Origin of the sequence: Campylobacter troglodytis (genome assembly GCF_006864425.1) — a bacterium.
GTDB classification, from domain to species: Bacteria; Campylobacterota; Campylobacteria; order Campylobacterales; family Campylobacteraceae; genus Campylobacter_D; species Campylobacter_D troglodytis.
Window position 1 is genome coordinate 1 of sequence record NZ_QHLI01000004.1, and the last position, 57,671, is coordinate 57,671.

At 36.3% G+C, this 57,671-nt stretch carries 44 protein-coding genes, 5 tRNA genes and 4 pseudogenes (1 of these 53 running past the window's edge); 34 read left to right on the forward strand and 19 right to left on the reverse strand.

Annotation, left to right across the window (positions count from 1 at the left end):
- From DMC01_RS13065 to DMC01_RS16135, 8 genes and pseudogenes are all read left to right on the forward strand, one after another.
- Window positions 1-199, forward strand: a pseudogene (locus tag DMC01_RS13065) (site-specific DNA-methyltransferase); the annotation flags it as partial.
- Window positions 200-620: 421 nt separating this feature from the next.
- On the forward strand, window positions 621-1,511 hold the full coding sequence (locus DMC01_RS01500) for an NAD(P)H-dependent glycerol-3-phosphate dehydrogenase (protein WP_142692537.1): 891 nt from the start codon (window positions 621-623) through the stop codon (window positions 1,509-1,511).
- Window positions 1,512-1,618: 107 nt separating this feature from the next.
- Window positions 1,619-2,635 carry a Dam family site-specific DNA-(adenine-N6)-methyltransferase gene (locus tag DMC01_RS01505; RefSeq protein WP_142692538.1) on the forward strand — a complete coding sequence of 339 codons (1,017 nt, stop codon included), beginning with the start codon at window positions 1,619-1,621 and terminating at the stop codon, window positions 2,633-2,635.
- Window positions 2,636-2,638: 3 nt separating this feature from the next.
- Window positions 2,639-3,043, forward strand: coding sequence for a restriction endonuclease (locus tag DMC01_RS01510; RefSeq protein WP_142692539.1), 405 nt, complete (start codon window positions 2,639-2,641; stop codon window positions 3,041-3,043).
- A 9-nt stretch (window positions 3,044-3,052) separates the two neighbouring features.
- Window positions 3,053-3,463, forward strand: coding sequence for an AlwI family type II restriction endonuclease (locus DMC01_RS01515; protein WP_185908587.1), 411 nt, complete (start codon window positions 3,053-3,055; stop codon window positions 3,461-3,463).
- Window positions 3,414-4,052 carry an AlwI family type II restriction endonuclease gene (locus DMC01_RS01520; protein WP_142692541.1) on the forward strand — a complete coding sequence of 213 codons (639 nt, stop codon included), beginning with the start codon at window positions 3,414-3,416 and terminating at the stop codon, window positions 4,050-4,052. Before DMC01_RS01515 ends, DMC01_RS01520 begins: the two co-directional genes overlap by 50 nt.
- Window positions 4,053-4,335: 283 nt before the next feature.
- Complete coding sequence (locus DMC01_RS16130) at window positions 4,336-4,857, forward strand: hypothetical protein (protein WP_345788955.1); 522 nt, start codon at window positions 4,336-4,338, stop codon at window positions 4,855-4,857.
- A gap of 9 nt (window positions 4,858-4,866) precedes the next feature.
- A complete protein-coding gene (locus tag DMC01_RS16135) occupies window positions 4,867-5,397 on the forward strand; it encodes a DNA adenine methylase (protein WP_345788956.1) in 531 nt (176 codons plus the stop codon).
- Between the two features lie 850 nt (window positions 5,398-6,247).
- Here DMC01_RS16135 and DMC01_RS01530 read toward each other — a convergent pair.
- From DMC01_RS01530 to DMC01_RS01545, 4 genes are all read right to left on the reverse strand, one after another.
- Entirely contained in the window at window positions 6,248-7,228 is a 981-nt protein-coding gene (locus DMC01_RS01530) for a siderophore ABC transporter substrate-binding protein (RefSeq protein WP_142692542.1), read from the reverse strand.
- A gap of 249 nt (window positions 7,229-7,477) precedes the next feature.
- Window positions 7,478-8,236, reverse strand: a complete 759-nt coding sequence (locus tag DMC01_RS01535) for an iron ABC transporter ATP-binding protein (protein WP_142692543.1) — start codon at window positions 8,234-8,236, stop codon at window positions 7,478-7,480.
- Window positions 8,233-9,171 (reverse strand): iron chelate uptake ABC transporter family permease subunit, encoded by a 939-nt coding sequence (locus DMC01_RS01540; protein ID WP_142692544.1) that lies wholly within the window; start codon window positions 9,169-9,171, stop codon window positions 8,233-8,235. The genes DMC01_RS01535 and DMC01_RS01540 overlap by 4 nt, the downstream gene beginning before the upstream one ends.
- Window positions 9,164-10,123, reverse strand: coding sequence for an ABC transporter permease (locus DMC01_RS01545; protein ID WP_142692545.1), 960 nt, complete (start codon window positions 10,121-10,123; stop codon window positions 9,164-9,166). Before DMC01_RS01545 ends, DMC01_RS01540 begins: the two co-directional genes overlap by 8 nt.
- An 855-nt stretch (window positions 10,124-10,978) precedes the next feature.
- Between DMC01_RS01545 and DMC01_RS01550 the strand changes: the two genes are divergently transcribed.
- The 6 genes and pseudogenes from DMC01_RS01550 (at window position 10,979) to DMC01_RS01570 (ending at window position 15,594) form a co-directional block, all read left to right on the forward strand.
- On the forward strand, window positions 10,979-11,164 hold the full coding sequence (locus tag DMC01_RS01550; RefSeq protein WP_142692546.1) for a hypothetical protein: 186 nt from the start codon (window positions 10,979-10,981) through the stop codon (window positions 11,162-11,164).
- A gap of 287 nt (window positions 11,165-11,451) precedes the next feature.
- Window positions 11,452-12,372 (forward strand): DMT family transporter, encoded by a 921-nt coding sequence (locus tag DMC01_RS01555; protein WP_142692547.1) that lies wholly within the window; start codon window positions 11,452-11,454, stop codon window positions 12,370-12,372.
- Between the two features lie 485 nt (window positions 12,373-12,857).
- Window positions 12,858-13,193 (forward strand): hypothetical protein, encoded by a 336-nt coding sequence (locus DMC01_RS01560; RefSeq protein ID WP_142692548.1) that lies wholly within the window; start codon window positions 12,858-12,860, stop codon window positions 13,191-13,193.
- Window positions 13,142-13,412: pseudogene (locus DMC01_RS14665) on the forward strand (transposase); the annotation flags it as partial. The gene DMC01_RS01560 and the pseudogene DMC01_RS14665, both read left to right, overlap by 52 nt.
- 162 nt (window positions 13,413-13,574) lie before the next feature.
- On the forward strand, window positions 13,575-15,020 hold the full coding sequence (locus DMC01_RS01565; RefSeq protein WP_142692549.1) for an AAA family ATPase: 1,446 nt from the start codon (window positions 13,575-13,577) through the stop codon (window positions 15,018-15,020).
- 7 nt (window positions 15,021-15,027) lie between these two features.
- Window positions 15,028-15,594: a hypothetical protein gene (locus tag DMC01_RS01570; RefSeq protein ID WP_142692550.1), complete on the forward strand. Its 567-nt coding sequence runs from the start codon at window positions 15,028-15,030 to the stop codon at window positions 15,592-15,594.
- A gap of 223 nt (window positions 15,595-15,817) precedes the next feature.
- Here the strand turns inward: DMC01_RS01570 and DMC01_RS01575 are convergent, their stop codons facing one another.
- The 3 genes from DMC01_RS01575 to DMC01_RS14670 are packed head-to-tail and all read right to left on the reverse strand — an operon-like array spanning window position 15,818 to window position 18,441.
- Window positions 15,818-16,339 carry a c-type cytochrome gene (locus DMC01_RS01575; RefSeq protein WP_345788957.1) on the reverse strand — a complete coding sequence of 174 codons (522 nt, stop codon included), beginning with the start codon at window positions 16,337-16,339 and terminating at the stop codon, window positions 15,818-15,820.
- On the reverse strand, window positions 16,336-18,003 hold the full coding sequence (locus tag DMC01_RS01580; protein ID WP_142692551.1) for an FAD-binding oxidoreductase: 1,668 nt from the start codon (window positions 18,001-18,003) through the stop codon (window positions 16,336-16,338). The genes DMC01_RS01575 and DMC01_RS01580 overlap by 4 nt, the downstream gene beginning before the upstream one ends.
- 3 nt (window positions 18,004-18,006) lie before the next feature.
- The gene (locus DMC01_RS14670) at window positions 18,007-18,441 is read right to left on the reverse strand and encodes a transcriptional initiation protein Tat (RefSeq protein ID WP_246058939.1); all 435 of its coding nucleotides are present in this window, start codon (window positions 18,439-18,441) and stop codon (window positions 18,007-18,009) included.
- Window positions 18,442-19,071: 630 nt separating this feature from the next.
- Between DMC01_RS14670 and DMC01_RS01590 the strand changes: the two genes are divergently transcribed.
- Window positions 19,072-21,645 carry an ATP-dependent Clp protease ATP-binding subunit gene (locus DMC01_RS01590; RefSeq protein WP_142692552.1) on the forward strand — a complete coding sequence of 858 codons (2,574 nt, stop codon included), beginning with the start codon at window positions 19,072-19,074 and terminating at the stop codon, window positions 21,643-21,645.
- 345 nt (window positions 21,646-21,990) lie between these two features.
- Here DMC01_RS01590 and DMC01_RS01595 read toward each other — a convergent pair whose 3' ends face one another.
- The 3 genes from DMC01_RS01595 to DMC01_RS01600 form a co-directional block, all read right to left on the reverse strand.
- Window positions 21,991-22,269: a transposase gene (locus DMC01_RS01595; RefSeq protein WP_142692553.1), complete on the reverse strand. Its 279-nt coding sequence runs from the start codon at window positions 22,267-22,269 to the stop codon at window positions 21,991-21,993.
- Window positions 22,270-22,312: 43 nt separating this feature from the next.
- Window positions 22,313-22,486, reverse strand: a complete 174-nt coding sequence (locus tag DMC01_RS13070) for a hypothetical protein (RefSeq protein ID WP_185908589.1) — start codon at window positions 22,484-22,486, stop codon at window positions 22,313-22,315.
- A 1,508-nt stretch (window positions 22,487-23,994) separates the two neighbouring features.
- Window positions 23,995-24,297 (reverse strand): TRL-like family protein, encoded by a 303-nt coding sequence (locus DMC01_RS01600; protein WP_142692554.1) that lies wholly within the window; start codon window positions 24,295-24,297, stop codon window positions 23,995-23,997.
- A gap of 722 nt (window positions 24,298-25,019) precedes the next feature.
- On the opposite strand from DMC01_RS01600, the gene DMC01_RS01605 reads away from it, so the two are divergent.
- Window positions 25,020-26,018 (forward strand): PstS family phosphate ABC transporter substrate-binding protein, encoded by a 999-nt coding sequence (locus tag DMC01_RS01605; protein ID WP_142692555.1) that lies wholly within the window; start codon window positions 25,020-25,022, stop codon window positions 26,016-26,018.
- 161 nt (window positions 26,019-26,179) lie between these two features.
- The gene (locus DMC01_RS01610; protein WP_246058941.1) at window positions 26,180-27,721 is read left to right on the forward strand and encodes an inorganic phosphate transporter; all 1,542 of its coding nucleotides are present in this window, start codon (window positions 26,180-26,182) and stop codon (window positions 27,719-27,721) included.
- Here the strand turns inward: DMC01_RS01610 and DMC01_RS01615 are convergent.
- The 3 genes from DMC01_RS01615 to DMC01_RS01625 all read right to left on the reverse strand — a co-directional run bounded on the left by DMC01_RS01615 (window position 27,692) and on the right by DMC01_RS01625 (window position 31,273).
- Window positions 27,692-29,017: a (Fe-S)-binding protein gene (locus DMC01_RS01615; protein WP_142692556.1), complete on the reverse strand. Its 1,326-nt coding sequence runs from the start codon at window positions 29,015-29,017 to the stop codon at window positions 27,692-27,694. The two genes, DMC01_RS01610 and DMC01_RS01615, sit on opposite strands and share 30 nt — an antisense overlap.
- 1 nt (window position 29,018) lies before the next feature.
- A complete protein-coding gene (hemN, locus tag DMC01_RS01620; RefSeq protein WP_142692557.1) occupies window positions 29,019-30,374 on the reverse strand; it encodes an oxygen-independent coproporphyrinogen III oxidase in 1,356 nt (451 codons plus the stop codon).
- Window positions 30,375-30,790: 416 nt separating this feature from the next.
- Window positions 30,791-31,273: a DUF2603 domain-containing protein gene (locus DMC01_RS01625; protein ID WP_142692558.1), complete on the reverse strand. Its 483-nt coding sequence runs from the start codon at window positions 31,271-31,273 to the stop codon at window positions 30,791-30,793.
- Between the two features lie 139 nt (window positions 31,274-31,412).
- Between DMC01_RS01625 and DMC01_RS01630 the strand changes: the two genes are divergently transcribed.
- Entirely contained in the window at window positions 31,413-32,417 is a 1,005-nt protein-coding gene (locus tag DMC01_RS01630) for a Ppx/GppA phosphatase family protein (RefSeq protein ID WP_142692559.1), read from the forward strand.
- Window positions 32,418-32,422: 5 nt separating this feature from the next.
- Here the strand turns inward: DMC01_RS01630 and DMC01_RS01635 are convergent.
- Window positions 32,423-33,019, reverse strand: a pseudogene (locus tag DMC01_RS01635) (IS1595 family transposase).
- 220 nt (window positions 33,020-33,239) lie between these two features.
- Between DMC01_RS01635 and DMC01_RS01640 the strand changes: the two are divergent.
- A pseudogene (locus tag DMC01_RS01640) lies at window positions 33,240-33,950 on the forward strand (IS1595 family transposase).
- Window positions 33,951-34,677: 727 nt separating this feature from the next.
- On the opposite strand, the gene DMC01_RS01645 reads toward DMC01_RS01640, so the two are convergent.
- Entirely contained in the window at window positions 34,678-35,415 is a 738-nt protein-coding gene (locus tag DMC01_RS01645; protein ID WP_142692560.1) for a YaaA family protein, read from the reverse strand.
- Window positions 35,416-35,840: 425 nt separating this feature from the next.
- Here DMC01_RS01645 and DMC01_RS01650 point away from each other — a divergent pair.
- The 15 genes from DMC01_RS01650 (at window position 35,841) to rpoC (ending at window position 50,197) form a co-directional block, all read left to right on the forward strand.
- Window positions 35,841-35,916, forward strand: a tRNA-Thr gene (locus tag DMC01_RS01650).
- A gap of 40 nt (window positions 35,917-35,956) precedes the next feature.
- A tRNA-Tyr gene (locus DMC01_RS01655) sits at window positions 35,957-36,042 on the forward strand.
- A gap of 2 nt (window positions 36,043-36,044) precedes the next feature.
- Window positions 36,045-36,121, forward strand: a tRNA-Gly gene (locus DMC01_RS01660).
- 102 nt (window positions 36,122-36,223) lie between these two features.
- Window positions 36,224-36,298 (forward strand) — tRNA-Thr (locus DMC01_RS01665).
- A gap of 62 nt (window positions 36,299-36,360) precedes the next feature.
- On the forward strand, window positions 36,361-37,560 hold the full coding sequence (tuf, locus tag DMC01_RS01670; protein ID WP_142692561.1) for an elongation factor Tu: 1,200 nt from the start codon (window positions 36,361-36,363) through the stop codon (window positions 37,558-37,560).
- A gap of 43 nt (window positions 37,561-37,603) precedes the next feature.
- Window positions 37,604-37,762 carry a 50S ribosomal protein L33 gene (gene rpmG / locus DMC01_RS01675; RefSeq protein ID WP_142692562.1) on the forward strand — a complete coding sequence of 53 codons (159 nt, stop codon included), beginning with the start codon at window positions 37,604-37,606 and terminating at the stop codon, window positions 37,760-37,762.
- 230 nt (window positions 37,763-37,992) lie between these two features.
- A tRNA-Trp gene (locus DMC01_RS01680) sits at window positions 37,993-38,068 on the forward strand.
- Window positions 38,069-38,084: 16 nt separating this feature from the next.
- The gene (gene secE, locus DMC01_RS01685; protein WP_142692563.1) at window positions 38,085-38,267 is read left to right on the forward strand and encodes a preprotein translocase subunit SecE; all 183 of its coding nucleotides are present in this window, start codon (window positions 38,085-38,087) and stop codon (window positions 38,265-38,267) included.
- 7 nt (window positions 38,268-38,274) lie between these two features.
- Window positions 38,275-38,808, forward strand: coding sequence for a transcription termination/antitermination protein NusG (nusG, locus tag DMC01_RS01690; protein ID WP_142692564.1), 534 nt, complete (start codon window positions 38,275-38,277; stop codon window positions 38,806-38,808).
- Window positions 38,809-38,820: 12 nt separating this feature from the next.
- Window positions 38,821-39,246 carry a 50S ribosomal protein L11 gene (rplK, locus tag DMC01_RS01695; RefSeq protein ID WP_142692565.1) on the forward strand — a complete coding sequence of 142 codons (426 nt, stop codon included), beginning with the start codon at window positions 38,821-38,823 and terminating at the stop codon, window positions 39,244-39,246.
- A 9-nt stretch (window positions 39,247-39,255) separates the two neighbouring features.
- Window positions 39,256-39,951 (forward strand): 50S ribosomal protein L1, encoded by a 696-nt coding sequence (gene rplA, locus DMC01_RS01700; RefSeq protein ID WP_142692566.1) that lies wholly within the window; start codon window positions 39,256-39,258, stop codon window positions 39,949-39,951.
- 633 nt (window positions 39,952-40,584) lie between these two features.
- Window positions 40,585-41,067, forward strand: coding sequence for a 50S ribosomal protein L10 (gene rplJ, locus DMC01_RS01705; RefSeq protein ID WP_142692567.1), 483 nt, complete (start codon window positions 40,585-40,587; stop codon window positions 41,065-41,067).
- 3 nt (window positions 41,068-41,070) lie between these two features.
- A complete protein-coding gene (gene rplL / locus DMC01_RS01710; protein WP_142692568.1) occupies window positions 41,071-41,445 on the forward strand; it encodes a 50S ribosomal protein L7/L12 in 375 nt (124 codons plus the stop codon).
- Between the two features lie 84 nt (window positions 41,446-41,529).
- Window positions 41,530-45,663, forward strand: a complete 4,134-nt coding sequence (gene rpoB, locus DMC01_RS01715) for a DNA-directed RNA polymerase subunit beta (RefSeq protein ID WP_142692569.1) — start codon at window positions 41,530-41,532, stop codon at window positions 45,661-45,663.
- A complete protein-coding gene (gene rpoC / locus DMC01_RS01720; protein WP_142692570.1) occupies window positions 45,656-50,197 on the forward strand; it encodes a DNA-directed RNA polymerase subunit beta' in 4,542 nt (1,513 codons plus the stop codon). Before rpoB ends, rpoC begins: the two co-directional genes overlap by 8 nt.
- Before the next feature lie 354 nt (window positions 50,198-50,551).
- Here the strand turns inward: rpoC and DMC01_RS13075 are convergent, their stop codons facing one another.
- From DMC01_RS13075 to DMC01_RS01735, 4 genes are all read right to left on the reverse strand, one after another.
- Window positions 50,552-50,719 carry a hypothetical protein gene (locus DMC01_RS13075; RefSeq protein ID WP_185908591.1) on the reverse strand — a complete coding sequence of 56 codons (168 nt, stop codon included), beginning with the start codon at window positions 50,717-50,719 and terminating at the stop codon, window positions 50,552-50,554.
- A gap of 510 nt (window positions 50,720-51,229) precedes the next feature.
- Entirely contained in the window at window positions 51,230-54,427 is a 3,198-nt protein-coding gene (locus DMC01_RS01725) for a S8 family serine peptidase (RefSeq protein WP_185908593.1), read from the reverse strand.
- 858 nt (window positions 54,428-55,285) lie between these two features.
- Window positions 55,286-56,395: an alanine dehydrogenase gene (gene ald / locus DMC01_RS01730; RefSeq protein WP_142692572.1), complete on the reverse strand. Its 1,110-nt coding sequence runs from the start codon at window positions 56,393-56,395 to the stop codon at window positions 55,286-55,288.
- 10 nt (window positions 56,396-56,405) lie between these two features.
- Window positions 56,406-57,671: the 3' portion of a sodium-dependent transporter gene (locus DMC01_RS01735; protein WP_142692573.1), read on the reverse strand. Its footprint extends 90 nt past the window's final position; the window shows 1,266 of its 1,356 coding nt (coding positions 91-1,356); its start codon lies off the right edge, out of view; the stop codon is at window positions 56,406-56,408.

A 57,671-nucleotide genomic window follows, 5' to 3' on the forward strand; every position in this document is an offset into this window, starting at 1 on the left:
AAATAAAAACTTCATTTGCACCCTACTTGAAAACGACAAGGTAACGGACGGACAAGAGACATTAAGCATTCACAAAATGGCAGCAAAGCATTTAAATAAAAGTAATCACAATGGTTGGAGCTATTTTTATGTCGAAATGAGTGAAAAATTTGTCAGCATAGATTCTTTTAGGTATGAATATAAGATGAGAAATTATTAAGCCACAATAAATTAGCAAAAATTTAGTAAAATGATAGTTAAGCTAACATATTTAAATAAAGAAGCTAGAAAATTCACGCAAAGTTTGAATTTTTAAATTTCAAACTCTTGTTTGAATTTAACAAACAATTTACCAATTTGCTAAAATTCAAGTGAAAATTCATGTTTTTGCTAGTAAAAATTTGCGAATTTACTTAAAAGCGTGAATTTTTAGTTTAAAAAATTCAAGGCACATATAGATTATGGAAGATAGAAAATAGAATCTATCTCCTTGATAAAATAAAGCTATGTAAAAGCTTTGTTGTTTGTAGGTTGTTGTCAGTAGTTCGCAAAAAGAGGGGCCAAGCCTTGTAAATTTTTACACAAAAATTCACAAGAAAGGCATAAAAAATTCACGCAAATTCAAAAAACTAGGACAAAAAATGAGCATAGCAGTCATAGGAGCTGGCAAATGGGGACAGGGGCTTCATTTTGCTTTATCAAAAAAACAAAGCTGTCTTATAGCCTCACCTCACTCAAAGCTTGAAATAAAAGACTTTGTAAGCATTGAGGAGGCTTTAAACTGTGAATTTTTAGTCTTTGCCCTATCAGCTCAAAACATAGCTTCTTGGCTAAAAGCAAATTTTAAAAACAAAGGACAAAAAATTCTACTTGCCTCAAAGGGCATAGACACGGCTACTTGTCGCTTTTTGGACGAGATTTTTTTGGATTTTGTGGATAAAGAAAACTTTTGCGTTTTAAGCGGACCTTCCTTTGCGGCTGAGGTTATGCAAGGACTTCCTTGTGCCTTGTGCGTAAGTGGCTATGACAAAGCACTTTGTGAAACCTTTGCTAGCTTTTTTCCACCCTTTATCAAGGCTTATGTAAGCGAGGATGTGCGTGGAGCTGAGATTTGTGGGGCTTATAAAAATGTCCTTGCCATAGCTAGCGGACTTTGCGAGGGGCTGAATTTAGGCAATAACGCAAGGGCTAGCCTTATCTCAAGGGGGCTGATTGAAATGCACCGCTTTGGGGCGAAATTTGGAGCAAAAGAGGAAACCTTTTTGGGTTTAAGTGGGGCTGGGGATTTGTTTTTAACCGCGTCCAGCACTCTTTCTAGAAATTTTAGAGCAGGGCTTTTGCTAGCAAGAGGAAAGAGCAAGGATGAGGTAATTGCTGAGCTAAAAGAAGTCGTAGAGGGCGTCCCAACAGCCTTTGCCATAGCTAAAATCGCTGCAAAGCAAGGAATTTACACGCCCATAGTAAAAGAGGTGCTAGCAATCTTAGAGGGTAAGGACGCAAAAGAAAGCCTCAAGGACCTGCGTGGTAGGTAGCTAATGAAGCCCTTAAAGAAGTTTAAGCAAGTTTCTTTTATGAGCACTAAAAGCAGGGCTTTTTTAAGATTTAATTTTAAACCGGTTACTCATTTTAAGGTGTAAGAATGGTGTCTAATAATTATCTCACAAAAAACGAGCTTTTGCCACGCCCTATTAATCCTAGCTTATTTGACGAGCTTTTTGATGAGCCTAAAATTCAGCCAAACAAAGCAACTCACAAGCCCCTGCGTTCGCCACTTTTTTATGTTGGCGATAAATACAAACTTATGCCACAACTCATAAATCTTTTTCCACAAGAAATTCACAGCTATTTTGAGCCTTTTTGTGGCGGAGGAAGTTCGTTTTTAAATGTCAAGGCAAGGACTTATTATCTCAATGACATTGATAACAAACTCATTTTATTGCACAAATTTTTGCAAGGCAAAGCCCAAGATAAAGAGCATTTTTTTGATGAACTTTTTGCCATCATTAAGCAATATAAACTTTCTTGTTCTTTACTTGGCATTAACGCACCCTTATCCTTGCGAAAGGCTTACAAAAAGACTTATTTTGCCAAATTTAACAAAGATGCCTATCTTAAAATGCGTGAGGATTTTAATGCTGATAAACAAGGCATTGCAAGGCTTTACTTGCTTTTAATTTATGGCTTTAACCGTTTTTTAAGATTTAATGCAAGGGGCGATTTTAACTTGCCTGTGGGTAATGTGGATTTTAATGCTAATGTTTTTAACGCACTAAATGGATATTTTGACTTTGTAAAGTCTCGCAAGATTGAATTTTTTAATTTAGATTATGCTGAATTTTTGGCGAATTTTGAATTTAATAAAGATGATTTTATCTATTTTGACCCGCCATATCTCATCAGCGATAGCGAGTATAACAAACTTTGGAGTGAGGATAAAGAGCGTGAATTTTACGCATTTTTAGACGCTTTAAATTTAAAAGGTGTGTGCTTTGGGCTTAGCAACTTGCTAACCCACAAAGGCAGACACAATGCCCTATTAGAACATTTTGCGCGAAAATATCACTGCACGAACATTGTGAGTAATTATATTAGCTTTAATGACAACAGCATTAAAAAAGACTCAAAAGAACTTTATGTAAGCAATTTTAAAAGGTAAAAAATGAGTAAAGAAAGAAAGCCCGAATACAAAATCTTATCATTTAGCACAACGATGAGAAATCCACAAAGAATAGCGGAGTTTTTAAAGGCGTTACTGCCTTTTGAAAATCAAACATTAAGCCACGAAGTGATAATGCAAGTTGTAACTCATTTAATCGCAAATAAACTCTATGTGCCGTTGTATGCGAGTAGGAATTTTAAAGAAATTTTGGATAGCGATGAAATTTTTAGCACGAGTCAAACGCAAGAAATCATTGAAAATTCGCCACAAAAGCACAAGGAAAAAGGCTTTGATGGGGGTTGGGACTCAAGATTTGATACTTGGTATAAACTGCCTATGGAATTTGGATTTTGTTATTATGCAATGAATGAATCTTTGCTTATCTCAAACACAATTTACTCATAGATGCCATCAATGAAATTCCAAGCAAAAAAAATTTCAAATATCTTTTTAAATTGTATGATGAAATATCAAAGCAATAATCCTTTTAGACGAGTTTTAAATGCAAATGTGCCTTTGCTTTTATTATTAAATACAATGATGATTTTAAGGCAAGAAGTGGGCGATTCTAAAATTCACAAAGATGAGATTTCGTTTTTGCTATGTTGGAGAGATAATGATGCACAAAATCTCGCAAAAAAGATTTTAAAATTTAGGCAAATTTACCCATCTTTTGCATATTCTAGCGAAATTATTTATAAGGAATGTTTGCAAATTTTAGGCTCAAAAAATGAAAAACGCTTTAAAATTTCTCAAATTTGTGGCGCAAGCATAGATGAATATATCCCGAATCACAGGCATTATCTCACTTCGTGGAAATGGTAGATTTTTAGACTTTAACACCTTTGAAATGCCAAAAATTGACTATGTGATAAAAATTTACTCGCAATTTCACACCTTTACTGATAAAAGAGCGTATTTTGAGTATATGGGGCAAATTGACAATGAAATTTTAGAAATCAAAGAAAGCGTGGCTTTGCAAACAAAAGAAGGTCTAAAATACGAAGTATTAGCCAAATTTGCAAACACTTATACCAAAGAACAGATTTATAAAGAATTAAAAATTTTAGAATCTAAAAAAGCAAAATCTGAAAATGAAGTGTTTAAATTTATCCCAGAACCTACGAGATTTGAGTTTTTAAGTGCCATTGCCTTAAAACAAAATTTTGTGAATTTACAAGTTTTGCCAAATTATGCAATCGATGATGAGGGTTTGCCACGCAATCACGCAAGTGGCAATCAGCCTGATATTGTTTGCATTGACAAGGAAAGTGAGAGTATAGTTGAGCTAAGTCTCATTTGTGGTAGAATGCAAGTAAATAATGAAATGTTACCCAAGGCACTTAAAAGAAGTGATAAAGGTTTCAAAACAAAAGCAAAATTTTGCCATTTTTATAGCACCAAAGATTTTTGAGGACACGCAAAGATATGTTGAATTTATAAAATTTAGGGAAAATTTAGACATTAGAAATCTTAGTATTGTGGAATTTATCAAAAATCTTAAACAATGCGAAAAAATAACTCAAATAAAGCAAAGCAATGTTTAAACTCCCATCACGCCGCTACACAGGGGCAAAAACAAGGCTTTTAAGCCACATTCAAAGCGTTTTTTAAAGCATTTAAAGACGCTTAATGACAAAGATAATTTAAGTTTTTTTGATGTCTTTGTAGGAACGGGGGTTGTTACTTGGCATTTTATGAATGAATTTACAAATAAAAATGCGAATTTAAAAGAAAATTCAAGTGAAAATTTATTTATGAACTCAAATAAAAATTCGCAAAACAATTTAAATTCAAAGCAAAATTCACAAATAAACTCAAACAAAAACTCAACATTAAATTCACAAAAAAATTTAAATCCAAGCACCAAAATTCCGCATTTTTCACGCTTTTTAATCAATGATTTTTTGCATTCAAATTATGCCATTTATCAAGGCTTTTTTAAAAAAGGATACTTTGAAATGGCAAAATTACAAGATTTAGCACAAGCTTATAATGCCTTAAAGCACAAGGATTTAAAATCAAATTATTATGAAAAAGCCTTTGGCGGATTATTTTTTAGCAAAAATGATGCCACAAAATTAGGCTTTATAAGAGATGATTTAGACACGCTTTTACACACAAAGCAAATCACGCAAAAAGAGTTTTATATCTTGCTAGCTAGTCTTATTTATAGTGCTGATAGAGTGGCAAATACTGTGGGGCATTATGAAATTTAGCGCAAAAATGTGTCCTTGCAAGATAGGCTTAAATTTGAGCTTATTGAGCCTTTACAACCTTTTTGCGAAGTAGAGATTTTTAAGCAAGATTCTAATGCGTTGGTGCAGGATTTTGTGGGGCAAAAACGCCACATTGACATAGCCTTTATCGACCCGCCTTATAACTCAAGGCAGTATTCACGCTTTTATCACTTGCTTGAAACCCTTGCAAAAAACGACAAACCCACACTTTACGGAGTAGCAAGAAAGCCTGAATCTGAGCTCATAAGTGCTTACTGTAAAAGCGAGGCGGTTTTTGCCTTTGAGAAGCTAGTGGCAACTTTGGCAAAATTTACAAAAATCTTGCTTGTTACTTATAATAACACCTATACTTCAAAATCAAGCTCAAGCCACAATAAAATCACGCTCGAACAAATAGCTAAAATTTTAGAAAGTGTCGGCAAAACGCATAAATATGAGTTTAATTTTCAAGCCTTTAGCAGCGGCAAAACAAATTTTAATAATCACAAAGAAATGATTTTTGTGTGCGAGCTTGGCTAGATTTTTTGCTATTTTAGTCTTGTCAAGGACTTAGGTGAAGTATGAAAGCGTGAATTTTTTTAAGATTTTTGTTTGCTTTTGCTTGAATTTTCGCATTTTTACCTTAAAATTTAGCTTTTTTACCTTGTTTGAATTTTTTAGCTTTTAGCATTGTCAAGAATTAGGGTGAAGCAAAAAAATGAGGTTTAAGATTTTTTGTGCAAATTTGTGTTTTAAAACTTTGTAAGATATTTTTAAAAAGAGTGGGATTTTGTGTTTTAAGAACTTGTGTAATATTTTGCAAAAAGCGTTCATTTTTTAGAACTTGTAAGCTAAGATATTTTTACACTTTGTGTGTGAATTTTTTGCTAAAAGATCTGAGTTTTATTTAGTATTGTCTGCTAATTTTTATCAAAAAATGCTAAAACAGCTTAGCTAAATTCACAAGGCTAAGATTGCTAATAAAGGCTTATTTTAGCATTTATTACCTAAGATCCTCTTTGTATAATCTTGTCTCGTAGCTTTTCTTTAATATGACACCTTTTTTCATAGCGATGATAAAAGCATCATAAAGATAAAAGCTAAGTATAAGATGGCAAAGCAAAAATTTAAGGCTAAATAACAAAGCGGTTTATAAATTTGGTTTTTTAAAAAAGCTATGCTTTAAGAAGCTTGTTAGAAATAATGTGCAAAATTTACATTTAAAAAGCCTTTAAGCCTTAAAAAGCTTTTAAAATTCAAGGCTATAAAAGAGTTTGAACCTTTGAATTTAAGGCAGATCAAAGAAACTAAGATTTTTAAAAAGCTTTTAGCATTAATCTTTTATTAAAATTTGCTAAAAGCTTAAAAGAATCTTATTTTAAGATTCTAGCTATTTTATGGCGTTAAATACCTCTTCGCTCATATCCTTTAAGGATCTTAGCCCACCTCCTGAAAGATACCAATAATCCGGATCTAGATAAATGATCTTATCTGTTTGAGCTGCCTTTGTTTTTGCAACTATGGGATTGTTTAGTGTATCGCTTGCTTTTTCTTGATTACCAACTACTACATTTCTATCTATGATGAAGAGGTAATCGGGATTTTTTTCTAAGATATACTCAGCATTTATGCTATTTCCGTGTGTGCCTACCTTTATGTTTGTATCAACAGGCCTTATGCCAAAGACATCGTGTATGATGCCAAAGCGAGAAGCAGAGCCAAAAACAGACATTCTATTTGCATTTGTGAGGATTATAAGCCCTGTTTTGCTCTCATCTAAATCCTTTTTAAATTCATCGATCTGTGAATTTAAAGCCTCTATTTGCGCCTTGGCTTCTTCTTCTTTGTCATAGAGCCTAGCTATACTTAGGGTTTTGTTTTCAAAAGAGCTTAAAAAATTCGCATTGTCAATGCCTACGAAGATGGTTGGAGCTATTTGACTTAGCTTGTCATAATGTCTTGCTTGCCTTCCTGAGATTATTATTAGATCAGGCTTAAGCTCATTAATGGCTTCAAAGTCAAGTTCTTGCACAGAACCAACGGGCTTTTTGTCCTTAAAGCTTGAAAGATAAGCAGGTAAAACCCTAATCGCTGTTCCAGCTACCTTATCGCTTAATCCTAAGGCTTCAAGGGTATCAAGGGTTCCTAGATCAAAAACCACCAATCTTTCAGGATTTTTCCCAATCTTAGTTGTGCCTAAGGAGTGCTTAAACTCAAAATGCTCTCCCTTGTCGCTTAAAACTATGGGGGTTACAATGACCTCACCTCTTGCTTGGGTGGTATTTGTATCTTGTTGAGTGCCTTTTTTTTCGCAAGCGATGAAGGCAAAAACTAACAAACTTGCACTTAAAATGCAAAGAATCTTCTTCATTTTTTATCCTTTCTAATTAAATTTAGGTTCTTTTATTTTGTAAGCTAAATTCAAGGTCCTTTGAATTTATTTAAACTCTTTTATAAAAAATTTTAATCTTTTTAAAAAAGCTTGTCTTTTTAAGATTTTGCTTAAGCCTTGCAAACTACTAGGCATAAACGCTTAATATGAGATTTCAACACCAATAGCCTTATATTTTAAGCAAAATGCCCCTTCCTAGCCTTTTAAAATTCATAAAAGAGCCTAAATTTAATCATAATACAAACAGATCTTTTTATCATCTATAAGCTTTATATTTATATTCATATCATAGGTTTGTTTTAAAATATCCTCTTGTATGATCTTGTCATTTGTGTCTTCTTTTAATATGGCACCGTCTTTCATAGTGATGATAAAATCACTATAAACAGAGGCGAAATTTATATCGTGCAAGACAACCACAACTGCCTTGTTAAAGTCATTTACTAGGTTTCTTAGCATCTTCATTATTTGAACGCTATGCTTCATATCAAGATTATTTAAGGGCTCATCAAGCAAGACATACTCGGTATCTTGGGCTATAATCATAGCTATAAAGGCTCTTTGCCTTTGTCCTCCGCTAAGCGTGTCTAAGAATCTATCTTGCAGGTCCTCAAGTCCCATATATTCAATGGCTTGTTGAATTTTTGCCCTATCCTCCTCACCAAGCCTTCCAGCACAGTAAGGAAAGCGTCCAAAGGCTACAAGCTCTTTAACCCTAAGCCTAAGATGGACATGATTTTGCTGTTTTAATATGCTAATCTTTCTTGCTAAAAGCTCGCTTTTATAGCTTTTAAGTGGCTTGTTATCAAAAAACACCTCTCCGCTGTCTGCCTTTAAAAGCCTTGCTGCTATGCTTAAAACAGTGCTTTTTCCAGCTCCATTGGCTCCTATTAAAGAAGTAATTGCCCTTGGCTTAAATTCTAAACTTACATCTTTTAATATGCTTTTTTCTCCGTAATTTTTATTTATGCCTTGAAGTCTTATCATAATTTACCACCCTTTAAAACAAGATAAATGAAATAAATGCCTCCTAAAAAATTAATCACCACGCTAACTGTTGTATCAAAGGCAAAGACACGAGAAACAATTAACATCCCACCAACCAAGGTGATAATAGAAATAAAAGAACAACCCAAAAGCAAGATGCTATGCTTATAGGTGCGAAAAAACTCATAGCTGATATTTGCCACCAAAAGTCCTAAAAAGGTAATGGGACCAACAAGTGCCGTGCTTACAGAAACAAGCACAGCTACTATGATCATTAATTTAGACACAAGCTGATGATAAGGAACCCCAAGGCTTATGCAAAGATCCTTATCTAAGCTTAGAGGATCAAGATACTTAAAATACCTAAAGATAAAGACGAAGGATAGGGCTATTAAGATATAAGCAAGGAGTAAAATTTGAGACTGTATATTATTAAAACTTGCAAACATCCTTCCTTGAACCACCAAAAATTCATCAGGATCAATTAAAACCTCAAAAAATAAAGACAAAGATGAAAAAAAGGTCCCAAAGATCAGCCCCAAAAGCAAGATCAAATATATATTCCTACCCTCTTTAAATAAGATCTTATAAAAAATCAAGGTAAAAACCACCATACTTAGAGTAGAGATTAAAAAATTCACATTTTCATTGTAGGTGCTTATGTGAGCTGAGCCCAAAGCAAATACAAGAAAGGCTTGAAGCATGGTATAAAGTGAGTCAAGTCCTATTATGCTTGGGGTTAGAATTTTATTTTGAGTTATGGTTTGAAAGATAACGGTTGATACTCCTATGCTAACTCCAACAGCTATGATAGCACCTATGGCTAGACTTCTGTTATGAATGGCAAAGTCAGGATACTTGCCAAGTCCTGTGAATATATAAGCTAGTATGCAAAGTATAGCCACAAGGGCTAAAATTATAAGCCTTTTAAGCATAGGTTCTTCTTCTAAATAGCATCATAGCAAAGATAAAAGAGCCTATAACTCCAACTGTGAGGCTAATTGGCACCTCAAAGGGTGCTATGATAAGGCGGGAAAATATATCACACACAAGCAAAAATACAGCTCCAAGCAAGGCTATGTGGGCTATATTATCTCTTAGATTATCGCCTTTGTAGATAGAGATGATATTTGGGATGATAAGTCCTAAAAAGGGTATAACCCCAACTGTGAGGATTACAACAGAGCTTATAATGGCAACTATGATAAGCCCTAAATTCATTATAAATTTATAAGAAATGCCTAAATTTAAAGCCATATCCTTGCCCATTCCTACTATGGTAATCTTATTTGCATAAAGATACACAAGCACAAGCAAGGGTACACTGAGGTATAAGAGTTCGTAGCTTCCTTCCATAAGATTTGAAAAATTGCCTTGCAACCAGCCTTGCATATTTTGTATCAAATTTTGCTGATAGGCAAAAAAGGTGGTTATAGCACTTATGATCCCCCCAAACATAATGCCAATTAGTGGCACAAAGATTATATCTTTGACCTGAATTTTATTGAGAATTTGTATAAAGATCAAGCTTCCAATAAGAGCAAACAAAGAAGCTATAAACACCTGAGTAAGAAAACTAGCCCCAGCAAAAAAGATCATACTTATAAGTATGCCAAATTTAGCACAGTCCATAGTTCCAGCTGTGGTTGGGGAGACGAATTTATTTTGAGTAAGCTGTTGCATCACAAGCCCACAAATGCTTAGACTCATTCCTGTGATAATAATACTTATCGTTCGTGGGATTCTAGCAGAAATTAGCACGGCAAGCTCGTTGTTGCCAAGTTGCAAAAGTTGAGCCACTGGAATGTGAATAACACCTATAAAAAGGCTAAGAAAAGCAAGTAAAACAAGCAAGAGCGCTAACACATCTAAGCGAAATAAAAACATATAACTTTCTTTAATCTAAAATTGACTGTCCCAAGACAAGATAATAATTATTGAAATATTAGCAAAATAAAATAAGTTAATGCTTAAAAAAAGAAAATTTGTCTTAATTATTTTATCTTTAAATGCCTTTTTTTAACAGTGTGAAAATTTCACACAAGCTTTTCTTTGGCAAAAATAACACAAGAGCTTTGCAAAGAATAGACAAAAAATTAGGCTATAAAATTCACAGTGATAAATACAGTAATATTTTGTCATTTTCAATGATCATAAAGACAAGCCTTCTTTGTAATTTAAAAGGTGCAAAAGTTCTCTTTTCTTAAAGCTTTTTTTAAAAGTATTGATCTGTCGTTGGCGAATTTATGGGCGAAGAATTCATAAATTCAAGGCATTTTTCTATAAATTCGTACATTCTTAGCACGCACTAGGAATGACAAAGAACACATTTTGTCTAAAATTAATACTTTTTTAAAAAAGAAGCTCTTTAAAAAGCTATGTTTTTTAAAAAGATAAGTTTTTAACACAGTTTGCTTTATTTACTAAGAACAAAATATTTTTTAATCTTCAACATTTTAAAGCCTTAAAAATCAAGCCCAAATTTAAATTCAAGATACTTTAAATAGGATTATTCTTTATCAATTTTAAGAAATTTTGATAAATATTTTATCCTAAATTTTTTAGTCTTAATTCTGTTTCTTTTAAGTTAAATTTGCTACCAGCCCCACTCTCACGCTTACCACGCACTTTGTAAGTTATTTCTACTACACAGTTGAGTGCAAGGACACAAAAAAATAACCCTTGCTCATTTCAATCCACCGCTAATTTTAGAGATTTTTCACACTATTTAACGGTTAAAATTTGAATTTTTTGCAAAATTCTATTCACGCACACACGAGTCATTTTGCAAAGCTTAGCTATTTTTTGCCTATAAATCAAGGCTTCTTGCAAAGTTGCGAGTGTAACTACACAAAAAATACTTCAAAATTTACCTTATATTTGGTTAAATTTAGAAATGTGCCTTTGTTTTTCATAGAACTTAGCTGACCCTTTGATTTAAGTTTAATTGAGCCAAAAATTTTTTCTTAATCTTTAACATTTTAAAGCCTTAAAAACCAAGCTTAAATCTTATCAAGCCTTGGCTCAAAGTGGCAACATAGCGATTTAGGCGTGTTTGAAATTGTCAGCGATGATGTAAGCGATAAAACCAACTTAAAACCAGCTTTTATTTGCTGTAAAGGAGTGTTTATCAAAAAATGCTAAAATTGAAAAGGATTTAGCTTGAATTTAAACACAGTTTAAAGCTTAAATCACCTTAGATTTTGGGGTAAGTGATGTTTAATTCTACTTTAATTTATGGCATATTTTTAATGTTTGTTTCTACCATCTTTTTTGCAGCTATGAATGCCATTATAAAATACCTGAATTTAATGGGCTATTCCTCTATGGAAAATGTCTTTTTTAGAGCCTTTTTTATGCTACTTTCTGTGTATAGCTTAGTTTTGTTTGCCCCTGCTATTAAGCACTTTGTGCCTAAATTTCAAGCCCCACAATTGAGGGCTAAAAAAAAGGGAGGCTTTAAACACATACTTTTAAGAGGCTTGCTTGGAGGGGTGGCTGTGAGTATGTGTTATTATAATTTTGCCACCATTCCCCTTGGCATAGCTACTGCATTTTTGCAATCTACGCCCATTTTCGTTGCCTTCTTTGCCTGTTTTACCAAAAATAAACCCTCATTTTTTGTCATAATGGCTACTATTATAGGCTTTTTGGGCGTTTTATTTGTGGCAAATCCTGAGCAAAGTGGCATACCACTCATAAATGCAATTTTGGGCATTATCGGTGCTATTTGTGCAGCAGCTGCTTTTTTTACCATACCTCAGTTAAAGCCCTTTTACACTAGCGAGGCTGTGGTGGCTTGGTATGGCATCACTATGTCTGTGGTTGGAATTTTTGGAATGTGCCTTAACATAGACAAGATGGGAGGCTTCATAATGCCAAGCCTTTTTGATTGGGGGCTTTTCATACTCACAGGCATAATGGGTGCGATAGGGCAGTGGTTTATGACAAAGTCATATATGTTCGCACCCCCTGGCATAGTCTCGCCCATAGGCTATATGCGTATAGTTTGGAGCATATTTTTTGGGGTTATGTTAGGAGATGCCTTTCCTAATCTCTTGCCAAGCCTTGGCATAGCTTTAATCTTGTTCTCAGGTATGCTTGTATCCTTTGATGCTTATAGAAAGAGGCAGTAAATTACAGCCCTTTAAAGCTATTGTGTGCCACTTTTTTGCGTCTTAGTTTTAGCCAAAGCTTCAATTTAGAGCCTAAAACCGTTTATAAACTGCTCTTTTTTAAGAATTATAAATCAATCTTTTTATATTGAATAGTATTTCAAAAAGCCTTAAATTCAGCCAAATCTTCAAAATGATAAGTTAAATTTATCTAGCCAAACAAAACTATTTAGCCATTTTTTAAACTGTCTTAAATTCAAGCAAAGAAAATTTTTGCCAAAAAATTTGTCATCAAAAAGCAGTTTAGCTGTGAATTATAATAAATTCACGCCCTTGTTGAAAGAATTTGTTGCACTCTCAACTTTACAAGAAGCCTTGATTTATAGGCGAAAAACTCTCTAACTTTGTCAAATTTGTCATCAAAGTTTGCACGAACTTTTCAAAGAAATTCGCATTTTGATAGCCAAAGAATGTGAAAAATTAGCAAAACGAAGTTTCTTTAAAAAATGAGTGGAGAGATTGAAGTTAATGAGAGTGATTTTTTGTTTCCTTGCACTCGTAACTGCGTAATAAAAGTGATTCACAAAATGCGAGATAAGAGTGGATGTGGGACTGACAAGAAAAGATCTGTGTTTTTACTTCGTGTTACACACTCGTTTTTTTGCGAGAAGGGATGCCAAAACTCTAGGCTAGCGTTTATACACTCAAACACTTGCTCTGCCAAAGAACTACTAGCTACCATAAAAGACTTTGCAGAGCTTAACGAATGCGAGATTTATAAGAAAGCCTCAAAGCCTACGGTGCCTTGGTTGATTTGTGTGCAAAAGCTCATTACCGAGTAAAACATAGCAAAAATGAGTTTGCAAACGGACGAAATCACATAAACGGCATAGAGAATTTCTGGGGACCTTGCAAAGGCTAGCTTAGGTCAGTTTCACGGGATTAAAAGGGAATTTTTCTACCTTCATTTGAAGGAGAGTGAATTTTGATATAATGTCAAGGTTAAAAACGAAAATTTGTATAAAATTTTGTTAAAATTGATTAGGAAAAATCCTATGTAATTTTAGCTAAAAGTATCAATCGCCTTTGTGAATGTTGCATTTGTTTCAAATTCAAGTGTTTTGCGTGAATTTTAGAATTTTCGGCTTAAAACTTATCAAAATTAGATACAACTAAAACAAATTGTGTTGTAATCATACTTTATTTAGTTTAGGGGTAAAGCTATGCAAAAAATCCAAAATCTAAAAGTTAGCCTAAAAAATGTCGGTATGCTTGATGAGGCTGAATTTGAAGTGGGGGATTTGACCATTATTTGTGGGGAAAACAATACAGGCAAAACCTACGCTACTTATAGTTTGTATGGGTATTTGGACTTTATACGAGATATAAACAATCAAATTTATTGGAATTTGGCAAAAAACCTAAAAAAAATCGATATGTTAGATGAAACTACAATTAAAATTCAAAAGAAAGATATGGATAGCATTGTTAAAAAGCTACTTGATACACTTCAAAAAGAATATAAAATAAAATTGCCTGTAATTTTAGCCTGCAAAGAAAGCGATTTTGTAAATAGTGATTTTTCTATAAAATTTACAAAATCTATAATCACACACATCAAAAATACAAAAAATTTCTTTTCGCGAGCTGTGCATTTTGATATAATCAATGATGAAACATATTATTTGTTTAATTATGCGAAAAGCCAGCGAATGCCTAATGAAACTACACAAAAAGAAAATTTTGAGCATAAAAGATATACTTTTATTTCATTTTTATTGAGATATATTGCCTTTGTGCTTTATCCAAGAGTATCAATTTTAAGCACCGAAAGAACCGGTGCCTCAATGTTTTATAGGGAGGTTTTTGGAAATAGAAGTAGAATTGTAGAAAAAATTTCAATGGCTAGCCTAGAAAATGTAATGGAGGTAACAAATGAATTGCAAGATAGCTTTTTTATGCATCCACTGCCTATAATAGATAATATGGCTTTTGCGAGTTCTTGTATTAAAATAGCCAAGCAAGATAGTTTTATCGCTAAAAATAGTTCATCACCCTTGTATAATGAAATTATAAAACTATTCTACACACTTGTTGGTGGAACATATAAAGCAACAGATGCAGGAATTTTATTTAAACCCAAAAACTCAAAAAATTATTATCCCATTGAAATAGCTTCAAGCTCAGTGCGTTCGCTTTTAATGCTTAATCTTTACATTCTAAATATCGCTCAAAAAGGCGACATTCTAATGATAGACGAGCCTGAATTAAATTTGCACCCAAACAATCAAATCCTAATAGGCAGACTCATAGCCTTGCTCGTAAATGCTGGTGTGAAGGTTTTTATCACAACACATAGTGATTATATAGTGCGAGAAATTGGAAATTGCATTATTTTAAATCAATTAAAAAGCGAGCAAATTGCAATGCTTAAAAAATACGACTATAACGAGCATTATAAACTTGATTGTAAAAAAGTTAGGGCATATATAGCAAAATACGACAAAAAAACGAAAAAGAACACGCTAAATCCTGTAGAAATTACACAAGAAAACGGCATAGCAATGGAAACTTTTAATGAAACAATCAATATGACAGCAAAAATCGACCAAGAAATAACCAAAATTATGCTAGGTAGTAAAAATGACAACGAAATTAAGAAATTTTAAAGATAGATTGCACAAGAGTCTAGTGGCTGGACTATCCATAAACGAAAACGATGATGGTAGAAATCAAATTTCTAAAATCAGCTTTGGCAAGGGACAAGATGATTTCATTATCATAAGACAAGAAAATAAAGATAAGCCCAAGCATTCATTATTTAAAAATGATGATAATAAAGACGAATTTAAAACAACCTCATCTTGTGATTTTATAATCATACAAGATAAAACCGACCTTAAAATCGCTTTTGCTGAGTGCAAAAGCAATAAAACCGACTACGAAACAGCATTTTGTCAAATTAAATTTTCAAGGCTTTGGCTTAATTATCTTATTGAATGTTATTGTGAATGCTTCAAAATAGATGTTGAAGAGAAAAGAAAATGGCAAAAGGCTATACAAGAAGCAAAGAAATATCTTATTTATCCACAAACAAATGCCACAGCAACAAAATCGCCAACAAATAAAAGCCCAAATTCTCTCAAAACGAAGTGCGAACAGCTAGGAATGACTCCAAAGCCATTCCCAATACAAAACACAACGCTTAATATACCAAATCCTACCGATACATTTTTTGGATAATTCAATCGGCTTTTATGCCACGAAATTTAGCAAGTCTAAATTTCGCAAAGCCCTAGAAATTCACAATTTCGTTTATGTGGTTATGTCCATTTGCAAACTAGTTTTTGTTGTGTTTTACTCTGTAATGTGCCTTTGCTCCTTCTTGTAAAGTTACGAGCAAAGCGAAGTAAAAAATCCACCAAGCCATCGTAGGCTTTCTAGGATGATAAAAACTACACAGCCATTACTTCACATTTCGCCCCAAATAATCCCCCAAGAGCTTCATTTCCTCATCATTTATCTCAATCTTTCTAAAAAATGGCATTGAGTGTTTGCCATTTCTTACAAAAAGCTCGACCAGCTCAGGGCTTAAATCGTTTCTATCCTCTAATACCGCTGACACATCGCCTTTGTAAAGTGCTTGTAAAGCCTTAGTCGCTGGCATATCTATGCCGTGGCAAGAACTACACCACTTAGCATAAATCTTTTGCCCCTTTTGCTGATTTGCATTCAAAGTTGAGCTATTTATGTGAGAAAAATTAGCAGGTGTTCTAGAATCATTTGCTCTGTAATCCTCCACAGTTATACTCTCTCCAAACCCTAGCCATTCTTTATCCTTTGGCATTGTAACCCTCTCAGATGCTAATAGCAAGGCTTCTTCCTTGCTTGAAAGCTCACTTGCCCCCTTTTTAGCTGAATTTTCACAGCCCATTAGCGTAAAAATTGCCGCAAAAATCACCGCACAAGTTATCAAAAGCCTCTTCATTTTGCACCCCCTCTAAGCCTAGCCTCGTCAAGTTTGTTGTTTGCAAATCTTTGATTTCTCGTATCTTTTCCCCAAATTCCACCACGGCCCGGAGCTAAAATGCCATTTGGATCTATGCTGTCTTTAAGCTGCTCGCAAAAGCGGCGCAAGATATGATCATTAAAGCTATAAGTTGCCATAACATCATCTTGAAAGGTTGGTGCAGCCCTATAATCCCCCCAGCCATTATCAGCAGCTACCTTTACCATAGCCCTGTAAGCCTTTCTCATTTGCAAATTATGCTCCTTGTCGGTGCGTGAGTTATCAAAGGCAAGCATAAAGCAAAAAGCCCTATACATCCAGCTTCTAGGATGGGCAAATGGGGTAATGGGGCTTGGCACACCTAGCTCGTGAAATGTTTGTATATAGATATCTTGGCATTTTAAAAGCTCCTTGCCATCACGCGGGATTATGGGGCTAAACCACACGTGGCCGTCTTTTGGCTCGGTTGTCTCTCCACGAGTGCTAAGCCAAAAGATTTCCATATTTGGAATGCCAAGGCTTACCTTGTGCTTTACTTGCTTTTTTTGCTCCAAACTCAAAGGCAGAGCAAATTCTTGCACCTTTGTGATATTAGCTCCTTCAATAATGCTAAATCTTTTTTTAATGTAAGCCAAATTCGCATAACAGCTTTCATAGTTTCCATAAATTGGTATATCCACTTGCCAGTAAGGGATATTATTTTTTAAAGCATAAGAGCCTATGCCCTCAATGTCAGGAAGTCCAGCTTTACTTGTAAGCAGTGCTTTTAGCTCCTCGTTCATAGCCTTGCCGTGAGGGGGATTTAGAGGGCTTCTATAAAGTGGCCAGCCTACGATGAAGCTATCTTCAAGGTAGTTTAAAATCTCAACAGCAGGGATTAAATCCTCCCTTCTTTTCATAGTAAGGCTTAATAACAAGTAGTATTCAGGCTTTGGCATCATCCAAAAGCCCATTTTTGTAACTATGCCAAAATTACTTTGTGCAAAAAGCCCGTCTATGTAGGGTCCATAGCCGTATTTATTCTCCGCAAAGGTCTTTGCACCAGGCAAAGCACCCATACCTGTGCGTAAAATCTCCCCATTTGCAAGCACCACTTCCATTCCGCAGTGAGAGCCAAAATGATCTCTATACATTCCATAGCTATAACCCCAGCCGTGATCTAAGGCATTTCCCACAGGTGAGCCCCAGCCAGGATCAGGTATATCCAAAAAGACATTTAAATTATGCTTTTCTACATACTCGTATAAGTCAAAATAGCTAACCCCAGGCTCAACTATGCAAAAATTTCTCTTATCATCAACCTCGATGATCTTATTCATCCTCTTTAAATCAACCACCACATCGCCTCTTTTTTGTGGCGCACAAGCACCATAGCCTAAATTCTTGCCTGTGGAGATGGGAAAAAGCGCAATTTTATATTTATTTGCCACTTGCACCACCCTTTGCACCTCTTGGGTGTTTTGCGGAAGCACCACTAAGCTAGGCACAGGCTCATCCTCATCGTCCCACTGAGGCGAGTAGGCATCTCTATAAAGGGCTAAGTCCTCCACCTCGCTTAAAACCCATTCCTTTCCAAGTGCTACTTCAAGCTCGTTTAAAGCCTTTTTGAAACTTGCCTCGCTTACATTGTATGGTAAAATCATCTTTTATCCTTTCAAATTCACATTTTTAGGTGCCATTATCCAAGAATGCACCCCATTTTCTTCCTCGCTATAAACTACGCGAAGACTATATCCAGCTGCCATAGTGCGAATGACAAAAAAGGTCGTTTCGCTACTCTTACTTGCTATGATAGCCTTGTTTTCAAGGGCTTGTTTTAGCTCGGCGTAAATTTCAGCTATGTCATTATCTACCTCAAGCACCCTATCAGCTTTAATGTCTTGATAATTAGCATTTAAACAGCCCTTGTCCTTGATGAAATAGCTTAAATGCGGCGAATTTAAGCCCTGAGCTTGAGGCTTTGAATTTAAGCTACCTTTTTCAAAGCTATCCTGGCTTAAAAGGCTTGTAAGGCTTGCAAAGGATAAGCCTAGCAAGCCAAGGGTAGAGCCTTTTAAGAAGATTCTACGAGAGTTTTTCATCGCTTTTTCCTTAAATTTGAGTTAAATTATTTTCAGTTTAACACGAGAAATTTAAAACAAACTTAAAATATATGAATTTTTAAATTCCCCCCCCCATTGATAGCATATATTTTGTTTCAAATTTACGCAAATTAAGCCTAAGTTCTTTGACGAGCTTTTAAGAAACTGTGTAAAATTAAGAATGTTTTTAAACAATGCTAAAAAATTTAGCATTTTTATAAGAGGCTGAATTTTTTTCAAAATTCAGCATAAATTAAAATTTTGCTGAAAATAAGGCTAAATTTTTTAAAAAATTCACAAAATTGAGTTTTTTTATTTAAAAAACTTGACATTAATAGACTAAAAGTATATAATGTCATTTGTGTAAAGGTTTGGGAAAATTTAAGGATTTTCGCTAGAATTCACGCTAAATTTTGCTTAGCTTGTGAATTTTTGCTGTGAATTTTTTTATGAATTGTCAAGATTTTGTTACACAAATCTAGCAATGAGGAAAAATTATGTGAATTTTCACTAAAATTTATACAAAAAAGCTAAAAAATAAAGCTAAAAAATTCACGTTCGGTCAGCAAATTTTGCTTTGTGTTGCAAGGTTTGTGAGAGGGCGTGAAGGTAAAATTCAAAGGAGACAAAATGTCAAACATACAAGATTTCTTAACAAATTCTATGCTTTCAAATGTCGAAAGTGCGGCTAGCTTGGCTATACATTCTAAAAATAGTGAAGTCGTGCCTTTACATCTTTTTTGGGCGTTAAGCGTGGATAGCGCGAGCCTTTTAAATCAAGTTTTTAACAAAATGGGCGTTTCAAAAGAAGCTGTCGAGCTTGAAATTAAAAGTAAAATCTCAAAGCTACCGTCTAGCTCAAATGTGAGCCGCGAAAGCGTGCGTTTTGGAGCTGAATTTATCAACTCGCTTGAAGAGGCAAGGGGTTTGATGAGTTCAATGGGAGATAGCTATCTAGCCGTGGATACTTGGCTAATGAGTGCAAGCGAAAAAGGTGTCATCAAAGAAATTTTGGCTAAATTCATAGATTTGCTTGAATTTAAAAAAGAGCTTGAAGCCTTGAGGGCTGGGCGAAGGGTGGATAATAAAACAAGCGATGAGAGCTTTGATGCCTTGAAAAAATTCGGCATTGATTTAACAGCCAAGGCAAGCGAGGGTAAGCTAGATCCTGTTATTGGGAGAGAAGAAGAAATTGAGCGGGTAATGCAAATTCTCATTCGCAAAACAAAGAATAATCCCATTTTATTAGGTGAGCCGGGCGTTGGTAAAACTGCTATTGTAGAAGCTTTGGCTCAACGCATCATAAAAAAAGATGTGCCAACTTCCTTGCAAAATAAACAAGTCATCGCCCTTGATATGAGTGCCTTAATCGCGGGTGCGAAATACCGTGGCGAGTTTGAGGACAGGCTAAAAGCTGTGGTAAAGGAGGCTATAAAAAGCGAAAATGTGGTTTTATTCATAGATGAAATTCACACCATCGTTGGTGCTGGAGCAAGTGAAGGCTCAATGGATGCAGCAAACATTTTAAAACCTGCCCTTGCGCGCGGCGAACTTCACACCATAGGTGCGACAACGCTTAAAGAATACCGAAAATACTTTGAAAAAGACGCGGCACTTCAACGGCGTTTTCAGCCCGTAAATGTCGCCGAGCCAAGCGTGAGCGAGGCTTTGGCAATGCTTCGTGGCATTAAAGAAAAGCTTGAAATTCATCACAATGTCCGCATAACAGATGGTGCCCTAGTCGCTGCTGCAAAGCTTTCAAAACGCTATATTAGCGATAGATTCTTGCCTGATAAGGCAATAGATTTAATAGACGAGGCAGCTGCTGAGCTAAAAATGCAAATAGAAAGCGAGCCAAGCACACTTCGCAAGGTTAAAAAGGACATTGAAACCTTGCAGGTGGAAAATGAGGCTTTAAAAATGGAGCAAAATGAAAGCAATGACAAGCGTCTAATTGAGATAGAAAAGGAGTTAGCAAATTTAAAAGAGAGGCAAAACGAGTTAAATTCAAGGTTTGAAAACGAAAAGGCTGTGTTTAATGCCATTAGCGAGACGAAAAAAGAGATAGATCTTTTAAAAAATGAGGCAAATTTAGCCAAGGGCAAGGGGGAGTTTCAAAGGGCTGCTGAGATTGAGTATGGCAAGATTCCAAGCCTTGAAAAGGCTTTGGTGGAAAATGATGAGAAATGGCGTAAAATGAGCGAGGCTGGGGTCTTGCTTAAAAATCAAGTTGATGAGGACTTAGTGGCTGGGATTTTAAGCAAATGGACAGGAATTAGCGTGCAAAAAATGCTAACAAGCGAGAAGCAAAAGTTTTTGCAAGTTGAATCTCATTTAAAGCAAAGTGTCATCGGACAAGATAAGGCTCTAAGCGCGTTATCAAGGGCTATAAAACGAAACAAGGCAGGTCTTAATGATAGCAACAAGCCCATAGGAAGCTTTTTGTTTTTAGGTCCAACAGGGGTTGGCAAAACTCAGTCTGCTAAGGCTTTGGCTAAGTTTTTGTTTGATGATGAAAAGGCTATGATTCGCTTTGATATGAGTGAATTTATGGAAAAACACAGCGTTTCAAGGCTTTTGGGTGCGCCTCCGGGCTATGTAGGGCACGAGGAGGGAGGCGAGCTTACAGAAAAAATTCGCCGCAAGCCTTACAGCGTGGTGCTTTTTGATGAGGTGGAAAAGGCTCATCAAGATGTATTTAATGTGCTTTTGGGGATTTTAGATGACGGACGGGCAACCGATAGCAAGGGGGTTACGGTTGATTTTAAAAACACCATCATCATCTTAACCTCAAACATAGCCTCAAATGCGATTATGAGCTTAAAGGGTAAGGAGCAAGAAGATGCCATAAAAAGCGAGTTAAGAGCCTTTTTCAAGCCTGAATTTTTAAACCGCCTTGATGAGATAATCACCTTTAATGCCTTGGGACAGGACGAAGCCTTTGAAATCGTAAAGCTTTTATTTAAAGACTTGCAAAAAAGCCTTGAAAACAAGGGCATAAGGGCTGAATTAAGCGAAAACGCTGCACTTTTAATCGCCAAAGAGGGCTTTGATGAGGACTTTGGTGCAAGACCCTTAAAAAGAGCAATTTATGATCTGATAGAGGATAAGCTTAGCGATATGATTTTAAGCGATGAGTTAAAGGGGGATGAGAGCATTTTGATAGATGAAAAGGATGGGGAGATAGTTATTGAGAAGGTGTGAAGTTTGCCTTTTAAACCTTCTTTTAAGGACGTTTTTACATTCACTGAATTTTTTATATTAACTTTTTGTTGAGATTTTGCGAAATTTTTACAAGCCTTTGAGCTTGAATTTTGTTGAATTTTGAGTGTTTGCCGTGAATTTTGGCTGATTTTGTAGGTTAAAATTCACAAGGAGAACTTGGGACTTTTTTATAGGCTACTTGATGCATTCTTGCAGATCGCAAAATACTGACAATAGATTTTTAATTTAGTTTTGTTTTCGGCTCAAGACAATTCAAGCGGATTTTCTCTTATCATTTTTAGTTTGATTTTATATAAATTTAGTCCTTTGATTTTGACATTAGATCTAAATTCGGTTTCCTTTAAGTGTAAATAGAAAAATTCCCTTGCCGTGAAACCCCTTAATATAGCCTTTGTAAGGTCCCCAGAAATTTTCTATGTCGTTAATGTGGCTTCGCCCATTTGCAAACTCGAATTTGGCGTGTTTTACCCTATAACTTTGCACCTTCTTGCAAAGTTGCAAGACAAAACGAAGCAAAAAATCCACCAAACCATCATAGGATTTTAGTCCATCGCTGTAAATTTCACTTTCTTTAAGCTCTGAAAAGTCCTTTATAATCGGCAATAATTCTTTTGCAGAGCAAGTGTTTTAGCGTATAAACGCTAGACTAGCGTTTTAGCATACATTCTCGCAGAGGGACGAGTGCGTAGCACGAAGTAAAAACACAGGCGTTTTTAGCTCCACGCCCACGCTTGCTATGCACTCTGCGAGCCCCTTCTACTACGCAGTTGCAAGACGAAACGAAGCAAAAAATAACTCTAACCCTCTTCGATTTCACCACTCATTTTCTAAAGAAACTTCGTTTTGCTAATTTTTTCGCATTCTTTAAGGGTTAAAAGCTTGCTGCACAATTGCATTCACGCAAGGGCGAGAAACCTTGCACAAAACAGCGATTTTGCTTACGCAAATATCAGCACAAAAACACTTTAAAATTGATTAAATTTTCGTTCCCAAATGTAGGGCAAAAATATATACTTGTTTAAGATCGATTTTACCAATTTTTTAGATCTAATTATATCAGCTAAAAGTATCAATCGCCAAGATTTTGTCCTTTGATTTTAGCATTAGATTTAAATTTTGTTTATTTTATTAGAATATTTTACTAGGTAATGTGCCTTTGCTACTTCTTGCAAAATTGCAAAACGAGTAGCACGAAGTAAAAAAACAGATGTTGTTCCTCCTGCTTCTTTTGCTACGCACTCTTTTTGTGCCTTCTACTACGCAGTTGCGAGCCTAGCATTGTAAAAATAATTTTCATCAACTTCAACCACTCATTTTAGAGATTTTTTCGTACTCTTTAATGGTTAAAATGCAAATTTTCCACAAAATTCTATTCACACAAGTACGAGAAATTTTGCAAAGTTGGGCGATTTTTAGCCTCTAAATCAAGGTTTCTCTAAAAGTTGCGAGTGCGTCGCACGAAGCAAAAAATACTTCGTAATTCCTTAAATTTCTTTTGAGATAATTGGGAATGAAGCATATATTTATTTTTCATTTTGCTATTTATACTTTAAAATAATCTTGTATCAAATTAAATTATATTGAGTCTTAAGAAGCTTTTTGACTTAAACTGGGTTTAATTTAAATTCAAGCTTAAATTTATCATTAACAAGGGTTATTTGCAAAAAATACTAGCTTTTTGTGTATAGAGAAGCTGTGAATTTTAAGCCTTTGAGTGAATTTTCGTTAAGCCCTTTTTGTAAATTTTTATTTGCAAAAAAAAATTTATTGGCAAAAAATTTAAAAAACCTGTTTTAAATAAAAAGGCATTTTTTAAATTCAAAGTTTATAAAACTGTCAAGCAAAAAATTCACAAGGCTTCATTTTAAAAATTTCAAATTTAAAAGTGTAAATTCAAGCTTTTACAATTTGTAAATTTTACAAAGTTCTTTATAAAATACCTAAGACTCATAATTTTTTTAAGAACAAAAAGAAAGTTCAAGTCAGCTATAAAATTCACAACTTCTTTTAAAATATAGGGAAAATTCAAACTGCATACAAAAAACTGAGGACAAACTTTTGCAAAAATAAAACTATGTAAAATTAAAAATTTTTTGTCAGCATTTTGCGATCTGCAAGAACGCATCAAGTAGCTTAAAAAAAGCCAAATTTATCTTGTGAATTTTAGCCCACAAAATCAGCCTGAATTCACAAAAACACTCAAAATTCAACAAAACTCAAGCAAAGCACACAGTTTGTGAAAATGACGCAAAATTCACAACAAAAAATTAATGTAAAAAATTTAGCGAATGTAAAAAACGCCCTTAAAAAGAGCGTTTGGTAGTGAGTTTAGTTGCCTTTAACTGTTGTAGTGTAAGTGCCAAAAAGTCCAAAAAAGTTGTTTACCTTAAAATCCACAGTTTGGATGTTAGAAATGCTACCATTTTCAGCCGCTTTTGATACAGAACAATCGCCCATAGCCACTAGCCCAAGTATGCTTGTGCAGCTTGCCTCACCTGTTTTGCCACCTGAGTTTGCATTGCCCGAGATAGGTAAGTTTATGCCTGTATAAAGCTGACCTGTTGGAAGTGGGGTTGCGCAAGCTGTAAATAAAACAGCAACTAAGGCTGTTACACCTAAAACCTTTTTCATTTTTTCTCCTTTGAAGAATAATTTTGTGATAAATCACAGTGAAAATATGGCATTTTTGTCTCTAAATTTGACTTAAATTTTTATAAAAAATCGTTTTTTTTTTTTTTTTTTTTTGTATGTGGCTTAAACTATGGTAAAATAGGATTTTGCATTGAGTGAGAAAATTTGAAACAGTTGCTTTTTAAAGATCTTTTGTAAAAATTTTAGCTAAAATTAAACCTAATAAAATCTTATCAACTTTAATAAATTTTGATAAATATTTGTTCCTCAAATTTTCACCTTAATTTACTTGCTTTTATAATGAAAAATCAAATTTTTGTTAATTGCATAAAATTTAGTTAAGCTAAACTTTTTTACACACAACCTTTATGAGGACTTTGACAAACTTAGAGGGTTTTTTACCTTTAAATAAAGACTTCTTACAAAGTGAGGGCTTAAAAGGCGAAGTGAAAAATACTTTAAAAATTCTCTTATATTTGGCAAAATTTGAGAACAAAATTTTGTTTTTAATAGTCGTTAATTTAACAAGCCCTTGATTTAAGTTTAATTGAGCCTTTTGCAAATAGTCCTTGTAAGGCTAAATTTAAACTTGAATTTAAACTAAACCTAGTTTAAATCAAAGCCCTTTTTAATTTAAGATAGCCTTCAAAATACCCTTTGTTTCCAAAAAGTTTCCATCTGCTCTTATACTTTGGCTCAAATTTAAAGATTAAGGAGACAAAATGAAGTTTAATGTAGCAGCACTTACACTCGCTTTTAGCGGTTTTTTAGCAGCCCAAGCAGCCGAGCTTAAAATCGCAGGCTCATCGACAGTATATCCCTTTACTAGCTTTGTGGCTGAGGAATATGCCATTACAAAGAAGGTGAAAACCCCCATAGTTGAAAGCTTAGGAACAGGTGGAGGCTTTAAGGTCTTTTGTGAGGGTAAGACGGACATCTCAAATGCCTCTCGTCCCATAAAATCAAGCGAATTTGAAACTTGTCAAAAAAATGGAGTAAACGAGATAGTAGGCGTTATGGTAGGTTATGACGGCATAGTTTTAGCTCAAAATAAAGCAAATGCACCCATAAATATCAAGCTTGAGCATCTATTTTTAGCCCTTGCAAAGGAAGTGCCTCAAAATGGCAAACTAGTTGCAAACCCCTACACAAAGTGGAGCGATATAGATAAATCCTTGCCAAATAGAAAGATCTCAATATATGGACCCCCATCAAGTTCAGGCACCAGAGACACTGTGGAGGAGCTTGTTTTAAGTAAAATTTCTGCTAAATTCACAGAATACGGCTCTCAGCAAGGAAAATACAAAACCATTCGTCAAGACAGTGCCTACATACCAAGCGGAGAAAATGATAATCTCATAGTAAGTAAGCTTACAGCTGATAAAAATGCCTTTGGACTCTTTGGATATGGCTTTTTAGCAGGCAATAAAGACAAGATTAATGCTGTAAACATAGACGGTATAGCTGCTAGCGAGGAGAGCATTTCTCAGGGCAAGTATGAGTTAGCAAGAAGCCTTTTTATCTATTTAAATGCTAAAAACAAAGAGGTCTTAGACTTTGCTAATTTATATATGAGCGATGATTTGGCTAGTTTAGGAGGAGAGCTTTCAAAGATCGGACTTGTCCCACTTAGTAGCAAGGATCTAAAAGCTATGCAAACTCATATCAAAAAAGCTACTCGTTTAAACACCAAGCTAGTGAATTCAGGCAAGGTATTTTAACCACTTAGGATTTATCAGCTTGGATTAACAGTTGATAAATCCTAGCAATATTTTTCCCACTTTTTATACATTTTCAGCAAAAATTTATCTTATTTTTATTATAATATTAAATTAATTGTGTTATAATTAAAAGAAAATAAATTATTAACAAAGGAGTTCTTTTGTTTAAGGAAAATGTCAGAGAGAATGCTATAGCTGTCTTGGTTTTTTTCATTTGTGCTGTTTGTTTTTATATATGGGGCTATTATTATGTGCCTGATCATCATATGATCTTGTTTATACTAGCTAGCACCTTTGGCGTTTTTATGGCTTTTAACATAGGTGGAAATGATGTTGCAAATTCCTTTGGCACTAGCGTTGGAGCAAAGACAGTTACCATTAAACAAGCCTTAATCATAGCTGCTGTTTTTGAGCTAAGTGGGGCTGTATTTGCTGGTGGGGAGGTAACTAAGACCATAAGAAGTGGGATAGTTGTCTTTCCTGATGATCTAAATCCTATGCTCTTCGTGTTGATTATGCTCTCAGCCCTTTTAAGCTCTGGGGTTTGGATCTTCATAGCCACCAAAAAAGCCCTACCCGTTTCTACAACGCATAGCATAGTAGGTGGGATAGTTGGTGCTAGTATGACCATGGGCTTTATACAGTTTAGCGGAACTGATACTCTTTCTATGGTAAATTGGGCTGAGATGGGCAAGATCGCCTCAAGCTGGGTGCTTTCTCCTCTTTTAGGAGGCATTGCTTCTTATCTCATCTTTGCTTATATACACAAAAAAATTCTAACCCCTTCTGATTCTTTAGGAGAAAAGCTTAAAGAGCTTAAGGCTAGCAAAAAAGAATTCAAAGAAGAATTTTTTGCAAACATAAAGCAAATGCCACAAAGTGAGCAAGTAAAAGAACTTAGTGCCATAGTCTTAGATGATGAGGAGGAAAGAGAAAAAAGCTTTTATAAAAAGAAGATGAAAGAGTATAAGGAAAAGGAAAAAGAACTTGATGTCTTTGCTGCTGCTAAGAAGCATATACCCTTTATAGGTTGTGTTGGAGCTGTGATTATCGCCTCTATGCTTTTATTTAAGGGACTTGATAAGGTAAGCACCCTTAGTCTAGCACAAAATGTGTGGATCATCTTCATAATAGGCACTCTCACTTATATAATCACCTACGCCGTGGTTACCATAGTTCGCAAAACAGAGCTAAACAAAACCATAGATAGAATTTTCTCTTGGTTTCAAATTTTTACAGCCTCTGCCTTTGCCTTTTCTCACGGAGCAAATGACATAGCCAACGCACTTGGACCCTTTGCGGCTATACTTGATGTCTTTAAAAATGGGGTTATTAATCCATCCACCCCTGTGCCCTTTGTGGTTATGATCATGTTTGGTGTTTCTTTAGTTGTTGGACTTTGGTTTTTGGGAAAAGAGGTCATAGGCACTGTTGGTTCAAAGCTTGCTGAAATTCGCCCAACCACAGGCTTTTCAGCTGAGCTAGGTGCTACCATTATAATCTTACTTGCCACAAAGCTTGGCATACCTGTAAGTTCTACTCACATACTCATAGGAGCTGTTTTAGGGATAGGAGTTTATGGCAAGAGTGCAAATTGGAGCATAATGAAGCCCATAGGCTTGGCTTGGGTTATAACCTTGCCTGCTGCTGGGCTTTTAGCAAGTGGGACCTTTTTAATCTTTAAGTTCATCTTGGAGCTCTAAAACAGAGGCTATGAGTTCAAGGGGGTTTTTAAACAAAACCCCAGTCTTTTGATGCTCTAAGGCATTTGAAATTTGCATTCTACACGCTGAGCACTCAGCACTCACTATACTAGCACCGCTTTCTTTGATGTCTATTGCCTTTTTTATGCCTACCTTTAAGGCTAGATCAAAATGATTTGTTTGCATACTAACCCCACCAAAGCCACAGCAAGTATCAAGTTCTTTTAACTCAACAAGCTTAAAATTTGCCTTAAGCAAAGTTCTTGGTTCCTTAAACACGCCTTGCATCTTTCTTGCGTGGCAAGGATCATGGTAGGTTACAAGTAGCTCACTTTTGCCCTTGCTTTGAAGTAGATCTAATAGTTTTGTTTGACTGTAAAAATACTTTGTAGCCAGACAAATTCGACCAGCTACTGCCTTTGCCCTTTTAGCCCACTCGCTTTGGCCATTTAGCTCAAAAAAATGCTCATAATCTACATTTAACATAGCAGAACAAGTAGCCTCAGGCACTATTATAACCTCTAAGTTTTCAAGCTTTTTTTCAAAATAAACTATGTTTTTTTTGGCTAGCCTTGCTGAGTTATCAAAATCACCGGTGAAGTATTGAGGAGCACCACAGCAAGACTGTTCTTTTAAAAGATCCACATTTATCTTTAATTCCTTGGCTATTTTTAAAACCGCCAAAGCCGTTGCTGTGTAGGCGTAATTTGAAAGGCAGCCCACAAAAAGCCCTATGCTTTTATCCCCTCCATTATCTATGAAGCTAGGCTGGGTATTTAAAAAGCTTTTTTTGGTAAAAGAGAGTAAAAATCTTCCCCTTTTTATTAAAGGCAAAGTAAATCTAGCCCTCATACCTAAATTCTTATGAAGTTTGCCGTTTTTATCTACATTTTCAAAGCTATTGGCACCTTGAATTTTAAATCCACAGCTTTGAAAAACATAGCCAAATTTTGCTACAAGATCCATGATCTTTCTCTTGCCAAGCAAAAAAAAGGCTAATCTCTTATACCAAGCTATTTTGTATTTTTTAGCTAGCTCAAAGCGAATGCCCTCAATGGCACTATCCACACGAATTCCAGTAGGACAAGCTTGAACGCAGTTAGTGCATAAAAAGCAAGATTCAAAGATCTTTTTTGCATTTTTATCAAGATCAAGCTCACCCTCTCTAACAGCAGCAATTAGATCCAAAAAGCCCCTAGGGCTTGTGGTCTCATCGGCATTTATGTCGTGTATGGTGCAAACTGGAACGCATTTTCCACATTTAACACAGGTTCTTGTTATATCTTCGTAGCTCATCTTAGACCGTCTTTGAGAAAACTTTTTTTTCTTCGCTAAGTTTTTTCATATATTTATCAAAACACATAGCCAAATTTCTTATCAGCAAAACCCCTGTTTCATTTACCTTTAAGCTATCTTTATCTACTGTGTAAAAATGCTTATACTCGCTTAAAAGCTCTAAGTCCTTTCTAAAATACTCAAAAAAACTCACCCCAAACCTAGCTTCTACACCCTTAATATCAAGGCTAAAATTTGCCATCAAACTCATTATAACAGCCTTTCTAAGCTCATCATCAAAATCAAGCAAAATCCCTCTTTCAAAGGGCAAAGAGCCATTATCAATGGCATTTTCATAGCTTGGCATATCCTTGAAATTTTGTGCGTAATGCCTTTGCCCCTCTCCTATGCTTGTTAAGCCTATGCCAAGTAGATCAGCTCCTTTTTTTGTGGTATAGCCTTGAAAATTTCTATGCAAACTGCCATTTTTAAGAGCCTTAAAAAGCTCATCGTCTTTTTTTGCAAAATGATCCATCCCCACCATCTCATAGCCATTTTCACCTAAAAAATGCTCGCAAAATTCTAAAATTTCAAGCTTGATATTGGGTCCGGGCAGATCCTTTTCATTGAATTTTCTCATATTTTTTTTAAGCCAAGGCACATGGGCATAGCTAAAAATCGCAAATCTATCAGGATCAAGCTCTAAGCCCTTTTTCAAGGTATTTTCAAAGCTTTTAAGACTTTGCAAAGGAAGCCCATAAATTAGATCCATATTTACACTTTTGATGCCATAAGTCCTTACTAAATTCACGGCTTCTTGGGTTAGCTCAAAGGATTGAATTCTATGAATTTCTTTTTGCACCCTCTCATCAAAGTCTTGCACCCCAAAGCTTACACGGTTAAAGCCATTTTCTGTAAGCACCTTTGTTTGTTCCTCATTTAAAAAGCGAGGATCTATCTCACAGCTTAGCTCAGCCTTTTTGTCAAAATTCACAAAAATGCTCTTAATTTTTTCAATAAGCCTTTGAAGCTGATTTGCCGAAAAAAATGTCGGTGTTCCTCCTCCAAAGTGCATTTGAACGACTTTGCGTTTGGTGTTTGTGAATTTTTCAAGTAGATCTAGTTCCTTAAAAAGATATCCCAAATATCTTTCTTTATTTTCATCCTTTGAGGTGTAAATGACATTACAGCCGCAAAAATAACAAGCACTGCGACAAAAGGGCAGATGAAAATAAAGCGATAAATCCTTGCTTTGCTGCCTTAAAATTTGAAGATACTGCTCATAGCTAAAATCCTTACTAAACTCAACAGCAGTAGGATAGCTAGTATATCTTGGTCCTGGCTTAGAAAATTTTACAAAAGCCTTATAATCTCTCACTTTAATAATCCTTGTTGTTTTAAAATATTTCTTTGTTTTTTTGAATTTTTGTGAATTTTCGTTGAAGTCTTATAAAAAATTCACACTTTTTCTAAAAACCTTAAAAAATTCAAGCAAAACATCTAAAAAATTCATAAAATTCCGCAATAAAAACGCCACAGCGAAAATTTACACCTTTTAATGTAAAATCCACAAATTCGTTTAATAGTGTGAATTTTCCGTAAATTTAAAATTTAAGGCACAGAATTTGGAGTTAGAAAATGATTTTTGTGCGTGAAGGCTAGACTAAAAAATGTCTGATAAACGCACAAAAATCATTTTATAGCCCAAAGCCTGGCCAAATTCAAAAATCTCACAAGAAAAACTAAAATTCTCAAAACACACTCAAAACTCACGCACAAATTCAGCTAAATCAACTACCCCTCTAAATTTCCCCTTGACATCATAGCCTCCATATCCACAAAGAGATTAGGATGTTGCATTCTAAGATCGCTTAATAATTTATCCAAATCAATGCTCATCTCCATAAGCCCTCCCTTAGCCTGTCTTTTAATCTCATCCATAGCCACTATCCAAGCATCATTAAAATCAATGGGAATGTGCTGATAAATAGCCTTTTCAAGCCTTAGCTCAAAATTTTCCTTTTGAAGCTGCTTTAAGCCCTCAAGCATATTTTTAAGGCTTGCTATGGATATGACTGTGTGAATTTTATCTTGCTCATCGATTACAAACCAAGGCTCAGGCGCATCCCAATGCCCGCTTTTAAGGCTTAGAGTTTTTTCTTTATCCTTGCTAGCTATTATTTCAAGCACTGTTTGATCGGATTTTTTTATGCCTAAGGAGCTTGAAAATTCATTGATCTTTTCCATAGAAGTGCTTGTTTTTTGTATATCTTTCATCTTGGATCCTTTCAACTTGCTATGTAATTGTAGCACTTTTGTGTTTATCTAAGCTTAACTTGCACAAGAATTTAGCCTACTTTTGTATAATATTAACCTATTTTTAAGCATATTGCGGTTTTGAATTTTAAGGAATTTTATGATTGGCATAGATCTAGGCTCAAATACCCTAAGAGCCATTGAAATGAATGAGGAATTTCAAACTCTTAAAGAGGCTGAGTTTATAATAGGGGCTGCTAAAAATCTAGAAAAAACAGGGCGCATAGAAACTGAGGCTCTTGAAAGATTAAAAAATGCCTTATTTGAGCTTAAAAAGCAAGGCTTTGATCTAAAAAATGCCAACTCAGTAGCCACAGCTGCCTTTCGCAAGGCTAGTAATACAAATGAAATTTTTGAAAATTTAAAGACTGAGTTTGGGATTAAATTTAGGGTGATTGAGGCAAAAGAGGAGGCGAGATTAAGCATTTTGGGTATGAAAAATGCCTTAAAGAAAGTTGGCTTTAAAGAAACTAGGCTTGCTTTTTGTGATTTGGGGGGTGCAAGTTGCGAATTATCCTTTGATAAAGAGCTTCAAAGCTTTGATTTTGGTATCATTTCTTTTTATGAGAGAGTAAGTTCTGTTTTAAATTCAAGCCCTGAATTTAACCTAAAAATTAATAATTTATCTAAGCTTGAAAGAAAAAAGAGAAATAAAATTCAAGCCTTATTTGCAAGAAAAAAGGATAAAAGGCTAAAACTTCATTTTTTATTAGAAGATAAGCTTTTAAGAGCCCTTGCCTTTAAGGCTTTTGAGGAGATTAGGCTAGCAAGAAAGCAGCTAGTGTCATTTAAGGCTAACTTTGTGGTGCTAAATTCTGGTGTGCCAACCACAGTTTCAGCCTTAAAACAGGGCATAAATTATGAGGATTATGAAGCAAGGCTTATTAATGGCAAGTTTTTAAGGAGGGGGGATTTTTTGTTTTGGGGGCTTAAAATTTGGCAAATGAGTAAGGATGAAGCAAATTTAAGGGTAGGTAAAAACCGTAAAAACTATTTAGTTGCTGGGTGTTTTTTGCTTTATGCCTTGTTTGAGAAAGAAAGGCTGGTGGTTGTTGATGAGGGGCTAAGAGAGGGTGCTTGCATAGAGGCTTTAACTCAAATTTAATAGGCTCAAGACAACTTAAGCGGATTTTGGCTTATCAACTTTAATAAATTTTGATAAATATTTTGTCTCAAAATTTTCGTCTTAATTCTGTTTCCTTTAAATGAAGGACAAAATTTTCCTTTTTAATTCCTTTAAACTTGCTTAATCTATGCTTGGCAAAGCCCCAGAAATTCTCAATGCCATTTATGTGATTTGTGCCCTTTGCAAACTCATTTTCCCTATGTCTTACTCTATAACTTTGCTCCTTCTCGCAAAGGGACGAGTGTGTAGCACGAAGTAAAAAAACTGGTGTTTTCTTGCCAGCCCCACGCCCACGCTTGGCACGAACACGCTTTGCACCGAAATAACTATCATCTATTTCGATCTCGCATTTTTGAAATTTTTTCACATTCTTTAAGGATTAAAATTCTAATATTTTTGATTATTTTATTGATGCTTTGGCAAGAATTGTTGCTTAATTTTGCAATTTTAGAGGCTTTAATATCAAGGCTTCCCCAAAAGTTACGAGTGTAACGAAGTAAAAAAATACTTTACAATTCTTTAAATTTAGCCTCTGAAATTTTGAAACGATTGATATACTTATTTTTCATCGCTGTAATCATAACTTAAAACTCCTTTATTTGAACTTAAGTTGTCTTGAGCCATTTAATATTTAAATTCTGTATTTAAAGGCATTTTAATTTTATACAAGAACATTTTCAAATATACAATTGATACTTTTAGCTAAAATGAGCTAGGATTTTTCCTAAGCCATTTTAATAACATTTTAGACTCAAGATATTTTAATTTGACACAAGATTATTTTAGGGTATAAAGAGCAAAATGAAAAACAAACATATGATTCGCTTCCGAATTTCTGAAAATAAATTTAGGGAAATTTTGAAGTATTTCGCCCTTGATTTAGAGGCGAAAAAAATCGCCGAAATTTGCAAAATTTCTCGTACTTGTGTGAATAGAATTTTGCGTGAAATTCGCATTTTAATAGCCAAAGAGTGCGAAAAAATCTCAGCGGTGAAATCGAAGTTGATAAAAGTTATTTTGGAGCAAGGCGTGTGCGTGGTAAGCGTGGGCGTGGAGCTGGTTGCAAAACGCCTGTGTTTGGAATGCTAAAATGCAATCGCACGAGTTTATACGCAGGTCGTCAAGCATTGCTCTGCCAAAGAGCTACTACCTATCATAAGAGACTTTGCAAAGCTTAAAGAAAGTGAAATTTACAGCGACAGCCTCAAAGCTTATGATAGCTTGGTGGATTTTTTGCTTCGTTTCGTCTTGCAACTGCGTAGTAGAAGGAGCAAAGGCACATTATAGGGTAAAACACTCTAAAAATGAGTTTGCAAATGGACATAATCACATCAACGAAATTGTGAATTTCTAGGGATTTGCAAAGTTTCGACTTGCTAAATTTCGTGGGATAAAAAAAGAAAATTTTGTCCTTCATTTAAAAGAAACAGAATTAAGACAAAAAATTTGGGACAAAATCTTTATCAAATTTTATTAAAGTTGATAAGGGAAAATCCTATTAGAGTATCTTGAGCCAAAAATAGATATATGATACATTTTCCAATTTCGCCAAATCTAAGGGAAAGGTATTTTTTACTTCCTTACACTCCTTCTCTTGCAAGAAACCTTGATTTAGAGGCAAAAAACGCTTAATTTTGCAAAATAACTTCTGCTTGTGCTAATAGAGTTTTGTAAGAACTTTGAATTTTAACCCTTAAAGAGTGTGCAAATCAGCAAAACGAAGTTTTGTTAGACAACAAGCAAAATTTTTTTAGAAAATTAGCACTGAGCTTGAAGTTAATAAAAGTTACTTTTTGTTTCCTTGCGCTAGCAACTGCGTAATAGAAATGGCTAGCAAAGTGCGTTAGCGTGGAGCTGACAAAGACACCTGTGTTTTTATTTCGCGTTACGCTTCTTGCAACTTTGTAAGAATAAACAAAGGCACAAGACTTTGTAAAATATAGTGCAAATGAATTTGCAAAGACATAAAATCGTATCAATGAAATTGTGAATATTTTTGTTTTATGCTTACACACTCACAACTGCAAACACGCAACTGTAAGCAAAAAGGTCCTTGCAAAATTTAAATGTGCTCAATTTCGTAAAATTAAGAAAGAAAATCGTGTCCTTCATTTAAAAAAATTCATTAAGACTAAACATTTAAGGCAATATTCTCATCACAATTTATTAAGATTGATAAGCCAAAATTTATTAAGATTGATAAGCCAAAATCCTGTTAAAGTATCTTAAACCAATGCTATTAGCAAATTTCAAGGCTAAGTTCTGTTTTAAGCCCTATGGTTTTTATATCAATTAGCCTTAAATTTGAGGGAAGATTTTGAATTAAATCCTCATTTGTCTTAGCCTTGCAAAGTGCTGCCTTTTTAAGTAAGATGCCCCTATAAGCCTTTGCAAAATGACTAACAACCCTGCCTTTTTTTAAAAATTTATAAGAACTAAAAGGGCTTTTAATCTTATAAAATTTCTCATAAAAACCAGCCCTTAAATCAATGATCTCCTCATCCTTTAAAAACCCATCTAGCACCTTGCTAAAATGGGTATTGTAAAATTTTTCTACACTAAATGAGCCAAGTTTCGCACCTTGCTTGAATTTATAGTTACAAAGCTCATCTGTTGCTAGAATGGGACCAAAAAGATTAGAAAAAATAAGGGTGTTTTCAAGCACATAAGACTTAGCCTCTTCATCTAATGCTTGAAAATTAAGATGCTTAAAGGCTACTCCGTTATATCTTTCAATGGCTTTGCAAGTTGGGCTTTTAAGGGGATCCTTTTGAAATTTTTTCACCTCTTTTTCATCCTTTAATTCAAAAAAAGCCTTGCATTCTTCTAAATTCAAGCCTTCAATAAAATCCTTATAAATTTTAAGCACCTCAAGCCTTTTATCAAAAAGCTCCTCAAAGATAAAAGAATTTTTAGAAAGAGGAGGCAAGGTGCCTAACTCGCTCTTGGATTCACTTGGAGAAAAAAGTATCTTCACTGTCTTATCCTTTGAATTTTACGCATAATTATAACAAGAAAATACAAAGCCCAAAGAATGAAATACTCAGTCAAAGAATTTCAATGATAAATTCACGCAAAGACGTGAATTTTTAAGTAAATACTATTTAGAATATTTAGAATATTTAGAATATTTAGAATATTTAGAATATTTAGAATATTTAGAATATTTAGTTTTTAAGGCTTTTAATTTTAGTTTTGCTTTGAATTTTCCTTGCAACTGTTCTTTTTACAAAAGCTGTACTTTTTACAAAATGAAGGCTTTTAAAATTTTAAAACAAAAAACGATAAATTTAGTAAAATTCACAGTTTATAATTTTATAATAAGGAAAGTTAAATTTATAAAAAAGCTATATTTTCCTTGACAAGCTTAGCTTTTTTGGATATAATCATAGTTTCATTTTTGCTGGTTTAGCTCAGTTGGTAGAGCAACTGCCTTGTAAGCAGTAGGTCGGGAGTTCGAGTCTCTTAACCAGCTCCATTATTTTCAATCAGTGTTTGACCAGAGATATATGGTGCTGGGTGAGTTACTCAAGTGGCCAACGAGGGCAGACTGTAAATCTGCTGGCTTTCGCCTTCCGTGGTTCGAATCCACGACTCACCACCATTGCGGGAGTAGCTCAGTTGGCTAGAGCATCAGCCTTCCAAGCTGAGGGTCGCGGGTTCGAGCCCCGTTTCCCGCTCCATTTATGAATTTAAAGAGGATAAACTGGGAGCTGTTTTTACCGACACAGTTTGTTTATCTTCCCTCATTTAGCGTTGTCTATTTACTTGTAATTTTTCTGAGCGCTCGTATGGCTCAGAGGTAGAGCACTCCCTTGGTAAGGGAGAGGTCGCGGGTTCAAGTCCCGCTATGAGCTCCATTTTTTGCAAAGATTATGAGAATTTAGATTTATTAAAAACTTCACTTTTTCGGAGGATTAAAATGGCAAAGGAAAAATTTTCACGCAACAAACCACACGTGAATATAGGAACCATAGGTCACGTAGATCATGGTAAAACAACCTTGACAGCAGCTATTTCTGCTGTTTTATCAAGAAAGGGCTTGGCTGAGTTAAAGGATTATGACAACATAGACAATGCTCCTGAGGAAAAAGAAAGAGGCATCACAATAGCCACCTCACACATAGAGTATGAGACTGAAAAAAGGCATTATGCGCATGTGGATTGCCCTGGGCATGCTGATTATGTTAAAAATATGATCACAGGTGCAGCACAAATGGACGGAGCGATCTTGGTTGTATCAGCTGCTGATGGTCCTATGCCTCAAACAAGGGAGCATATCTTGCTTTCTCGTCAGGTTGGTGTGCCTTATATAGTTGTTTTTATGAATAAGGCTGATATGGTTGATGATGCAGAGCTTTTAGAGCTTGTTGAGATGGAAATTAGAGAGCTTTTAAGTAGCTATGATTTTCCTGGTGATGATACTCCTATTATTAGTGGTTCAGCACTTAAAGCACTTGAAGAAGCAAAGGCAGGGCAAGACGGTGAATGGTCTGCAAAGGTTATGGAGCTTATGAATGCCGTTGATGATTACATTCCTACTCCAAAACGCGACACAGACAAGGACTTTTTGATGCCAATTGAAGATGTATTTTCTATCTCAGGGCGAGGAACTGTTGTAACAGGTAGGATTGAAAAGGGGCTAGTTAAGGTAGGAGATACCATAGAAATAGTAGGTATCAAAGATACTCAAACCACCACAGTTACAGGCGTTGAGATGTTTAGAAAGGAAATGGATCAAGGCGAGGCAGGCGATAATGTCGGTGTGCTTTTGCGTGGTACCAAAAAAGAAGAGGTTATGCGTGGTATGGTTCTAGCAAAGCCTAAGTCAATTACCCCTCACACTGAATTTGAGGCTGAGGTTTATATACTCAACAAAGACGAGGGCGGACGCCACACTCCATTTTTCAACAACTACCGTCCGCAGTTTTATGTTAGAACCACAGATGTAACAGGTTCTATTAAATTAGCTGAGGGCACAGAGATGGTTATGCCAGGTGAAAATGTGAGCATTACAGTTTCTCTTATCTCTCCTGTGGCACTTGAAGATGGCACTCGCTTTGCTATTAGAGAAGGCGGACATACTGTTGGTTCAGGCGTTGTATCTAAGATAGTTAAATAAATATATGTCAAGCTTTATGCTTGACATACATTAAGGATAAAAGATGAGAGTGAAGATTGGCTTAAAATGTGAAGAAAGTGGCGATATAAATTACAGCACTTACAAAAATAACAAAAATACAACTGAAAAATTAGAGCTAAAAAAATATTGCCCAAGGCTTAACAAACATACTATTCACAAAGAGGTAAAATTAAAAAGCTAGAAACTTTGGATAAAATTTAGCCCTTAAATTTACTTTAAAGCTTAGTTTGTGGGCTAAATTTTTTCTTGCTAGATTTTTAAGATTTTTAGCTAAATTTATAAGCCTTGTGAATTTTAGCCTTACGCTTTGTGAATTTTTAGCTTAGATTGAATTTTTTGTAGCTTAGCTTTGCAAGGTGTTTTATTGAAATATTAGGTGCTTGTTAAAGACAAGCTTAGAGGACAAGAGTTAGGACTGTAGCTCCAACGGTAGAGCGCCGGATTCCAAATCCGATGGTTGGGGGTTCGAATCCCTCCGGTCCTGCCAAAATTAAGGTAAGAGTATGAAGAATCTAATAGCTTATGTTAAATTGTCAAAGGCAGAGCTTTCAAAGGTTATCTTTCCTATGAAAGAACAGGTGAGAAATGCCTACATCACAGTTTTTGTGGTAGTAACTGTGGTCGCTTTGTTTTTGGCTTTGGTGGATTGGATCATGAGTTCTAGCATTTCCTTGGTAGTAAGATAGGACAGTTATGGATAAGTATAAATGGTACGCCATTCAAACTTACGCAGGTAGCGAAATGGCAGTGAAAAGAGCCATTGAGAATTTAATCAAAGACATAGGCATAAGCGAGCGTTTGCAAGAGCTTGTGGTGCCTACTGAGGATGTGATTGAGTTTAAAAATGGCAAGGAAAAGATAAGTCCAAGATGCCTTTACTCAGGCTATGTCTTTGCCCATCTTGACTTGGACATAGATCTTTGGCATAAAATTCAATCCCTACCAAAGGTTTCTCGTTTCATAGGCGAGAGTAAAAAGCCAACCCCACTAAGCGAAAAGGACATTAAGCTTATCTTAGAAAAGGTGCAAAACAAGGCAGCTCCAAAGCCCAAGATCTCTTTTGAAGAAGGGGAAAGCGTTCGCATAGTCGAGGGTCCTTTTGCAAATTTTACAGCCATAGTTGAAGAATATGACATGGTTCGAGGCTCACTTAAACTTAATGTATCTATTTTTGGACGCTCTACCCCTGTTGAGATCTTGTATTCTCAGGTTGAAAAGATTATATAGAAAGGAAAAAAGATGGCAAAAAAAGTTGTCGGAGAAATAAAACTTCACATCGCAGCAGCCAAGGCAAATCCTAGTCCGCCTGTGGGTCCTGCACTAGGACAACAAGGTGTAAATATAATGGAATTTTGCAAGGCTTTTAATGAAAAAACAAAGGATATGGCTGGCTTTAACATACCTGTTGTAATCACCGTTTATGCAGATAAAAGCTTTACCTTCATAACAAAGCAGCCTCCTGCAACGGATTTAATCAAAAAAGCAGCAGGCATACAAAAAGGCACTGATAATCCTCTTAAAAACAAGATCGCCAAGCTTAGCAAAAAGCAGATCTTAGAGATAGTTGATAAAAAAATAGCAGATCTAAACACCAAGGACAAGGAACAAGCCGCTAAGATCATAGCAGGTTCTGCTCGTTCTATGGGCGTTGAGATTGTGGATTAAGGAATTTAAATGTCAAGTAAGAGATTAAAGGAATTATCCTCAAAGATTGATAGCACAAAGGATTATGCCCTTGTTGAAGCTATAGAGGTGGTAAAAAATCTCGCTTCGGCAAAATTTGACGAGACAGTTGAAATCGCATTAAAATTAAATGTCGATCCTCGCCACGCAGATCAAATGGTGCGTGGCTCTGTGGTACTACCTGCTGGCACTGGAAAAAAGGTGCGAGTTGCAGTAATCGCAAAGGACGCACAAGCTGATGCAGCCAAAAACGCAGGAGCTGACATAGTAGGAAGCGATGAGCTTATTGAGGACATTCAAAAGGGTAGTATAAATTTTGATGTTTTGATCGCAACTCCAAATTTAATGGGGCTTGTAGGAAAGGTGGGGCGAATTTTAGGACCCAAAGGACTTATGCCAAATCCCAAAACAGGTACAGTTACTATGGACGTAGCACAAGCTGTTAATAACGCAAAAAGCGGACAGGTGAATTTTCGCGTAGATAAGCAAGGCAACATACACGCAGGGCTTGGCAAGGTGAGCTTTTCAAAAGAGCAGTTAAATGATAATATCAGTGCCTTTGTAAAAGCTATAAACAAGCACAAGCCAGCCACGGCAAAGGGTCGTTACATTAAAAACGCAGCTTTGTCCTTAACAATGAGTCCTTCTGTAAGCCTTGAAACGCAGGAGCTTTTGGATTTAAAATAGACTTTTGTTTTTTTGTAATGCGTGAATTTTGGGCTGAATTTGCTGAATTTTTGGGTTAAAATTCAGCGAAAATTCACGCAATGTTAAAAAATGTGAATTTTTTATTTGAAGTTGTTGAATTTTTTGTTAATTTTGCAAAAAGTTCACGGAAAGTGTCGTCATTGTGAGGCGGTTTATCGCCGAAGCAATCCATTATCTAAGAACTGCGTTTTAAATTATGGATTGCTTAGCTTTGCTGGTGCAAATCTCGCAATGACGGCGTAAGGTTTGTAAAGATTTTAAGATAAAGGCTAGGAAATTTAGGTTTTTTAGCCCTTATCTTAGATTAGAGATAGTGTGAGGTTTAAGGCTTAATTGGGTTGATTTAGAGGCGAAATTTAGTTTTTAGCTGTGTGAGTGTTAGCTTAACTTTGAATAAATTCTAAAAATTCACAGTCTCATAAAAATTAAACTTAATTCATACAAGGGATTTAAATTTAGCATAAAGACCTTGGGTGAATTTAAGTCTCTTTTGATTTAAAGCTTGTTTTAAAATTCATAGCTTTTTGAGTTTTATTAAATTTTAAATCATAAGGACAAGGTCCTTGAAATTCAACCCTCTCCACTTGAAATCACTAGTCGGAAAGGAGAAATATGACTAGAAGCGAAAAGGTGCAGATTATAGCTGAGCTTGAGACTGAATTTAAAGCAAGTGAAGCCATAGTGGTGTGCAACTACAAGGGACTTAGCACAAAAAAGCTTGAGGTTTTAAGAAACAATGCCAAGGAAAATGAAGTAAGGGTTCAGATCATAAAAAACACCCTTGCTAACATAGCCCTTAAAAAGGCTAATAAAGAAGGCTTAGAGCTTAAGGATACTAATATCTTTATCTGGGGCAAGGATCAGCTTAGTGTTTCAAAGATAGCATCTAAGTTTGAGGATGACAACGAGCTTTTTGAGATTAAAGCAGCCCTTATTGAGGATCAGATAGCAGATCTAGCCAAGGTAAAAGCCCTTGCTAAGATGCCATCTCGCAACGAGTTGCTTGCAATGTTATTGCAGGTTTGGAATGCTCCGTTACAAAATTTTGTCATCGGACTAAATGCTTTAAAAGCAAAAAAAGAATCAGAAGGATAAAAAATGGCAGTATCTAAAGAAGATGTTTTAGAATATATCTCAAATTTAAGTGTTTTAGAGCTTTCTGAGCTTGTGAAAGAATTTGAGGAAAAATTTGGAGTTTCAGCTGCTCCTGTTGTAGTAGCTGGTGGAGGTGGCGGCACAGCAGCAGCTGCGGCTGAGGAAAAAACCGAATTCAATGTGGTCTTGCTTGAAAGTGGGGCAAAGAAGATCGAGGTTATCAAAGTTGTTAGATCCTTAACAGGACTAGGACTTAAAGAAGCAAAAGATGCTGTGGAGCAAACTCCTTCCGTGCTTAAAGAGGGCGTTAGCAAGGAGGATGCAGAAGCAGCCAAAAAGCAACTCGAAGATGCAGGAGCAAAATGCGAGTTAAAATAGTTTTTTTAGAGCTATTTAAAACTATTTCAAACGGATCCTAAATTTAGGATCCTTCTTTTACACTACCAAGATGCGAGGCACAAAATGCGAAACACACAGTTTTCTCAAAATAGACTAAGAATTGATTTTTCAAATTTATCAACTTCCATTGACATACCAAATCTTTTGCAATTACAAAAAAAGAGTTTTGATTATTTTTTAAATATTAATAATAACGGCGAAAGTGGCATAGAAAAGGTATTTAAAAGCATTTTTCCCATACATGATCCACAAAATAGACTAAGCTTAGAATATGTAAGCTCTCAAATCGGAAAGCCCAAATACACAGTGCGTGAGTGTATGGAGCGTGGGCTTACCTATGCTGTGAATTTAAAGATGAAAATTCGCCTTACCTTGCACGAAAAGGACGATAAAACAGGCGAAAAAATAGGCATAAAGGACATAAAAGAACAAGAGATTTTTATAAGAGAGCTTCCTCTTATGACAGATAGAATTTCTTTTATTATAAACGGAGTTGAAAGGGTGGTGGTAAATCAACTTCACAGAAGCCCCGGGGTGATTTTCAAAGAAGAAGAAAGCACCACAGTTGCAAACAAGCTAGTTTATACCGCTCAAATTATCCCAGATAGAGGCTCTTGGCTTTATTTTGAATACGACACCAAAGATGTGCTTTATGTTCGCATAAACAAGCGCCGTAAAGTGCCTATAACTATGCTTTTTAGGGCTTTGGGCTACAAAAAACAAGACATTATCAAGCTTTTTTATCCAACCCAAACCATACACATAAAAAAGGATAAATTTTTCATTGAATTTAGACCTGAGGACTTTATGGATAGGATTGAATTTGATATAAAAGACGAAAAGGGTGAGCTTATCTTGCAAAGTGGCAAACGCCTTACAAAGAAAAAAGCAGATCAGCTCATTCAAGCTGGACTAAAATGGGTTGAATACCCACTTGAAATCCTTACAAACCGCTATCTTGCAAGGCCTGTCTTTGATAAAAATGGCGAAATGCTTTATGATTCTTTAACCTTGCTAGAAGAAAACAAGTTAGCCAAAATCAAGGATAATCTCACTAGTTTTGACATAGCAAATGATTTAGCAGCTGAGGTTGATGCGGCTATTATTAATTCTTTTTTGCAAGATAATGAGACCCTAAGAAGCTTAAAGCAAAGTGAGCGCATAGAGGATGAAAATGATCTAGCTGCCATTCGCATTTACAAGGTAATGAGACCTGGTGAGCCTGTGGTAAAGGATGCTGCAAAAAGCTATGTAAATGATTTGTTTTTTAATCCAGAACGTTACGATTTAACGAAGGTTGGGCGAATGAAGATGAATCATAAGCTTTCCTTAACCGTGCCTGAGTATATAACTGTTCTTACAAACGAGGACATTATCAAAACCGCAAAGTATCTTATAAAGGTAAAAAACGGCAAGGGACGTATCGATGATAGAGATCATTTGGGAAACCGCCGCATTCGCTCCATAGGTGAGCTTTTAGCAAATGAGTTGCACCTAGGCCTTGCCAAAATGCAAAAGGCTATAAGGGATAAATTCACAGCACTTAGCACGGATTTAGACAAGGTAATGCCCTATGATTTAATCAATCCAAAGACCATAACCACAACCATACTTGAATTTTTTACAGGAGGGCAACTTAGCCAGTTTATGGATCAAACAAATCCTCTAAGCGAAATCACTCACAAACGCCGTCTTTCAGCACTTGGCGAGGGTGGCATCGTAAAAGAAAGGGCTGGCTTTGAGGTTAGGGATGTGCATACTACGCATTACGGTCGCATTTGTCCTGTGGAAACGCCAGAAGGTCAAAACATAGGGCTTATCAATACCCTTGCTACTTATGCAAAGGTTAATGACTTAGGCTTTGTTGAAGCACCTTATAAAAAGGTAGAAAAGGGCAAGGTTTTAAACGAAACCGTGTATCTAACAGCTACTCAAGAAGAAGGACTTGTGATCGCCCCTGCTTCTACAAGGCTTGATAGTAAGGGGCTTATAATGGATGATTTTGTCGAGGCAAGGCAAGACGGAGAAACCATACTCGCAAAGAAAGATGAGGTGAATTTAATCGATTTATGCTCGGGTATGATAGTAGGCGTTACGGCTTCGCTAATACCCTTTTTGGAACACGATGACGCAAATAGGGCGTTAATGGGCTCAAATATGCAACGTCAAGCCGTGCCGCTTCTTACAAGCGAAGCACCAGTAGTTGGCACAGGTATGGAAAAGATTATCGCAAGGGATACTTGGATGGCCATTAAGGCTAAGAGGGCTGGCATAGTTGAAAAGGTGGATAATAAAAATATCTTTGTGCTTGGCGAGGATAAAAATGGTCCCTTTATAGATCATTATTCTATGGAAAAAAATCTCCGCACAAATCAAAATACCGCTTACAATCAACATCCCATAGTCAAAAAGGGCGATAAGATCGAAGTGGGACAAATCATCGCGGACGGCGCAAGTATGGACAAGGGCGAGCTTGCCATAGGCAAAAATGCCCTCATAGCCTTTATGCCTTGGAATGGCTACAATTACGAGGATGCTATTGTTATAAGCGAGAGGATGATAAGAGAGGACACATTTACAAGCGTTCATATCTATGAAAAAGAGGTTGAAGCCCGTGAATTAAAAGACGGCATAGAGGAGATCACAAGGGATCTTCCCAATGTCAAAGAAGAAGACATAGCTCATCTTGATGAAAGTGGCATAGCAAGAATAGGAACGCATATAAGGCCTGGAATGATACTTGTAGGTAAGGTTTCTCCAAAGGGCGAGGTAAAGCCTACCCCAGAAGAGCGGCTTTTAAGGGCTATTTTTGGCGAAAAGGCTGGACATGTGGTAAATAAATCCCTTTACGCCACTGCTAGCTTAGAAGGAGTGGTAGTTGATGTGAAGATTTTTACCAAAAAGGGCTATGAAAAGGATGCTAGAACCATAAAGGCTTATAATGAGGAGAAATTAAATTTAGAAAAAGAATACCACGACCGTCTTTTAATGATGGATAAAGAAGAAACTCTAAGAGTATGTGCCCTACTTGCAAACTCAGCCCTTGTAAGTGAGGCCAAGATAGGCACTAAGAGCTATAAAAAAGGAGCAAAGGTAGAGTTAAAAGAGCTTGAAAAGATCAACCGTTTTGCCTTAAATTCAGTGGTTAAGTCCTACTCAAAAGAGGTGCAAAAAGAGTATGAGGACTTAAAGACACATTTTCAAAACGAAAAGAAGAAACTAAAAGCCGAACACGATGAAAAGCTAGAAATCATCGAAAAGGACGACATCTTGCCAAGCGGAGTTGTAAAGCTTGTAAAAATCTATGTCGCAGCCAAAAGAAAGCTAAAAGTAGGCGACAAAATGGCAGGACGCCACGGTAACAAGGGCATAGTATCAAACATAGTTCCTGAAATGGATATGCCTTATTTGCCAAGTGGCCGCACCATAGACATAGTGCTAAACCCCCTCGGTGTGCCAAGTAGGATGAATATAGGACAGATCCTAGAAAGTCATTTAGGAGTGGTGGGCTTAGAACTAGGGGCTCAAATTCAAGCCATATTTAATAAAAAGCAAAAAAACTTCATAAAAGAATTAAGAGAAAAGATGCTTGATATTTGCTCACTTCCTAGATTTAGCAAGGAGCAAAATTTTGTAAAAAGCCTTGATGATGAGAGCTTGATTTCTTATGCAAGGGATTGGAGCAAGGGAGTAAAATTCGCAGCCCCTGTCTTTGAAGGCACTAGCATAGATGAATTTGCCAAGCTTTTTGAGATGGCAAAGGTCGATATGGACGGCAAAAGCGAGCTTTATGATGGACAAACAGGCGAAAAAATGGCTGAGAGGGTGCATATAGGTTGTATGTATATGCTTAAACTTCACCACCTTGTCGATGAAAAGGTGCACGCAAGAAGCACAGGACCTTACAGCCTAGTTACCCAGCAACCCGTTGGCGGAAAGGCACTTTTTGGAGGGCAAAGATTTGGAGAGATGGAGGTTTGGGCTTTGGAGGCTTACGGCGCAGCACACACCTTGCGTGAAATGCTTACCATAAAATCAGATGATGTTGAGGGTCGTTTTAGCGCTTACAAAGCCTTGACAAAGGGCGAAAATGTGCCAAGTACCGGCATACCAGAAACCTTTTTTGTGCTGACAAACGAGCTTAAATCGCTTGCTTTGGATGTGGAAATTTTTAACGAGGAAAAAAAAGATGAGTAAATTCAAGGTCATTGAGATTAAAGAAGAAAACCGCCCGCGGGATTTTGAAGCCTTTCAACTTCGCCTTGCTAGCCCTGAGAAGATTAAATCTTGGAGCTATGGAGAGGTAAAAAAGCCTGAAACCATCAATTACCGCACCCTAAAGCCCGAACGCGATGGGCTATTTTGTGCGAAAATCTTTGGACCCATAAGGGATTATGAATGCCTTTGTGGTAAATACAAAAAAATGCGTTTTAAGGGCGTAAAATGCGAAAAATGCGGGGTTGAGGTGGCTAGCTCAAAGGTTCGCCGCTCTCGTATGGGGCATATTGAGCTAGTTACGCCAGTAGCTCACATTTGGTATGTAAATTCCTTGCCCTCACGCATAGGCACGCTTTTAGGCATAAAGATGAAGGATTTAGAAAGGGTGCTTTATTATGAAGCCTACATAGTTGAAAGCTCAGGCGATGCCTACTATGACAACGAGGGTAGCAAAAAGGTCGAGGTTTGCGATGTCTTAAACGAGGAGCAGTATCAAAGCCTTATGCAAAGATATGATGGCTTTAAGGCTAGGATGGGCGGCGAGGCTATTTATGACTTGCTTAAAAATTTAGACCTTGTCGAGCTTTTAAACAAGCTCAAAGAGGAAATGAGCCTAACAAACAGCGAGGCAAAGAAAAAAACCATCATCAAAAGGCTAAAGGTAGTTGAGAATTTCTTAAATTCAAACTCTGCTGATAGCGATGATAATGTAGCTAATCGCCCTGAGTGGATGATGATTACAAATTTGCCTGTGCTGCCCCCTGATTTGCGTCCCTTGGTTGCACTCGATGGTGGCAAATTTGCAGTTAGCGATGTAAATGATTTATACCGCAGAGTGATTAACCGCAACACACGCCTTAAAAGGCTTATGGAGCTTGACGCGCCAGAGATTATCATACGAAATGAAAAAAGAATGCTTCAAGAGGCTGTGGATGCTTTATTTGATAATGGACGCCGTGCAAATGCTGTAAAGGGTGCAAACAAACGTCCTTTAAAATCATTAAGCGAGATTATCAAGGGTAAGCAAGGAAGATTTCGTCAAAATTTGCTAGGAAAAAGGGTGGATTTTTCAGGACGAAGTGTCATTGTCGTAGGACCAAAGCTTAAAATGGATGAGTGTGGTTTGCCGAAAAAAATGGCACTTGAACTCTTTAAGCCTCACTTACTTGCAAAGCTTGAGGAAAAGGGCTATGCTACCACTGTTAAGCAGGCTAAAAAGATGATAGAAAGCCGCACAAACGAGGTGTGGGAGTGTTTAGAAGAGGTTGTCAAGGGACACCCTGTGCTTTTAAACCGCGCTCCCACGCTTCACAAGCTATCCATTCAAGCCTTTCATCCCATTTTAGTGGAGGGCAAGGCTATTCAGCTGCACCCACTTGTCTGTGCTGCCTTTAATGCGGACTTTGATGGGGATCAAATGGCAGTTCACGTGCCTTTAAGCCAAGAAGCCATTGCCGAGTGTAAGATTTTAATGCTCTCATCTATGAATATCCTTTTGCCTGCAAGTGGCAAGTCAGTAGCAGTTCCAAGCCAAGATATGGTTTTGGGGATTTATTATCTAAGCCTTGAAAAAAGCGGGGTTGTTGGTTCGCATAAAATTTGCACAGGAATTGACGAGGTGATGATGGCTATAAATTCAAATTGCCTTGACATACACGCTAGCATTCAAACCGTCATTGATGGTCGCAAAATTAAAACCACAGCAGGACGGCTTATAATCAAGTCCATTTTGCCTGATTTTGTGCCTGAGTTTATGTGGAATAAAATCTTAAAGAAAAAAGACATAGCCGCACTTGTGGATTTTGTTCATAAGCAAGGAGGTCTAGGCATTACGGCAAATTTCTTGGATAAGCTTAAAAATTTAGGCTTTGAATACGCCACAAAGGCAGGAATTTCCATATCTATTGCAGACATCATCGTGCCAAATGAAAAGGAAAAAGAAATCACAGCTGCTAAAAAGCAGGTGCAAAGCATTCAAAACTCTTTCAATCAAGGCTTAATCACAGCAAGCGAACGCTACAACAAAATCATCGACATTTGGAAACGCACAAACAATGTGCTTTCAAAGGAAATGATGAATTTGGTGCAAAAGGATAAAGAGGGCTTTAATTCTATTTATATGATGGCAGATAGTGGCGCGCGTGGCTCAGCGGCTCAAATCTCTCAGCTTGCTGCTATGCGTGGGCTTATGGCAAAGCCTGATGGCTCGATTATCGAAACGCCCATTATCTCAAATTTCCGCGAGGGCTTAAATGTGCTTGAATACTTCATCTCAACCCACGGTGCAAGAAAGGGACTTGCTGATACCGCACTTAAAACCGCAAATGCTGGCTATCTCACGCGAAAGCTCATCGATGTGGCTCAAAATGTCAAAATCACCATAAGCGATTGTGGCACTCACGAGGGGGTTGAGATTAACGAAATCACAGCGGACGGTGCGATTGTAGAAGCACTTGATGAGAGAATACTTGGCAGGGTTTTGGCTGAGGATATAATCGATCCCATAACAAATGAAACTTTGTTTGCAGAAGGCACTTTGATGGACGAGGACAAGGTAAGGGTGCTAGCAGAAAGCAATATAAAAAGCGTAAATATCCGCACCCCCATTACTTGCAAGGCTAAAAAGGGCATTTGTGCAAAATGCTATGGCATAAATTTAGGCGATGGCAAACTAGTAAAGCCCGGCGAAGCAGTAGGCATCATCTCAGCTCAAAGTATAGGCGAGCCTGGAACGCAACTCACACTTCGCACCTTTCACAGCGGAGGCACAGCAAGCACGGATTTACAAGATAGGCAAGTCATCGCTCAAAAAGAGGGCTTCATAAGATTTTACAATCTTAGCACCTACACAAACAAAGAGGGCAAAAACATAGTCGCAAACCGCCGCAATGCTGGGATTTTGCTTGTAGAACCACGCATTAAAGCACCCTTTGACGGGGTCATTAACATAGAAAGCATACACGAGGATGTCATAGTTAGCATTAAGGGAGACAAGGACGAGGTAAAATTCACGCTTCGCAAATACGACATAGCAAAGCCCAACGAGCTAGCAGGCGTTAGCGGAAACATAGGCGGCAAGTTTTATCTGCCCTATCAAAGCAAGGACAAGGTAAAGCAAGATGAAAGCGTGGTTGAGGTCATCAAAGAGGGCTGGAATGTCCCAAACCGCATACCTTATGCAAGTGAAATTCTAGTTGAAGACGGTGCGCCTGTGGTGCAAAATATCAAGGCTGGAGAGGCTGGCACTTTGAAATTCTACATACTCAAAGGGGACGGACTTGATAGAATTCGCAATGTCAAAAAGGGCGATGTAGTCAAGGAAAAGGGCTTTTTTGTGGTAATTGCCGATAAAAACGACAGAGAAGCAAAACGCCACTACATACCAAGGGAGTCTGTCATTGAATTTAACGATAGTGCGGTGATAGAGGATAAAGACGCCATCATCGCAAGTGCGCCCAAAAAGGAAAAAACCGTCATTGCCGAGTGGGATCCTTACAACAACGCCATAATCGCTGAAAATGACGGAGAAATTAGCTTTGAGGACATAGAAATAGGCTATTCAGCAGATGAGCAAATCGATGAAGCCACAGGAAAAAGCTCTCTTGTTATTAACGAGTATTTGCCAAGTGGGGTTCGCCCTGCTTTAATCCTTACAAGCAAAGGCGGCAAAAGCTCTCGCTACTTGCTTGAAGCAAGGGCTGTTATCAATGTAAATGATGGGGACAAGGTCTCAAAGGCTGATATTTTAGCAAAAATTCCAAAGGCAGTTACGAAGTCAAAGGACATTACGGGTGGTTTGCCCCGTGTTAGTGAGCTTTTTGAGGCTAGAAAGCCCAAAAACGCAGCTGTGATTGCTGAGATAGACGGCACCGTTCGCTTTGATAAGTCTATGCACCTAAAAGAACGCATAGTCATTGAGGCTGAGGATGGCTCTGTTGTGGAGTATCTCATCAACAAAAGCCGCAACATTCAGGTGCGAGATAAAGAATTCATACACGCAGGCGAAAAGCTCACAGACGGCGTCATTTCAAGCCACGATGTGCTTAAAATTCTAGGCGAAAAGGCACTTCATCACTATCTAATCAGCGAAATTCAGCAGGTGTATCGCGGACAAGGCGTTGTGATTTCAGACAAGCACATTGAGGTCATCATATCTCAAATGTTAAGGCAGGTTAAAATCGTAGATAGTGGCGACACTAAATTCATCATCGGTGATTTCATATCTCGTAGGAAATTCAGGGAGGAAAATGAAAGGGTGATGGCACTTGGAGGCGAGCCAGCTATAGCTGAGCCTGTTTTGCTAGGCGTTACAAGGGCTGCCATAGGAAGCGATAGTGTCATCTCATCTGCTTCTTTTCAAGAAACCACAAAGGTGCTTACAGAAGCTAGCATAGCGGGTAAATTTGATTATTTAGAGGACTTAAAAGAAAATGTTATCTTAGGACGAATGATACCCGTTGGCACAGGGCTTTATAATGAGCAAAGACTTAGGCTTAAAGAAAATGAGGACTAAGCTTGACAAAAATTTGTCAAGCTCTTAGCCTCTTTGCTAGGTTTAAAACAGAGTAAATTAAGAGCTTAAAGATCTTTTTGCTGTTTATTTAAGCTTGTGAGCCTTTAAAAATTTGAAACAATGTGGCAAATTTTAGGCAAGAACTAGTGATATGACTTAATTAATTTAACAAGATTTTGACTTATTTAGCTTAATAAATTTTGATGAGAATTTTGTATTCAATTTTTTATCTTAATTTCCTTTAAGTGAAGGACAAAATTTTCTTTTTTAGCCTTTAAATTTAGCAAGTATAAATTTCGCAAAGCCTCTTCTGCTTATATTTACAAGAGTTACGAAATAAAAGATGTTTTCAGCTTAATGTCCAAGCTTTCCACGCACACCACCGAAGCAATTTTCACTATTTTCAATCTCAGCACTCATTTTAGAAAACTTCTCACATTCTTTGGCTATTAAAATGTGAATTTTTTTTGCAAATTTTACATAAATTTTATTATGAGATTTGACAAAAGCGTCTGTTTGCATCTAAATCGAAGGTTTCTTGCAAAGGGATGAGCTAATAAGAAGAGAAGTAAAAAATACTTTAAAAGTTATCTTATATTTGGAAATGGATCTTTGTTTTTATAGGACTTAGCTTAAAAATCCTTTGCTTTAAGCTTAATTGAGCCAATTTTTAAATTACATTTTTTAAAATTAAATTTTCTTAGTCCTTGAATTTAAACAAGTTCAAAGCTCACAAAGATTTAGAATTTTTTATGCTCTTACAAGCGAAGTAAAAAATATTTAAAAATTTTCCTAACTTATCCTTGGTTAAATTTGCCAACAAAGCATGCGTTTATTTTGCATCGTTTGCTTACAGCCTAAGTTAAATTTATACGAGTTTAAGTTAAGCCTTGAATTTAAGTTAATAACATATAAATTCAAAGGCTAGTAAAAAAACAAGATCTTTAAATTCAAGCTTGAATTTAAATGAAAAATTTAATTTAAGCCACAAGGCTTGCAAGGCTTAAAGTTAAGCTAAGGTGAATTTAGAGCTTAAAAAGACAAGCCAGCCTTGCCTACTATGTTAAATCCCTGTTCTTTTTTGCTAAGATGGCTGTCTATGCCTATTTGAAAAAAGGCTTTGCCTATGCTTTGTTCTAAATTTGCCCCAAGTCTAACTGTGTCTTTATTAACTGTGTAGCTTTGATTAAAGCCATCTTGATTGAAATCATTAAACTGAGCCTTATTTTTAAGCTCATCCCCTAAGAGCAATCTCTCATAAGCTGAGTAGAAATTCAAGCTTGTATTATCTTTGTTTTTGCTTACTATGTAGCTAAAATTCAAGCCAGCAGTGGCTGAGACTGTGTGGTGATTAAAGGCTTCATAGCTTTTAGAAAAGAGCTGTCCTATCTCTTTAAAGGCTTGTTGATGAGAAAAATTATAGCTTAGATAAGCAAGAGGAGAGATGATAAAAGAGCTATTCATTGAATTTTTAAATGCAGTATAAGCCTCATAGCCCCTTGAAAGTCCAAGCTGGGCTGAGGCAAAGATGGTGTTATAAGAGCCTTTTATTATGTTTGTTGGATTTTGATAAAGCTCTCTTTGAAGATCATTTTGAGCAAAGGCTGCGTTAAGCCCTGCTAAGAGCTTTGTTTTACCACTTAGTGGGCTTGATATATGAAGCCCTGAGCTTATGATCTTAGATTTAAGAGTGGAGTAATCAAAGCTACTATCAAGCTGATTATAGCCTATATATAAGGATGAGCTTGTTTTTGATACTAGCTTTGTTACACCCAAAGAGCCTCCTATGCCCTTTGAATTTCTCTCATCTGATTGAGAATAATGATAGCTTGGAGAAAAATACCAAAGATTATTAGAGCCACCTAAGCCATATAAATTACTAAGATCCGTTGCTATTTGTCCGCTTGCAGCATAGTAGGTTTTTTGATCTGCGTAAAGTGATCCTGATGGGGCCTGATCAAAAAGATGAAGTATGTTATTTAGGGCATTTTCTACTTGCACCTTGCCCATTTGTTCTGTATGCATTTGATGTCCGTTGCTATCTATGCTTTTTATGCTTTTTTCATAATCTTCTTGGCTTTTGGTATTTAAGCTTGTGAAAAATTCAGTGTAGTTTGTGGGTAAATTTGGCAAGGAGGCTATATTTCTTAAAGCACTTGCTAAAGAGGAATTTGCACCTGCAAAGTTTTCATAAGCATCCTGCCTTGATAAAACCTCTAAGGTTATCTTATCATCTAAGAGGGTGTAGTTAAATACCTGTGAATTTGGCACAACTGTAACCTGGCTAAATTTATCCAAGGAAGCACCTAGTTCTTGCAAATTTATCTTTATGGTTTGAGCCTCGTTTGAAAGCTGGGCAAGTAAGGGATAATACTGCAAGGAGCCATTTTCTATGTTATAGCTTCTAGCTTTAAGGGCTGAGTTTCCACCTGAGTTAAAGCTTAGCTGCAAGATGCCCTGATCCTTTTGGGTGTAAGTGCCTTCTACATCCAAAAGCCCAAGCCCTCTTGATCCTATGAGTAAGGTCCCTCCCTCATTAGTTAGATCCTTTTTTATGCTAGCACTAAGAGTAGGAGTGCTAATCATAGTATCTGCACCCAAGATATTAAGCCTTGCTCCTCTTTCTATAAAGACAGATCCTGCTAAGGTTCCTCCTGTTCCATCGCTTCTTTTTTCAAGCCTTAATTCCCCATTTCTAACTATGCTAGCACCCTCATAGCTATTTGTACCTCTTAGGGTTAAAGAACCAGCCCCTGTTTTAATTAGCCCTGCATTTAAATTGCTTAACTCCTTTGGTAAATTTCTAGCATCCGCAAGGTGTAAGGAGCTATCCCATTTTTTTTGACTTAGATCATTTTCAAAGATCCCATCAAAACCAGCCGTATCTATGGTGTAAAAGGCTTCTTTGATGCCGTTTTTACTTGCTACATCCTTGTCATTTAATCTATTTATATCAAGAGTAGCTAGGCCTCTTAGAGCATTTTGAGCATCCAAGATGCCTTGACCAAAGACCTGTTCCTTGCTAGCTTGCATGGTTCCTTGAATGGAGGATTGAGGTCTTTGCATACTGTCTCTATTTTCCCAAATGAGATCACTCCATTTTTTGCCATTTAAATAGTAACTTCCATACTCTTTTTCTAGATCAGCTTTGATCTCAGCCTCGCTTGTAGGCACAGCCTGATCTATATATACGATTAAATACTTAGTGGTGCTATCATCAACTTGCTTAACTATCATCTTAGGAGCTTGATAGTTTTTATCTGCTGTGCTTAAAAGCACATCTGCTATTTGTTTGCCATTTAAGAAGGGGAATTTTTGTTGAATCAAAGCTGCTACCCCACTTACTGTGGGTGCTGCCATTGAGGTTCCTGATTTTTGAGTAAAGGAGCTTGTATTTCTTGAATCAACCGAATTTATAAAAGAACCAGCGGCCACTAGGGAAAAATTCTCAGCTCCTATAAAGCCATTACTAAACTCAGCCACCCCTCTTGCATCTACTATCAAGCGACCGTTTGAATCCCTATTTATATAGCTAGCATCCAAGGCTCCAACAGCAAGCCAGGCTCTTAAATTCTCATCATATCTAGCAGCTACTGCCGGAGAGCCCGGACTCATAATACCCTCATTCCCAGCTGCAAAGACATTTAAAACATTGTTTTGAGTAGAAAGCCTGTATAATCCTGAGGTAATATCTCCTCTTGTAATTTGCCTAAGAACATAATCCACACTACAAGTAGAACAAGTAATTAGCCTACCGGCTGCGTCTATTTCTAAATTCAAGCTAGGATAGACATTTGAACCCCAGCTATTATTTATGATCTTAACCCCCTTTGGATTAAAAAAAGCAAAGCTTTCAGGGCTTGTATAACGACCACTAGCAAAGATGCCCATACCATAAAATTTAGCATCATAGGCTATGCCATAAGGCAAGGAGTTGTTGATCTTATTTCCCACAGCTATGCCTGCTACGTGGCTTCCGTGGGTGTCGTTTCTAAAATTTGGATTGTAATATACCCTGCCCTGGGCTGAGTTGATATAAGGATAAGTAGCCTCTATCACACTTCCTGTTAAACCTCTATGATCGCTTCTAAAAGCATCATCTATTATGCCTATTTCAATGCCAGCACCTGTTATGTTTTGACCGTGAGCCTTTGAGACATTATGAAGATCAAAAGGAGTAAGACTATAAGCTAAATTTACAAAGATAAAAAATAAAATTAAAAAACGCATTTTTTTGCCTTTAATCATTTAAAAAATTAGTGCTAAATTTTACACTAGTTTTTTACATAAGAGCAGTTATAAGAAGAGCTCTAACTTAAATTTAATCCTTTGTGAATTAACACAATTTTTATTCCATAATATTAGCATATTAAAAAAAAAAAAAAACAAGAACTGTGTATATAAATTTGAAAAAATTAGCATTTTGCCTTTAAATTGAAGTTGGATTTTAAATGAAAATTATGTAACAGAATGCGGAATATAGATTACGGAACACGGAATGATAGATTATAGATAACGGAAATTCACGCTTTGCGTGAATTTTCATTGAGGAAGCTTATTTGAATTTAGGTAAAAATTTGAATTTTAAATATATAAATTTGAGCAGATTATTGTGAGGCGATTTTACTCAAGAACTGCGTTTTGCTATAAAAATGTAAAATTGTAAGAAAAATTCACGCTTTGCGTGAATTTTAATTGATGAGGTTTATTTGAATTTATGTGTAAATTAAAATTCAAAGATACTTACGCAATATAGACTACAGAACACTGAATACGGAACATAAATAGATAAAATTCACGCTTTGCGTGAATTTTTGAAACGAGCTGTGTTTTTGCTATAAATTTGACAAGATTTTATATATACGGATTACGGACTATAAAAAAGCAAAAAATACCTCAAACTTCCCTACATTTGTGAACTTCTAGCACAAAGTATATACTTAGCTTTCATAGCTAGATCATAGCTTAAAGCTTTTTTCTTAGAATTTAAGCTAAGTCTAAACTTATGTAGCTTTTTAACAAAAAAGAGCCCAGTAAATTCTAGGCTCTTTTGTAAAATGATCTCAGCAAATTTAAGCCTTAAAATTTCTAAGCCAAAGCCTTTGAAGCCTCTGTGTAGGGGATATTAAAAGCCTTGCTAACTGCTTCGTAGGTTAAAAGTCCCTTGTGGGTATTTACTCCTTGCAATAAGGCCTCATCGCTTAAAGAAGCCTCCTTAAAGCCCCTATTTGCTATTTTAAGCCCATAAGCTAGGGTGGTATCTGTTAGGGCTATGGTAGAGGTTTTTGCTACACATCCTGGCATATTTGCGACACAGTAATGCAAGATCCCATCAAGTTCATATATGGGCTCATCGTGAGTAGTAGCCCTTGAAGTACCAAAGCAACCTCCCTGATCTATGGCTACATCAACCAAAATAGAAGCCTTTTTCATATGCACTAGATCCTCCTTGTTTATCACCTTTGGTGCCTTTGCTCCTGGTATTAAAACAGCTCCTATTACTACATCAGCATCTTCAAGTAGGTTTAATAAATTTGCCTTTGAGCTGTAGTAGGTATGAACTCTCATATTAAAAATTTGATCTATATAGGCAAGCCTTTGAGTGTTTATGTCTAGAATGCTTACCTCAGCACCAGCTCCAAGTGCAATTTGTGCAGCATTTATGCCTACAACCCCTCCTCCTACTATGACAACCTTGCCCTTTTGCACCCCAGGTATTCCGCTTAATAATACCCCACTTCCTCCATAGGTTTTTTGACTATACTTAGCAGCTTCAAACACAGACAATCTTCCTGCTATCATAGACATAGGCGCAAGGCAAGGAAGGGAGTTTCCAAGCCTTATGGTCTCATAAGCTATGGATGAAATTTTCTTAGAAAGTAGCATCTTAGTAAGCCTTTCATCAGCAGCTAGGTGCAAGTAGGTATAAAGAATTTGTCCTTCTTTAAAATACTCATACTCCTCTTCTAAGGGCTCTTTTACCTTTATAATCAGCTCAGCCTTATCAAAAAGCTCTTTTTTATCTACTATCTTTGCTCCATTTTTCTCATAATGCTCATCTAAAAAGCCAATGGCCTCTCCTGCTCCTTCTTCTATAAAGACCTTATGTCCGTTACCAACATACTCTTTGACATTGCTAGGCGTTAAGCCAACTCTGTATTCGTGTGTTTTTATCTCCTTAGCACAAGCTATATTCATCTTTTCTCCTTTAAGTAAAAATTCCATTGTAAAATACCACTAAGATCACAATGGGAACTATGAATTTAACATAATAAAACCAAAGATCAACAACACTTTTCTTAGAAAAGCCATTTAATAACTCTTTTTTTGCATCTTCTTTTAAGATCCAACCCACAAAGATAGCAGATAACAAAGCAGTTAAAACAAAAAAGATATTCCCACTTATAAAATCAAAGGCATCAAAGATATTTTTATCTAAAATTCTCACATCCCTTAAAGCCCCATAAGCTAAGATACAAGGCAAATTTCCTAAGATAAAAGTAAGAAATAAAACCCAAAAAGTAGCCTTTTTTCTACTGAATTTAAGCTTTTCTTGTGCTACTGTGATTAAAGGCTCATAAAGGGTTATGGAGGTTGTAAAGGCTGCTGTTAGCAAGAGTACAAAAAAGGCAAGTGCCACTATAGAACCAAAATACATCTTAGAAAAAACTATGGGCAAAACCTCAAAAACAAGCCTAGGACCAGAATCAGGCACAAGATCAAAGGTAAATAAGGAAGGAAAGATCATAAAACCAGCCAAAACGGCTATGACTGTGTTTATGATGGCAGTTAGTAGGGCTGTTTTTAGCATATTTTCTCTTTTGTGCAAAAAAGATGAAAGGGTTAGCATAACAGCAAAGCCCAAAGAAAGTGCAAAGAAGACCTGTCCTAAAACCGCTATGAAAAGCTTTGCATTTATCTTAGAAAAATCAGGATATAAATAAAACTTAATGCCCTCGCTAGCTCCTTCAAGCGTTAAATTTCTAATCACAACTCCTATTAGGCAAAGAATTAAAAGTGGCATTAAAAACCTCATCGCCCTTTCTATGCCATCACCAAGCCCTCTGATTAAGACTATATAATTAAGCAAGACAAAGACCAAGGTGTAAAAGCTTATCATTAGGGGGTTATATTCTATATTTTCTTTGTAAAAACTTTGAGTGATCTCTTTGCTTATGGGGCTTGAAAGATCTAAATTTCCACCTAGTATATTAAAGATATAAGTAAGCACCCAGCCGCCCAAAACCATATAATAAGCTATGATCCCATAAGCTCCTAAAAGTCCCATTAAGCCGGCAATCTTCCAAATTTTAGAAAAGTCCTTCTTTTGATGTGCTGGATCATAAGCATCAAGGGCATTTACAGAGGCTCTTCTACCGATGACATTTTCAACCAAGATCATAGGTATGCCTATGACAAACATAGCTATGATAAAAACAAGAACATAGGCCCCGCCTCCGTTTTCACCTACAAG

Bases quoted from the DNA above. Each gene is read 5' to 3' on its own strand.
- DMC01_RS01500 (WP_142692537.1), top strand. From the start codon at position 621: ATGAGCATAGCAGTCATAGGAGCTGGCAAATGGGGACAGGGGCTTCAT.
- DMC01_RS01505 (WP_142692538.1), top strand. From the start codon at position 1,619: ATGGTGTCTAATAATTATCTCACAAAAAACGAGCTTTTGCCACGCCCT.
- DMC01_RS01510 (WP_142692539.1), top strand. From the start codon at position 2,639: ATGAGTAAAGAAAGAAAGCCCGAATACAAAATCTTATCATTTAGCACA.
- DMC01_RS01515 (WP_185908587.1), top strand. From the start codon at position 3,053: ATGAAATTCCAAGCAAAAAAAATTTCAAATATCTTTTTAAATTGTATG.
- DMC01_RS01520 (WP_142692541.1), top strand. From the start codon at position 3,414: ATGAATATATCCCGAATCACAGGCATTATCTCACTTCGTGGAAATGGT.
- DMC01_RS16130 (WP_345788955.1), top strand. From the start codon at position 4,336: ATGAATGAATTTACAAATAAAAATGCGAATTTAAAAGAAAATTCAAGT.
- DMC01_RS01530 (WP_142692542.1), bottom strand. From the start codon at position 7,228: ATGAAGAAGATTCTTTGCATTTTAAGTGCAAGTTTGTTAGTTTTTGCC.
- DMC01_RS01535 (WP_142692543.1), bottom strand. From the start codon at position 8,236: ATGATAAGACTTCAAGGCATAAATAAAAATTACGGAGAAAAAAGCATA.
- DMC01_RS01540 (WP_142692544.1), bottom strand. From the start codon at position 9,171: ATGCTTAAAAGGCTTATAATTTTAGCCCTTGTGGCTATACTTTGCATA.
- DMC01_RS01545 (WP_142692545.1), bottom strand. From the start codon at position 10,123: ATGTTTTTATTTCGCTTAGATGTGTTAGCGCTCTTGCTTGTTTTACTT.
- DMC01_RS01555 (WP_142692547.1), top strand. From the start codon at position 11,452: ATGTTTAATTCTACTTTAATTTATGGCATATTTTTAATGTTTGTTTCT.
- DMC01_RS01560 (WP_142692548.1), top strand. From the start codon at position 12,858: ATGAGTGGAGAGATTGAAGTTAATGAGAGTGATTTTTTGTTTCCTTGC.
- DMC01_RS01565 (WP_142692549.1), top strand. From the start codon at position 13,575: ATGCAAAAAATCCAAAATCTAAAAGTTAGCCTAAAAAATGTCGGTATG.
- DMC01_RS01575 (WP_345788957.1), bottom strand. From the start codon at position 16,339: ATGAAGAGGCTTTTGATAACTTGTGCGGTGATTTTTGCGGCAATTTTT.
- DMC01_RS01580 (WP_142692551.1), bottom strand. From the start codon at position 18,003: ATGATTTTACCATACAATGTAAGCGAGGCAAGTTTCAAAAAGGCTTTA.
- DMC01_RS14670 (WP_246058939.1), bottom strand. From the start codon at position 18,441: ATGAAAAACTCTCGTAGAATCTTCTTAAAAGGCTCTACCCTTGGCTTG.
- DMC01_RS01590 (WP_142692552.1), top strand. From the start codon at position 19,072: ATGTCAAACATACAAGATTTCTTAACAAATTCTATGCTTTCAAATGTC.
- DMC01_RS01600 (WP_142692554.1), bottom strand. From the start codon at position 24,297: ATGAAAAAGGTTTTAGGTGTAACAGCCTTAGTTGCTGTTTTATTTACA.
- DMC01_RS01605 (WP_142692555.1), top strand. From the start codon at position 25,020: ATGAAGTTTAATGTAGCAGCACTTACACTCGCTTTTAGCGGTTTTTTA.
- DMC01_RS01615 (WP_142692556.1), bottom strand. From the start codon at position 29,017: ATGAGCTACGAAGATATAACAAGAACCTGTGTTAAATGTGGAAAATGC.
- DMC01_RS01625 (WP_142692558.1), bottom strand. From the start codon at position 31,273: ATGAAAGATATACAAAAAACAAGCACTTCTATGGAAAAGATCAATGAA.
- DMC01_RS01630 (WP_142692559.1), top strand. From the start codon at position 31,413: ATGATTGGCATAGATCTAGGCTCAAATACCCTAAGAGCCATTGAAATG.
- tuf (WP_142692561.1), top strand. From the start codon at position 36,361: ATGGCAAAGGAAAAATTTTCACGCAACAAACCACACGTGAATATAGGA.
- rpmG (WP_142692562.1), top strand. From the start codon at position 37,604: ATGAGAGTGAAGATTGGCTTAAAATGTGAAGAAAGTGGCGATATAAAT.
- secE (WP_142692563.1), top strand. From the start codon at position 38,085: ATGAAGAATCTAATAGCTTATGTTAAATTGTCAAAGGCAGAGCTTTCA.
- nusG (WP_142692564.1), top strand. From the start codon at position 38,275: ATGGATAAGTATAAATGGTACGCCATTCAAACTTACGCAGGTAGCGAA.
- rplK (WP_142692565.1), top strand. From the start codon at position 38,821: ATGGCAAAAAAAGTTGTCGGAGAAATAAAACTTCACATCGCAGCAGCC.
- rplA (WP_142692566.1), top strand. From the start codon at position 39,256: ATGTCAAGTAAGAGATTAAAGGAATTATCCTCAAAGATTGATAGCACA.
- rplJ (WP_142692567.1), top strand. From the start codon at position 40,585: ATGACTAGAAGCGAAAAGGTGCAGATTATAGCTGAGCTTGAGACTGAA.
- rplL (WP_142692568.1), top strand. From the start codon at position 41,071: ATGGCAGTATCTAAAGAAGATGTTTTAGAATATATCTCAAATTTAAGT.
- rpoB (WP_142692569.1), top strand. From the start codon at position 41,530: ATGCGAAACACACAGTTTTCTCAAAATAGACTAAGAATTGATTTTTCA.
- rpoC (WP_142692570.1), top strand. From the start codon at position 45,656: ATGAGTAAATTCAAGGTCATTGAGATTAAAGAAGAAAACCGCCCGCGG.
- DMC01_RS13075 (WP_185908591.1), bottom strand. From the start codon at position 50,719: ATGCAAACAGACGCTTTTGTCAAATCTCATAATAAAATTTATGTAAAA.
- DMC01_RS01725 (WP_185908593.1), bottom strand. From the start codon at position 54,427: ATGCGTTTTTTAATTTTATTTTTTATCTTTGTAAATTTAGCTTATAGT.
- ald (WP_142692572.1), bottom strand. From the start codon at position 56,395: ATGAATATAGCTTGTGCTAAGGAGATAAAAACACACGAATACAGAGTT.